This window comes from Klebsiella sp. JN_Kp126 (genome assembly GCF_033843325.1).
Classification (GTDB): Bacteria; Pseudomonadota; Gammaproteobacteria; order Enterobacterales; family Enterobacteriaceae; genus Klebsiella; species Klebsiella michiganensis.
Genome location: NZ_JAWXQV010000074.1, coordinates 1 through 57,671, shown reverse-complemented (window position 1 = coordinate 57,671; position 57,671 = coordinate 1). Strand labels below are relative to the sequence as shown.

The window sequence follows — 57,671 nt, the reverse complement described above, 5'->3', positions numbered from 1 at the left end:
GTTTTAGGTTTAACGGGCTAATCCTAATCGCGGGATCTCTATCGCCGGACAGCGATCCATCACCACGTTTAGACCGGCGTCTCGGGCGAGAACAGCCGCCTGTTCATTGATTACCCCCAGCTGTAGCCATAGCGTTTTCGCACCGATAGCCACTGCCTCCTGGGCGACGCCCCAGGCCGCTTCTGAGTTACGGAAAACATCGACCATATCCACTTTTTCCGGCACGTCAGCAAGCGTGGCATACCCTTTTTGCCCCAGCAGCGTGGTACCCGCAACCTTAGGGGAAACGGGAATGACGTGATATCCCTGCTCCAGAAGATACTTCATCACCCGATAGCTTGGGCGGTCAGGTTTGTCACTTGCCCCCACCAGGGCGATAGTCCGTGTCGAGGTCAAAATACCTGCGATATCGTTTTCTTTCATCATCATCCTCCAGCTATTTAGCCCAAGTGTATGCTAATCCGGATGAACCCGCATGAGTCATGACCTGCAGATGCGTCAAATTTTTTCATCCCGACGCTTGCAGCAACAGTCACTTCCAGTAATCTGTCTACAGGCCAAAATGTGGAATGAAATGATGGAACTAACAACACGTACCTTGCCAGCACGCAAGCATATTGCGCTGGTTGCTCACGATCACTGTAAAGATATGCTGATGAAGTGGGTCGAGCGCCACCAGCCATTGCTGGCGCAACACACGCTCTCGGCGACAGGAACGACCGGAAATCTGGTGTCACGCGCAACCGGGCTGGAGGTGCATGCGATGCTGAGTGGTCCCATGGGCGGCGACCAGCAGGTGGGTGCGCTGATTTCAGAAGGTAAAATCGATGTATTGATTTTTTTCTGGGATCCGCTAAATGCCGTGCCGCACGACCCGGATGTTAAAGCGTTATTACGTTTGGCGACGGTATGGAATATTCCCGTCGCCACCAATGTCTCAACCGCCGACTTTATTATCCAGTCCCCGCACTTCAGCGACCCCGTTGATATCCTGATCCCTGATTATCAGCGCTACCTTGCAGAGCGTCTGAAATAAGCCCCGCTGGCGGCCACGCCGCCAGCCATCATGGCTTTCTTGCTACCGGCACATCCAGCGCCTCTAGCATTTCAACAAACGGCGAAGGTTGCTCTTTATTAAACAACAGCCATACGCGCAGGCGGGCGCGGGTGATGGCGACATACAGCAAACGCCTCTCTTCGGCATCGGGAAAATCCTCCGGCTGCGGTAAGAGCGCCTGCTCCATAATCGACTCACGCGCCGGTGCAGGAAACGCATCATCCCCCTCCTGAAGGCCAAGAATTATGACGTAATCAGCTTGTTGTCCTTTGCTGGCATGAATAGTCATAAAATCGAGCTGCAGATGCGGCCAGCGCGTGGCGGCTTTCTCCAGCGCCGCCGGCTTCAAATGATGATAGCGCGCTAGCAATAAAATCCGCTGCTCTCGTTTGACATAGCCGCTCATTTTATCAAGCAGATCGTCGAGTTTGTCCTCCGCCAATAACGTCACCGCTTTTTTGTCCCCTGCGACCAGGCTGTTTAGTGGTTTCGTTAACTGGTGCGGATTTTGCTGGATAAACCCGTTGGCTATCTCGCCTATCCGGCTATTAAATCGGTACGTCGTATCCAGCGCACAGCAATCCCCTTCGCCAAAATAGTGATTAAAGGCCGTTGTTAAAGAGAGCTGAGCACCGCTGAAACGGTAGATGGCCTGCCAGTCATCGCCAACGGCAAACAGCGTCGTCTGCGTGTTTTGCCGACGTAACGCGGCGAGTAGGGATGCCCGCTGCGGGGAGATATCCTGAAACTCATCCACCAGAATATGCTTCCACGGGCTGACGAACCGCCCTTTATCCAGAATATTGATCGCCTGATGAATCAGGCCGGAGAAATCGACGGCGTTTTCATCTTTTAACGCCGTTTTCCACGCTTTTAGCAGAGGGGCCATCAGCTTAACGCGCTTGCCAAAAAGGTCGCGTACCTCTTCAGGGGCCCCGGCAATCATCTCAGCCTGCGAGCCGCCATGCATACGCATCAAGCTAACCCAGCGGTCAAGGCGGCTGGCAACACGACGCTGCAGCTTTTTGTCCTGCCAGAAATCCCCTTCAGGGATCTGCCACCCCATTTCCTCCTCCAGCCACAATCGCCAGCCTTTCGCCTGCGCTTTTTTCTCCTGGCACTGCTGCTGCCAGCTCTGTACTAAAAGTTTTTGCCGTGCAGCGCTGTCGCTCTCCAGCTTGCTGATCGTCGGGGCTTTTTTACTGCCCTGCTGGATAATGTGCAGGGCAAGGGAGTGAAAAGTACGCGCAGAGATCTCTTCAGTGCCCAGGCGCTCGCGGATGCGCTCATCCATCTCCTGCGCGGCTTGCCGACCAAACGCCAGTAGCAGAATTTGCTCAGCCGCCGCCTCGCCACGGGTCAATAACCAGCCTGCGCGCGCCACTAACACGGAAGTTTTACCGCTTCCGGCACCCGCCAGAACTAATAACGAACGCTCGCCGTTTACGACTGCGCGTGCCTGAGCCGGATTCAACGGCGATGATTCCACTGCGGCAAAAAATCCGCGGTATTGCTCCAGCATGGATTCCGTAAAAGTTTGGTTATGCTCGAGCCTGGCTTTTTCCGTATTACTCAACCAACTCTGGCATTGCCGCCATAGCTCGCGGCAGTTATCAAAAGCATCAAGACGGACTGTCGGCACTGGTAATCCGCTCAGCGCATGGCGTATTTTGCGCTGAATATCGCTTACCTGCTGACGCGTCAACCATTTACCTTCCGCGCTGCAACGCGCCACTTCCGCCAGCTGCTGGCGAAGTACATCAGCGGCAATATCGCTCATTTCCGCGCTCCACTGCTGCCAGAGCGTGTTCAGATGATGGTAAAAACGCTGGGTTTCACTCCATTCGGTACCGTGCAAACGCACAACTTTCTCGCCCGGTAGGGTAAACTCCAGCTCCCCCCAAACCAGCCCACGCTTGCAATGAATTGATAATAACTGATTGAAAGGTATAAGATATTCATGGCTATCACCGGAAACCTTTACTCCGGCATTAAGAAGTTGCACCCTGTCATAAGGATGCTGAGCCATACGCTTGCCCAATGTTGTCGCTCTAAGTTCCATATAATGTCGAATTTCAATCAGGTTGGATGTTTTTAAGTTTAACCGCCAGCGACCGGGTGCTCCAGCGTAAAAAACGCTACAATGGCCGTGCCTTATTATCCACCGTATTAAGCAGAGGGTTTATGCGTACCGTTCTGAATATTTTAAACTTTATCCTTGGCGGATTCGCCACCACGCTCGGCTGGCTTCTGGCGACGCTGGTCAGCATTGTGCTGATCTTTACCCTGCCTCTCACCCGCTCCTGCTGGGAGATAACAAAACTCTCTCTTTTTCCCTATGGGAATGAGGCCGTTCATGTCGACGAACTCGATCCTCAGGGAAAGAATAGCCTGCTAAACGCGGGTGGGACACTATTGAATATTTTATGGTTTATTTTCTTTGGCTGGTGGCTGTGCCTGATGCATATCTTTTGTGGTATCGCCCAATGCCTGACTATCATTGGCATCACGGTTGGCATCGCCAATTTTAAAATCGCCGCTATTGCTTTATGGCCAGTAGGCCGACGAGTCGTCTCCGTCGAGACCGCTCGCGCCGCGCGTGAAGCCAATGCGCGTCGCCGCTTTCAGTAATTGAATGGAATAGAGAAATGCTCACCCCCCTGCTACGCCGCTATACATGGAACAGTGCCTGGTTATATAACATCAGGATATTTATCGCACTCTGCGGCACGACCGCATTTCCCTGGTGGCTTGGCGAAGTAAAACTCACGATTCCTCTAACACTCGGGGTGGTGGCAGCGGCGCTGACCGACCTTGATGACCGCCTGACAGGACGTCTGCGTAATCTGGCCATTACCCTCGTGTGCTTTTTTATTGCTTCAGCCTCAGTGGAACTCCTTTTTCCCTGGCCGTGGTTATTTGCGGCGGGATTAACCGTTTCAACAATCGGTTTTATTTTGCTCGGCGGCCTGGGCCAACGCTATGCCACCATCGCCTTTGGTGCTTTGTTAATCGCCATCTATACCATGCTGGGCGTTACGCTTTACAGCCACTGGTATCTTCAGCCGCTGTTTTTGCTGGCTGGCGCGGTGTGGTACAACTTACTTACCCTCTCCGGACATCTGATTTTCCCTATCCGTCCTCTTCAGGACAATCTGGCACGCAGCTACGAGCAGTTAGCTCACTATCTGGAGCTTAAATCACGCCTGTTCGATCCGGATATTGAAGATGAAAGCCAGGCTCCGCTGTATGACCTGGCGATAGCCAATGGCCAGCTTGTGGCCACGCTGAATCAGACGAAAGTTTCCCTGCTGACTCGCCTGCGCGGCGATCGCGGGCAGCGCGGAACGCGTCGCACTTTGCAGTATTACTTCGTGGCGCAGGACATCCACGAACGCGCAAGCTCATCGCATATTCAATACCAAACGCTGCGCGATCATTTTCGCTACAGTGACGTGATGTTCCGCTTCCAGCGTATGCTGTCAATGCAGGCGCAGGCCTGCCAGAAACTGTCTCGTGCCATCCTGCTACGCGAACCCTACCTTCATGACACTCACTTTGAGCGCGCTTTTATGCATCTTGACGCCGCGCTCGATCGCGTAAAAGCCAGCGGCGCACCGGCAGAACAGATAAAGGCGTTGGGATTTTTGCTTAATAACTTACGCGCCATTGACGCCCAGCTGGCGACAATTGAATCCGTCCAGACGACTGTACAGTCCAGTCACAACACGGAAAACCTGTTAGCCGACGACCAACCTGGCAGTTTCAGCGATATCTGGCTGCGCCTGCGCAGTAATATGGCCCCAGAGTCAGCTCTGTTTCGCCATGCGGTTCGAATGTCATTAGTCCTGTGCGCAGGTTATGCATTTATCCAGTTAACCGGACTGAACCACGGTTACTGGATATTGCTGACCAGCCTGTTCGTATGCCAGCCAAACTATAACGCCACTCGTCACCGGCTGGCGTTAAGGATAATCGGTACGCTCATCGGCGTAGCGATAGGCCTGCCGGTGCTGCTTCTCGTCCCTTCTGTCGAAGGCCAGCTGCTTTTAATTGTCCTGACCGGCGTGCTGTTCTTCGCGTTCCGTAATGTACAGTACGCCCATGCGACCATGTTCATTACCCTTCTGGTTTTGCTGTGCTTTAACCTCCTGGGGGAAGGTTTTGAAGTCGCCCTACCGCGTATATTTGATACGCTGATCGGCTGCGCTATCGCCTGGGCCGCAGTCAGCTTTATTTGGCCAGACTGGAAATTCCGCAACCTGCCCCGAGTACTTGAACAAGCAATCAATGCCAACTGCCGATATTTAGATGCCATACTCGAGCAATATCATCAGGGGCGCGACAACCGTCTTGCCTATCGTATTGCGCGAAGAGCGGCGCACAGCAGGGACGGTGAGCTGGCATCCGTTGTATCAAACTTATCAACGGAACCCAGAGCGGGCTCGCAAATGCGGGAAACCGCTTTTCGGTTGTTATGCCTGAACCACACTTTTACCAGCTATATCTCCGCCCTGGGCGCACACAGGGAAAAGCTGACAACGCCAGATATCCTGGCGCTGCTGGACGATGCCGTTTGTTATGTTGATGACGCGCTGCACCACTCACCGGCCGATGAACAGCGGGTACAGCAAGCTCTAACAAGCCTGCAAACCCGGATACAGCATCTTGAACCTCGTGCCGATAGCAAAGAGCCGTTAGTGCTTCAACAAATCGGGCTGCTACTGGCGCTGCTGCCAGAGATTTGCCGGCTACAGCGACAGGTTGAGATTCAACCTGAATAGCTCTCACTCTCCCGCATCTGTTCCGTTGCCCACTTCTCAAGCTCCTGACGCTGCTGCGTCGGGAGCGTGGCCGCGTGGACGCCTTCAATAGCCCCCTGTAAGGAATAAAGAATATTCACCGTTAGCGCTTTATTTATTTTTCGTAACCTCAACCAGGCTTCTTTGGCCCCAATCTTACGCAGCATTAATTCATCCGTAATGCCTGAATTAATCAGCTGTAGTTCCATATGAAAACTGATATTTGGCAAATTTTTTAATCTTCCGGAATGTCGCTGCCGATGTTTTTCATGACGCGCGCTCTGTAATGACAGCGCCGATAAATGAAAAAGCATTTTGCTATCCCGCCAAAGTTCCTCATCAATATGATAATACTTCAGCGCGACCAGACGACCATTCTTCTGCATCTTCAACAGCGGGTTTTTATGCGCCACGCGGTACTCCGCGCTCTGCTCGCAAACCCGAAGATAGATTTCTCCCTCAGCCATCATGGCAAACACGGTATTATCTATCGCCAGGCTATAGCCACCAAATAAGGGCCGACAGCTTATTTTTCCTAATGGAGACAAACATGCCCGAAACTGATGGATCCTAAGACATATAAGTTTCTTCATGATTATTCCTTTGTTAATCATGTAAATAAGACATAAATGTGCTAACGGATCCGTTAAAAGAGAAAATAAGTGACTTCTCTTCATGCGGCAACATGAATTATCTGTTCATTTTAATCAGCGTGTTTTTTTGCGAGCCGCTTTCAGAAAATAGTCATTTGATGAAGTTAAACGCGGGAAAGATAAAATGCTTAATTAATATTCATCACAGTAGCGTACAGAGAGCAGGGCATCCCTGTTCGCTCATAGACCGTTAATGCCATCATTTATGAGAAGAATTTAGCCAGCAAGAAAGCGCGACAACCATGAATTCACATTGTGTACGCGCGGACATCCGATGCGACCGGTTCGGGTTCACTCCCGGCGACGTACAAATTTCATCCAGCAACAGAGAAAATAGGGTTGATCTTTCACCCTGCCGCATATACTGTATATGCATACAGTAACCCACAGGCGGGATAGACTATGTTTACATCAGCTCACGCAAATCGTTCACCACTGACTTCTACTTCAGTACGTCGTCGCTCTCATGACGCTGCCGAACAGCCAGCTAATGGGCTGATCAGTGAAATAGTCTATCGAGAAGACCAGCCCATGATGACGCAGCTACTATTGCTTCCTTTATTACAACAGCTTGGGCAGCAATCGCGCTGGCAGCTCTGGCTGACGCCACAACAGAAGCTGAGCCGCGAATGGGTGCAGTCGTCCGGTTTGCCGCTGTCGAAGGTGATGCAGATCAGCCAGCTCTCCCCCGCTAACACCCTGGAATCCATGGTTCGCTCACTGCGCACGGGAAATTATAGCGTCGTTATTGGCTGGCTATCAGAAGAACTGAACATTGAGGAACATGAACGCCTGGTTGCCGCTGCAGAAGAGGGTCACGCGATGGGCTTTATCATGCGTCCGGTAAGAAATACCAATCAGCCAGGCAGACAACTTTCTGGGCTAAAAATTCACTCAAACCTGTATCATTAACCGAGTTTAGGATTAATCCTGGAATTTTTTTTGCCCTGGCGCGAGATGGGCTTTCTTGAACGGCATTTTTGTTAAAATGCTTGTCTGATGCGGCTTCGCGACTTTTTTTGCCTCGATTAAGTTCAACCGTATTGGTTAAACATAGCGTACACAACCCTTTTTTTTCATATGCCTGACGGAGTTCACACTTGTAAGTTTCGAACTAAGTTGTAGACTTTACATCGCCAGGGGTGATCGGCTTACGCTGCATGTATCAGCATAGTTAACAACAAGTCACGCCCCGGGTGAAGGATTTAACCGTGAGGTCTTCTGAACCTTCATGGCGAATTTTGGATGATAATGAGGCGCAAAAAATGAAAAAGACAGCTATCGCGATTGCAGTGGCACTGGCTGGCTTCGCTACCGTAGCGCAGGCCGCTCCGAAAGATAACACCTGGTACGCAGGTGCTAAACTGGGCTGGTCCCAGTATCACGACACCGGTTTCTACGGTAACGGTTTCCAGGGCAACAACGGCCCGACCCGTAACGATCAGCTGGGTGCTGGTGCGTTTGGTGGTTACCAGGTTAACCCGTACCTCGGTTTTGAAATGGGTTACGACTGGCTGGGCCGTATGGCTTACAAAGGCAGCGTTGACAACGGCGCTTTCAAAGCTCAGGGCGTTCAGCTGACTGCTAAACTGGGTTACCCGATCACTGACGATCTGGATATCTATACCCGTCTGGGTGGTATGGTTTGGCGCGCTGACTCCAAAGGTAACTACGCTTCTACCGGCGTTTCCCGTAGCGAACACGACACTGGCGTCTCCCCGGTATTCGCGGGCGGCTTAGAGTGGGCTGTTACTCGTGACATCGCAACCCGTCTGGAATACCAGTGGGTTAACAACATCGGCGACGCTGGCACCGTTGGTACCCGTCCTGATAACGGCATGCTGAGCCTGGGCGTATCCTACCGCTTCGGTCAGGACGACGTTGCTCCGGTTGTAGCTCCGGCGCCGGCTCCGGCTCCAGAAGTGACTACCAAGCACTTCACCCTGAAGTCTGACGTTCTGTTCAACTTCAACAAATCTACTCTGAAACCAGAAGGCCAGCAGGCTCTGGATCAGCTGTACACCCAGCTGAGCAACATGGATCCGAAAGACGGTTCCGCAGTTGTTCTGGGCTACACCGACCGTATCGGTTCTGATGCCTACAACCAGCAGCTGTCTGAGAAACGTGCTCAGTCCGTTGTTGATTACCTGGTATCCAAAGGTATCCCGGCTAGCAAAATCTCTGCTCGCGGTATGGGCGAATCCAACCCGGTTACTGGCAACACCTGTGACAACGTGAAAGCTCGCGCAGCTCTGATCGACTGCCTGGCGCCGGACCGTCGCGTAGAAATCGAAGTTAAAGGCTACAAAGACGTTGTAACTCAGCCGCAGGCTTAAGTTATCTCGTTAATAAAAAACCCCGCGATGCGGGGTTTTTTTTATCTTAAATTCCGCTATCAAAAAGCAGCAGCGCACCGATATATCCCGATGCTTGCATCGCTACTCTTTACCTAACAGTACCTGCAAATCATGCTTCAGGCTGGACATCTTGCTGGCATACTTCTCTTTATGCTCAGCATCCTCAATCAACTGCACAATGGTTTCAGACAGCGTTTTACCCCGTCTTTGCGCCAGACCCGCCAGACGCTGCCAGACCATGAACTCCAGGTCGATAGACTTTTTACGCGTATGCTGATGCTCCGCGTTAAAATGACGCTTACGTCGGGCGCGGATAGTCTGCTTCATGCGGTTCACCAGCGCCGGATTGATATGCTGCTCAATCCAGGTATTCACCAGCACGGGTTCATTTTCGAGCGTCAGTAATAAATCGACGGCGGCTTGCGCAGCGCTGGCTTCAATGTAGCGGGTAATAAGCTCACCTTCCCGGTGCTTTTTTACCAGATAAGTCCATTTCCAGCCGCTTTCAAGATTTTCCAGTTGTTGATATTTCATTGCGATCTCAATGTGACCGTGTAACTCATTTCAGGATATCAGTTTTTTCCTGATGTGCTGAGAATAAATGATCTTTCGTGATGTTGGTAGATTCGTTATCACCGCGACAATCGCAATCCCTCGTGTGCTCGGACGCCGCATAATGTATAATCGCGCGTTTTACATCTGACTAAAAAACAGCGACTTTGACCATTACGAAACTTACCCGAAACGACCTCGCTCCTGATACGGAAAGTTATCAGGCGCTGTTTGCACAAGCCGACTTAGCTCACGCAGAGACATCGCTCTCAGGCGAACTGCAACCCCGACTCTTCTATGGCCTGGAGCAGCTCCTGGTCACTCCAGCCATTTCGCCGTTTATGCTGGTTAAAATTCCGGAAGAGCCGGAGTACCTGCAGTGGCTGGCTAACGAAACCCGTACTTTACACCAACCGGCACAAACGCTCTGTGGCGTTCGCTATCAGGTTGATGGCGGAAAAATCTCGCTCTCCCCGGCGCAAACGGCTGAAGATAATTTCGCCAGCGTTGCGCCGGTTGAAGCTGCGGACTGGATCGAAGCAGAGCAGCTTTTTGGCTGCGTGCGCCAGTTTAATGGTGAAATCACGTTACAACCCGGTCTGGTCCATCGCGCTAACGGCGGGGTATTAATTCTCTCCCTCCGTGCATTACTGGCACAGCCCCTGCTGTGGATGCGGCTGAAAAATATGGTAACCCGCCAGCGTTTTGACTGGTTATCATTCGATGAGTCTCGCCCTCTTCCGGTCAGCATTCCCTCTATGCCCCTGAGTTTGAAAGTTATCCTGGTCGGCGAGCGGGAATCTCTTGCTGATTTTCAGGAGATGGAACCCGAGCTTTCTGCGCAGGCTATCTACAGCGAATATGAAGATAATCTGCAAATCGCTGACGCCGATACGCTGAAGCAGTGGTGCCAGTGGGTCTGGCAAAATGCTCAGCTGCTCGAGCTCCCGGGGCTGTCAGCTAACGCCTGGCCGCTGCTGATCCAGGAAGGTGCGCGTTATACAGGCGATCAGGAAACCTTGCCGCTGTGCGTGCTCTGGATTGCTCGCCAGCTTCGCGAAGCCGCCGCGTTCTGTGAAGGTGAAGAGATTAGCGCTGAAGAGATGCAAACCATGCTGGAGCGTCGTTTGTGGCGCGAAGGCTACCTTGCTGAACGCATCCAGGATGAAATACTGCAGGAGCAAATCCTGATCGAGACCGAAGGCGAATGCGTCGGACAAATCAACGCACTCTCCGTCATTGAGTTTCCGGGCCATCCGCGTGCGTTTGGCGAGCCTTCACGTATTAGCTGCGTCGTACATATCGGCGACGGCGAATTTATTGACGTTGAGCGTAAGGCCGAGCTCGGTGGCAACATTCATGCAAAAGGCATGATGATCATGCAGGCGTTTCTGATGTCCGAGCTGGAGCTCGAACAACAGCTCCCCTTCACCGCCTCCCTGACCTTCGAGCAGTCCTACAGCGAAGTGGATGGCGATAGCGCCTCCATGGCCGAACTGTGCGCGCTGATCAGCTCGCTGGCCAATGTGCCGATTAATCAGAGCATCGCCATTACCGGTTCTGTCGATCAGTTTGGTCGCGTACAGCCGGTTGGCGGGCTTAACGAGAAAATTGAGGGCTTCTTTGCTATTTGCCAGCAGCGTGGGCTGACCGGTAAACAGGGAGTCATCATTCCCTCCGCCAACGTTCGTCACCTGAGCCTGGCGCAGGAACTGCAACAGGCCGTTGCGGATGAGCAGTTCTTTATCTGGGCAGTCGATGACGTGACGGAAGCGCTGCCCATTCTGACCCAGCTACTCTGGGACGGCGAAGGACAAACGTTACGGCAAACCATTCAGGAACGAATTGCGCAGGCGACACAGCAAGAGAGTCGTCATCGCTTTCCGTGGCCGCTACGCTGGTTAGGCGGTTCAGGTTCGAACTGATCGGACTTGTTCAGCGTACACGTGTTAGCTATCCTGCGTCCCGAACTCAAAATAAGGCTTACTGAAAACATGGTAGATAAACGCGAATCCTATACAAAAGAAGACCTTCTTGCCTCTGGTCGTGGTGAACTCTTTGGCGCCAAAGGCCCACAGCTGCCGGCGCCAAGTATGCTGATGATGGACCGCGTCATCAAAATGACCGAAACCGGTGGTAACTATGACAAAGGTTATGTTGAGGCAGAACTCGATATTAACCCGGACCTGTGGTTCTTCGGTTGCCATTTCATTGGTGACCCGGTGATGCCGGGCTGTCTGGGCCTGGATGCCATGTGGCAGCTGGTTGGCTTCTACCTGGGCTGGTTAGGCGGCGAAGGTAAAGGACGTGCATTAGGCGTGGGCGAAGTGAAGCTCACCGGTCAGATACTGCCAACGGCGAAGAAAGTGACCTACCGTATTCACTTCAAACGCGTGATAAACCGTCGTTTGATTATGGGGCTGGCGGATGGAGAAGTGCTGGTTGACGGTCGTTTGATTTACACCGCAACCGATCTGAAAGTGGGCCTGTTCCAGGACACTTCCGCGTTCTGATAAACATCACGCGTTAGAAAAGGCGAAGCCCCCGCGCAGCGGAGGCTTCTTTTTAAAGAGACAGTCAGGCAATTTGTACCCTGTCCTCCATGGCCTCTCGCCAGCCTCCTAGCCAATAAGACCTTTGGTTTAAGGTCTGGTAAGGACACATTTCCTTAGACCTTCCGGTAATACCGGCCTGGTACCCACGCTGATGTGCCCGCTCCAGGCGATCTCGTTTTTGTCTCTTCATGCCTCGTTTCCCTCATACTTTGATCTGGTGGAAAAGAAAACAATGGTCACTAAATACGCAACCACGGTTAACGAATACCGCGAATCGGGGATAGCGTCAATGCGCAAAATTCACGCCATTGTCATATTTGTGAGCTACATGAAACTTCGTTTGTACAAAAACTGTGAACCAGCACAAGTAACAAACTGATGAGACAAATAAAAAAGCCGCTGCGATTTTCACTGTCGCAGCGGCTTTTATTCTTATTAATTTTACTTATGGCAAGCGGTTAATCTCGCTGGCAATCGCCGTCGCTTCCTGGGTCCAGGCCTGCGCGAGCGTTTTCACCATCGCGTCGTAACCATCCTCTTGTTGCTTAAGCTCAATATGGAACGGCCGCTTAATCAGCTGCCCCTGATGCTTCAGCAGCCACTCGCCGCTAACGATGACCCGGCCATCGTAACGGCCGTGAAAACCGCTGACGGACACGTTCAGCGTATCCTGCTCGCTCCCCAGCGGTTGAGAGGCAACCACCCAACCCGGAAGCTGGTTGCTAAGGTTCGCCACCAGCGTCGTTTTCAGCTGCTGATCGAGCGGGCTCGCCCACAAATTGTTATTCGCAATCACATACTGAACATCGGTGGTCTGGTAGACCACCCCGTTACCGGCAAGATAATCCGGAATGCTCACCTGCTCGACCCAAAGCAAGTTTTTGCTTTGGTGGGCGGCGCTTTGCGCGCCACCCTGCGCCACGGGAAGCTGATAGTAAGTTTTACTCTCACCGCCGCTGCTGCATGCCGTCAGCGCGCATACCGCCGCCGCTATTAGCCATTTCTTCATTATTTCGCTCCCTTCGGCTGCGGATCTTTTTTATCCTTCGCCTCAAATACCAGCGCATTGCTCTTATCATTGAGCGTTTTCAGTACCGGCTGCAGTTCACGAAGAACCTGATCGAGACGCTGCATATCCGCAACCATCTTATTGTATGCCGCAGATCCCGGCTGGAAGCCCTGCATACTACGATTAAGCTCGCGCAACGTATTCTGCATATCGCCCGGTAGCTGCTGCATCGACTGACTTGACGTTATCTTGTTCAGACTGTCCAGCGTCGCCTGTACGTGCTGCATCGTTTTTTCACTTTGCGCCAGCGTACTGGTTGCCTGCTCCAGCAGCGGGTTAATTGGCAGATTGTTAATTTTATCCAGCGCGTCCATCAGGCGCTGCTGGATCTGCGCCAGGCCACCGCTCACGGTTGGAATAATCGGATAACCGCCAAACTCCTGCATCTTGCCGCGCGGAGGGGCTTTCGGGTAGAAGTCGAGATCGATATACAGCGCCCCGGTGACCAGGTTTCCGGTTTTAAGCGAACCGCGCAGCCCGCGATTCATTAGATCATCGATATGCTTACGAATGTCAGGATCGGCGCCTAACTGATTGATCAGACGTTCCGGTTCAATCCGTACTTCTACCGGGATACGGTAATCGTCGTTGATGTTCTGCTTCAGGCCTGGGATAAAGAACGGCACCTTGCCGACGGTCCCCAGACGGATACCGCGGAATTCAACCGGCGCGCCGGGCTGCAAACCGCGAATCGAATCTTTAAAGAACATCACGTAGTCAATATGCTGGGTAAACACCGAATCCTGGATGCTGCGTTGATCGTCAAACAGATGATATTCTGTTTTATTCGCCACCGGTTCACCTAACGGTAGCCCTTCGGGAATATCAAAGCTGACGCCGCCGCCAAACAGCGTCGACAGCGATCCCATCTCAACGCGCATACCCGCAGCAGTCAGATCCACCGCAATACCGCTATCTTTCCAGAAGCGCACGTTATTGGTGACCAGCCGATCGTTAGGCGCGCTAATAAACAGCTGATAGGTAATATTGCGTTTTTGCGCATCGAAGGTGCTGGTTTCAACTGAACCTACGCGGTAGCCGCGGAAAAGCACCGGATCGCCGGGTGAAAGCTGCCCCGCTTTGCTGCTTTCCAGCAGAATGCGAATACCTTTAGCATCAGGGGAGGCCAGCGGCGGTGAATCCAGCAGCGGATACTGCGCAGGAACAGAGCCTTTGCTTCCCGGCTGCAGTTCGATATAGGCGCCGGATAACAGCGTTCCCAGACCGCTAATCCCTTCACGGCCGACCTGCGGTTTAACCACCCAAAAAACCGAATCCTGATGCAGCAGTTTTTCCATACCTGAATTCAGCCGCGCTTTAATCTCCACGTGGGTCAGGTCGTCCGTCAGCGTCGCGCTTTCAATCACGCCGACGTCAACGCTGCGGCTTTTTATCCGGGTTTTGCCCCCTTCAATACCTTCTGCGTTAGTGGTTATCAGGGTCACTTCCGGCCCCTGGTGGCTATAGTGATAAAAGAGAATCCATGCGCCAATCAGCGCCGTGACTATCGGGAAGATCCACACCGGTGACCAGTTCTTCACCTTTTGCACTTTCGCTTCTCCGCTCTTATTTTCCATGCTGCAGTCTTTCCTCATGGCTTGAATCTGGCTCACGATCCCACAATAAACGCGGGTCAAAGGTCATGGCCGAAAACATTGTCATTACTACGACCAGCGCAAACATCACTGCTCCTATCGCCGGATAGATATTCATTAATCCACCGATGCGAACCAGAGCGGAGAGGACTGCGATAACAAACACATCAATCATTGACCAGCGGCCAACAAACTCGACGACTTCATAAATCAGATGCATGCGCTCCGAGTCGCGCGCTCCCTTGCCGCTGGCGTTCCAGCATAGCCAGCCAATGGCGATCATTTTTAACGTCGGCACCATAATACTGGCAATAAAGATCACCATCGCCACCGGATACGATCCTTCGCTCCACAGCAGGATCACCCCCGCCATAATCGTGGAAGGCATTTTATCGCCCAGCAGGTCGGTAATCATGATTGGCAGAATATTGGCGGGCATATAGAGGATCAGCGAAGTCACCAACAGCGCAAGCGTCCACTGCAGGCTGTTTTTACGCCGGGCGGTTCCCCTTGTCCGACAGCGCGGACAAACGGCCTCATCGACGGGCAAAACCGCCGTGCAGCATGAGCACGAGCGTAGCCCCTGACGCAGGCCGGAGACGCCGACTTTCAGCGGCTGTGTAATCGCCGGCATTGGTGCAATATCATCCCATAACCAGCGGCGATCCACGCACTGGAACGTCCTCAGCTGTAACAGGCAGAACATACACCAGGGAACGAAGCTCAGGCCGATGCCGATATCGCCGTAGGCCATCAGCTTAACGAAACTGACCAGCACCCCGGCGAGAAAGATTTCCGCCATCCCCCAGGTTTTAAGGTGAAACAGGATCCGCGCCAGAAACGCCTTTAGCCCGGAAGGCATGCTCACCCGATTGACCAGCAGCAGTATGGTGACCAGGCAGAAAGCCGGCACCAGCTGGACGAAAAGTAAAAAGAAGGTACCGAGGCTGGCGTAATCCTCGCTAAACAGCACGTTCGGAATTTCCAGCAGCTCGATTTCGCTGCTGATCCCTCCAACCTTCATATAGATGAAGGGGAACAGATTGGCCAGCAGCAGCATGAACAACGCGACCAGCGCGTAGGCTGTGGGACGCTGCCGGGGCGCGTCCCATGACGTTGTCAATGTCGTTCCGCAACGCGGACACGTAGCTTTCTGGCGATGCTCCAGCTGCGGCAAAGCCACCAGCAGATCACATTGTCGACACAGGATATGCCGCGCAGCATGATGATGATCGCACATGAAAACTCCTCAGCTTATGCGCCGTTTTTTAAACCTTCGAGATATTCCCAGCGTTCGAAGGCGGTTTCCAGCGCCTGCTCCGCTTCACTCAGCTGTGCGAGCACCTGCTGCGTATGGTCATGCGACTGACCAAAGAAAGAAGGGTCGGCAACCTGCTCCTGCAAATTCTGCAGCTGGGCTTCCAGTTCTTCCAGTTTTTGCGGCAGCTGTTCCAGCTCGCGCTGCAGGTTATAGCTTAGTTTGCTGGCAGCGCGTTTGACACTTTCTGCTTTCGGTTGAGCAACTTCAACTGTCTTTTTAGAAACCGGCTGTTTTTTCGCCAGATACTGCGCCTGCTGACCGCGTGCGTCATGATAGCCGCCCACGTATTGGCCAATTTGCCCCGCGCCTTCGAAGATCCAACACTCCGTTACCGTGTTATCCACAAACTGACGGTCGTGGCTAACCAGCATCACGGTTCCCTGATAACCGTCGACAAGCTCTTCCAGCAGCTCCAGGGTTTCGACATCCAGATCGTTTGTCGGTTCATCGAGTATCAACAGGTTGCTGGGCTTGAGGAACAGGCGCGCCAGCAGCAGGCGGTTACGCTCCCCGCCCGACAGTGCCCGCACCGGCGTCATCGCGCGTTTCGGATGGAACATAAAGTCCTGCAGATAGCCCAGGACGTGGCGCGGCTTGCCGTTCACCATCACTTCCTGTTTACCTTCCGCGAGGTTGTCCATCACCGTTTTATCCGGATCAAGTTCCGCGCGGTGCTGGTCGAAGTAAGCCACTTCCAGCTTGGTACCCACATGAATACGTCCGCTATCCGCCTGCAGCTGACCGAGCATCAGCTTCAGCAGCGTAGTTTTGCCGCAGCCGTTCGGGCCAATCAGCGCAATTTTGTCACCGCGCTGGATTTGGGCGGTGAAGTCTTTAACCAGCACCTTGCCATCAACCTGGTAGTTGACGTTCTCCATTTCGAACACAATCTTGCCCGAACGCGCGGCCTCTTCCACCTGCATCTTCGCGCTGCCCATCACTTCACGGCGCTCACCGCGCTCGCGGCGCATGGCTTTCAACGCCCGCACGCGCCCTTCGTTACGGGTGCGACGCGCTTTGATCCCCTGACGGATCCACACTTCTTCCTGCGCCAGCTTGCGATCGAACTCCGCGTTCTGTAACTCTTCCACGCGCAGCGCTTCTTCTTTATCCAGCAGATATTGATCGTAGTTCCCCGGATAGGTCACCAGCTTACCGCGATCGAGATCGACAATTCGCGTCGCCATGTTGCGAATAAAGGAACGGTCGTGCGAAATAAAAATAATGGTGCCTTTGAACATCTTCAGGAAACCTTCCAGCCAGTCGATAGTTTCAATATCGAGGTGGTTGGTCGGTTCATCGAGCAGCAGCACGCGCGGCCCGCTGACCAGCGCGCGGCCGAGGGCCGCTTTACGCAGCCAGCCGCCGGACAGCGAGGAAAGCTCGGCGTTAGGATCCAGATTCAGCTGTTCCAGCACTTCATTAATGCGGCTATCGAGCTGCCACAGCCCTAAATTATCCAGTTGTTCCTGAAGGCGCGCCAGTTCGTTCAGATTCTTGTCGCTCGGGTCGGTCATCACCAGCTGCGAAACATCGTGATAACCCTTGAGGTATGCCGCTTGTTCAGCAATACCTTCCGCCACAAAGTCATAGACGGTTCCGGTAACATTACGCGGCGGATCCTGCTGTAGACGCGCCACAACCAGATCCAGTTCATAGATAATGCGCCCGTCATCAAGACCCTGTTCACGATTGAGGATCTTCATCAGGGTCGATTTACCCGCACCGTTGCGCCCTACCAGGCAGACGCGTTCGTTATCTTCGATATGCAGTTCAGCATTATCCAGCAGCGGCGCATCGCTGAAAGAGAGCCAGGCGCCGTGCATACTAATTAAAGACATTCTTTATTCCTTTCAGGCTGCGGTAATCAGCCAGCAGTTGTGAATCTGACGGTTGCGGGCAAAATCCTGAGACAGCGTTTTTTGCGTAATCTCCTGCGCCTTCAGGCCCAGCTGCGCCAGCCCGTCATGATCCATACGGAAACCGCGTTTGTTGTTCGAGAACATAATCGTGCCGCCTTTACGCAGCAGACGTTTTAAATCGGTCATCAGGCGCAAATGGTCGCGCTGAACGTCAAACGCATCATCCATACGCTTGGAGTTGGAGAAGGTTGGCGGATCGATAAAGATCAGATCAAACTGTTCGGTGGTCTCCCGCAGCCAGCCCAACACATCAGCCTGCATCAGGCGATGCGCGCGGCCGGTTAAGCCATTGAGGCGCAGGTTACGTTCAGCCCATTCAAGATAGGTACGGGACATATCGACCGTCGTCGTGGAACGCGCGCCGCCAAGGCCGGCGTGGACGCTGGCGCTACCGGTGTAGGAGAAAAGGTTGAGGAAATCTTTGCCTTTGCTCATCTGGCCCAGCATGCGGCGAGCAATACGGTGGTCGAGGAACAGCCCGGTATCCAGGTAGTCGGTCAGGTTTACCCACAGACGTGCGTTATACTCCTGCACCTCAATGAACTCACCTTTTTCACCCATTTTCTGATACTGGTTTTTCCCTTTCTGCCGTTCGCGGGTTTTCAGCACCAGCTTGTTCGGCGCAATCCCCAGTACGGCAATGGTGGCGGCGATAATATCAAACAGGCGCTGGCGAGCCTTGTGCGCGTCAACGGTTTTCGGCGGCGCATACTCCTGCACCACCACCCAGTCGGCGTAGCGGTCGATAGCGACGTTGTACTCCGGGAGGTCGGCATCATACAGGCGATAGCATTCAATGCCTTCCTGACGCGCCCACTTCTCATATTTTTTCAGGTTCTTACGCAGACGGTTGGCGAAATCTTCCGCCAGCATCGCGGTTTTGCCGCCTTCGTTTTCTGCAAGATGATAGTTCTTCTGGACGCAGTCGAGCGGTCCATTTTTCGCTTTAAACTGCTTATCAGCGCGCAGCTGCAGGCAGCTCAGCAGATCCGGCGAGGCGCTAAACAGCGACAGGTTCCAGCCGCCAAACTGATTTTTCATGATCCGCCCCAGCAGGCTATGCAGGGCAATCAGCGCCGGTTCACTCTCCAGACGCTCGCCGTACGGCGGGTTGCTTATCACCGTGCCGTAAGGGCCCTTCGGCAGTGGGTTACTAAGCTGGGCAACGTCTTTCACTTCGAAGGTAATCAGTTCGCCAATACCGGCGCGGCGGGCGTTGCGCTGCGCGCGTTCGATGACGCGGGCGTCAACGTCGGAACCGTAAAAGCGCGACTCATACGCCGCCAGCCCCTGACGGGCGCGGGTTTGCGCTTCGGACTTCACCTCTTTCCAGATAGCATCGTCATGCTGCGCCCAGCCGCCGAAACCCCAATGGCCGCGGTGTAAACCCGGCGCACGATCGGTAGCAAGCATCGCCGCTTCAATCAGCAGCGTACCGGAACCGCACATGGGATCGAGCAGCGGCGTGCCGGCAGCCCAGCCGGAACGCATCACTATCGCCGCAGCCAGGTTTTCTTTGATTGGCGCCATACCGGTACCGTCGCGGTAGCCGCGCAGGTGCAGCCCCTCGCCGCTAAGATCCAGGGAGATATGCGCGGTCTCTTTATTCAGCCAGACGTTAATACGCAGTTCGGGATTTTCGCGATCGACGTTGGGACGCGGCAGATTCTTACGCGTAAAGCTGTCGACGATGGCGTCTTTCACCTTCAACGCCCCGTACTGGCTGTTGCGGATCTCTTCGTTCAGCCCGCTAAAGTGCACGGCAAAAGTGGCATCCTGAGTGAAAATCTCCGTCCATGGAATGGCCTGTACGCCAAGGTACAGATCCAGGTCGCTATATACGCTGCACTGCCCCAGCGGCAGCATAATCCGCGAAGCCAGCCGGCTCCACATCAGGCTTTGATACAGCAGCCGCGTATCTCCCTGAAAATGGACCCCGCCCTGGACCAACTGGCAGTCCACCGCGCCCAGCCCTTCCAGTTCAGTTTTTAACAGCTCTTCCAGCCCACGAGCCGTACTGGCAAACAGAGAATTCATATCGTCACTTTTACTAAAAGAAAATTGGTGCGCATTATAGCCAATATGCGCCTCATGTCATAAAGTTAAAGGCTTATTTTTAAAGCCAGGGGCAGCGTATGGTAACCCTTTCGCGACTTTTCATTCATCCCGTCAAATCGATGCGGGGAATGGGGCTCAGCCACGCTTATGCAGACAGCAGCGGGCTGGCCTTCGATCGTATATTTATGGTGACGGAAACCGATGGCACCTTCATTACCGCCCGTCAGTTTCCGCAAATGGTCAAATTTATTCCCGCGCCGCTCCATGATGGTCTGCATCTGACCGCGCCGGACGGCAGCAGCGCGATGGTGCGCTTCAGCGATTTCTCCGTACAGCAGGAGCCGACCGAAGTCTGGGGCAACTATTTTACCGCCCTGATTGCCCCGGACCGAGTGAACCAGTGGCTAAGCGGGTTCTTCAACCGCAGCGTTCAGCTCCGCTGGCTGGGGCCAGCGCTTAGCCGCAGGGTAAAACGTCACGATGCCGTCCCCCTCTCTTTTGCCGACGGTTTTCCCTATCTGCTGGCCAATGAGGCCTCGCTGCGCGATTTGCAAAATCGCTGTCCGGCCAGCGTAAGCATAGAACAATTTCGCCCAAATCTGCTGGTGACCGGCGCGGCCGCCTGGGAAGAAGATACGTGGAAAGTGGTGCGCATTGGCGAGGTCATTTTTGATGTCGTCAAACCGTGCAGCCGCTGCGTATTGACCACCGTCAGCCCGGAGCGCGGGCAAAAGCATCCTTCCGGGGAGCCCTTAAGCACGCTGCAGCGTTTCCGCACGGCTCTGGATAACGGCGATGTCGATTTTGGCCAGAACCTGATCGCGCGAAATAGCGGCGTAATCCGCGTGGGCGATGCGTTAGAAGTTCTGGCACGCGGGCCGGCGAAGGCCTACGGCGCAGGCGAGAGTGATACTACGCCGGCACCTGAAGCGCAGCAGAACGCGACGGTGGAAATAGCGTGGCAGGGAGTGAGTTTTACCGGTAATAATCAGCAAATCTTGCTGGAGCAGCTGGAACAACAGGGAATTCGTATTCCTTACTCCTGCCGGGCTGGGATTTGCGGCAGCTGCCGCATCCGGCTGGAAGAAGGAGAAGTCAGCGCGCTGAAGAAAAACGCGGTCGCCGCAGATGGCACCATTTTATGCTGTAGCTGCGTGCCGAAAACCGCGGTGAGGCTGGCGCCTTAAACCGCCTGACCCAGGCTGTAGCTGGCGACGCCTGGCGCTGGCTGCAGCCTGTCGTTCATAATTTTAATCACGTCGCCGAGCTGCATCACCCGCCCGGCAAGCGTCAGACCGGGCTGGGCTAACAGGCACAGCGCGGCGTTTTCTCCGGGCTCAACCACCAGCAGATTCACCTGCTGGCCGGTATCGCTGAGCCATGCGCTGGCGGCATCGCCAACGCCGGGCTGCCAGCTCTCTTCATGCGTGTTGAAATGCCAGCTTTTCGGCATTTGCGGCTTGAGAAAACGAATAGCGACCAGCGCATTGAGTACTAATTCAGCGCGCTGTTCTTTTGATAATTCAAGATCGCGGCACTTTTCTTCAAATGAAAAATAGAGCGCTGCGTCATCAACGCAAAATCCGGAAGGCGCGAAGGCGTCGGGCGTCAACATACGGCGAGCAAAACGCGATCTGAATAACATACCATTAGCCAGATCGAGCATCATGCGGTCATGCTCTTCATCGTAATACCAGCGCCAGTTATCGTCAGGTTTGATCCGCATTTCTACCCCCGTCCTCTTCCACTTCCGTCTGTAATAAACAGGTAAACTGCTACAGAATATTTCAAAAATTAAGAAAAGACTAAAATGTCTAAATAAGCAACAATGAAGGAATATAAAACAACCAGGGCTATAAATAAAGCCCTGGTGGAGTATCAGAGGGGGAAAAGATTAGATATGGGTAACAATTTCTTTAATCAGCGGCGGGCCTTTAAAAATAAATCCGGAATAAATCTGCACCAGCGTCGCTCCGGCGGCTATCTTTTCCCGGGCGGCAATCACCGAGTCAATACCGCCGACTCCGATAATTGGCAGGCGGCCATTTAATTCCGCAGACAGCATGCGGATAATTTCCGTACTCTTCAGCTGCAATGGACGTCCGCTAAGGCCACCGGTTTCATCACAATGTTTCATCCCCTGCACCAGCGATCGATCCAGAGTGGTATTGGTGGCAATGACGCCATCTATATTATGCCGGACTAAACTGTCCGCTACCTGGATCAATTCTTCGACGGAAAGATCCGGAGCGATCTTTACGGCCACAGGAACATATTTTTGATGTTTCTCTTGTAGCTCGCGTTGCTTATTTTTAATACCAGAAAGCAAATCGTCCAGCGCATCTCCGTATTGTAAAGTACGCAAGCCTGGGGTATTCGGCGAGGAGATATTAATGGCGATATAGCCGGCATAAGCATAGATTTTTTCCATACAAATCAGATAATCATCTTTGCCTTGTTCTACCGGCGTATCTTTATTCTTGCCAATATTAATACCCAGAATACCGTCAAAATGCGCCTTTTTTACGTTCTCCACGAGGTTATCAACACCGTGGTTATTAAAGCCCATGCGGTTGATCAAACCTTCGGCATCGACCAGGCGGAAGATCCTTGGCTTATCGTTGCCCGGCTGTGGACGCGGCGTCACGGTACCAATTTCAATGGAACCAAAACCCATCGCCCCGAGGGCATCAATGCACTCGCCGTTCTTATCCAGCCCGGCAGCCAGGCCCAGCGGGTTCTTAAATGTGAGCCCCATACAGGTTACCGGCTTTGTCGGTACCTTCTGGCGAACCAACATTTCCAGCGGGGTACCCGAAACACGGCGTAATTGTTGAAAAGTGACTTCATGAGCGCGCTCAGGATCGAGCTGAAAAAGGGCTTTACGAACGAAGGGGTAGTACATGAACTCTCCTGGATTCCCGGTGTGCAAACCGGGGGCGTATTATGTGCGATCCACCCCGGAAAGGGAATTGACCTACGACAAAAAATCTTACCTCCGACGCAAACGTTTACTTTTCTCCCGCTCGTTATGCACTTTCTGACAATCCAACGCCGGATAAATCATTTAGGGAAATAAAAGCGCTCTGTCACACTGCGGCTAAATGTTATCAATTATAGATAAATGCAAATATTTAGTTATAAGGAGAGAGTATGCGAGTCATCACACTTGCGGGCAGCCCGCGCTACCCTTCCCGCTCCAGCGCGCTTCTGGAATACGCCAGAGAGACGCTTTCGGCGGCGGATATCGAGGTCTGCCACTGGCATCTGCAGAATTTCGCTCCGGAAGACCTGCTCTACGCTCGCTTTGATAACCCAGCCCTCCATGCGTTAAATGAACAGCTTGCCGGCGCCGATGGGCTGATCATCGCGACGCCGGTCTATAAGGCCTCTTTTTCCGGCGCGTTAAAGACGCTTCTGGACCTGCTGCCGGAGCGCGCGCTGGAGGGCAAAATCGTTCTGCCGCTGGCTACCGGCGGAACCATCGCCCATATGCTGGCGGTGGATTACGCCTTAAAACCAGTACTCAACGCGCTGAAAGCCCAGGAGATCCTCCACGGCGTTTTCGCTGACGATAGCCAGGTCACGGATTATCAGCATAAACCGCAGTTTACCCCGAATCTGCAGGGCCGCCTCGACCAGGCGCTGGAAACCTTCTGGCAGGCGCTGCATCGCCCCAGCAGCCGCGCGCCGGCGCTGAAAACCTTACAGCGGGTTGAGCACGTTTAAAGTTCAGCGTTGATGCCCATCACCAGGCAAAACGCTAAAGAATAAAGGAACACTGTATGGCGACGCTTTCGCAAAAACTCCTGATCCGCATAGCCCCCTGGCTTTTGCCGGTTGGCAGCGTGATTGTATGGCAATTCGCCTCTTCCGTTGGTTGGCTCTCTACCCGTATTTTGCCGTCACCGGAAGGGGTGCTCAAAGCCTTCTGGACGCTCTCCGCCAGCGGCGAGCTTTGGCAACATCTGGCCATCAGTTCATGGCGGGCGCTTATTGGTTTCAGCATCGGCGGTTCCATTGGCCTGGTTCTCGGGCTTATCAGCGGCCTGTCGCGCTGGGGCGAACGCCTGCTGGACACCTCCATTCAGATGCTGCGCAACGTACCGCACCTCGCGCTGATTCCGCTGGTGATTTTATGGTTCGGCATCGATGAAAGCGCCAAAATTTTCCTCGTGGCGCTGGGGACGATGTTCCCGATTTATATCAACACCTGGCACGGTATTCGAAACATTGACCGGGGTCTGGTGGAGATGGCCCGCAGCTATGGCTTATCGGGTTTTGCTCTGTTCCGTCACGTGATCCTGCCGGGCGCCCTGCCCTCCATTATGGTCGGCATCCGGTTTGCGCTCGGCCTGATGTGGTTAACGCTGATCGTGGCTGAAACCATCTCGGCTAACGCCGGTATCGGCTATCTGGCGATGAATGCCCGCGAATTTCTGCAGACCGATGTCGTGGTCGTCGCCATTATTCTTTACGCTATTCTCGGCAAACTGGCCGACTTCAGCGCACAGCTTCTTGAACGCGTCTGGCTGCGCTGGAATCCGGCTTACCACCTTCAGGAGGCCAACGCATGACAACCGCGCGTCTTAATCCGGGGATCCCGCTACTGCTAAACGGCGTAAGCAAGCGTTACGGCAGCAAAACGATTCTGAATGAACTCGATCTGCATATTCCCACCGGGCAATTTGTCGCGGTGGTCGGACGCAGCGGCGGCGGTAAAAGCACCCTGCTGCGGCTGCTCGCCGGGCTGGAAAAACCCAACGCCGGGCAGCTGCTGGCGGGTTCGACGCCGCTGGCGCAAATCCAGGAGGATACCCGGATGATGTTCCAGGATTCCCGCCTGCTGCCGTGGAAAACGGTGATCGACAATGTCGGCCTCGGGCTGAAGGGGCAGTGGCGCGAGGCGGCGCTCAAGGCGCTGGCGAGCGTCGGCCTTGAAGACCGCGCCGGTGAATGGCCCGCGGCGCTTTCCGGCGGGCAAAAGCAGCGCGTGGCGCTGGCTCGCGCGTTAATTCATCGCCCCGGATTATTACTGCTTGATGAACCGCTGGGCGCGCTGGACGCCCTCACTCGCCTGGAGATGCAGGATCTGATTGTCTCGCTGTGGCAGGAGCACGGATTTACCGTTCTGCTGGTCACCCACGACGTCAGCGAGGCGGTGGCGATGGCCGATCGCGTTTTGCTGATTGAAGAGGGGAAGATAGGGCTGGATCTGCTGGTGGACATTCCCCGTCCGCGACGCACGGGTTCAGCGAAGCTGGCCGAACTGGAAGCGGAAGTACTGAATCGGGTGATGCAGCGCGGCAAGAACGAATCCTCGCCACGCTTAGTGAGCCACGGTTAACGACTGCGACGTTCCCCCGCTCGCGCTGCGCTTAGCGGGGCTACAGGTTTGGACTCGCGCTGGCGTTACGCCAGCGCTTTACTGATTTTCTCGAACAGATCCCCGGAAAGATTCTCCAGACCCTTCAGCTGCTCCAGCGCCCCGCGCATCAGCGCCTGACGTTTCTCGTCATAGCGTTTCAGACGAATCAGCGGCTCAATCAGACGCGAAGCCACCTGCGGGTTGCGGCTGTTCAGCTCAGTCAGCATCTCGACCAGGAACTGATAGCCGCTGCCGTCTTCTGCATGGAACGCCGCCGGGTTGCTGCCGGCAAAGGCGCCGATCAGAGAACGGACGCGGTTCGGGTTACCCATGCTGAACGAGCGATGATGCAACAGGCCGCGAACCGTCTCCAGGACGTTATCCGCCGGGCTGGTGGACTGCAGGATAAACCATTTATCCATGACCAGTCCGTCCTGGTGCCACTTGTCGTCATACTCCTGCATCAGCGCATCGCGGCACGGCAGCTGGGCCGCTACGGCTGCGGCCAGCGCCGCCAGCGCGTCGGTCATATTGTCCGCATGGTGATACTGCGCGCTAATCAGTTTATCCGCCAGCTCGGTATCGCCAAACGCCAGGTAGCGCAGGCAGGTATTACGCAGAGAACGCTTACCGATATCGGCATGCTCAACGCGGTAGCCGTCGAGCTTGTTGGCGTTATAAACCGCCAGGAACTCGTCAGCCAGCTCTTTCGCCAGCGTGCGGGTCAGCGCTTCGCGCACCGCCGCGATGGCAAGCGGATCGATAATCGCAAACAGCTCCGCCATTTCATTCGCTGAAGGCAGCGTCAGGATCTCCGCCGCCAGCGCTGGATCGATCTTCTCATCCAGCAGAATCGCGCGGAACGCATCGGCGACGTGAATCGGCAGAGACAGCGGCTGCCCCTGCTGGTGACGGTTGACGTTGAGTTTGATATAGGTCGCCAGCAGGCTCTGCGCCGCGTCCCAGCGGGAGAAATCATTCCGCGCGTGGCGCATCAGGAAGGTCAGCTGCTGATCGCTCCATTTGTACTCCAGCTTCACCGGCGCGGAAAACTCGCAAAGCAGCGCCGGGACCGGCTGGAAGTAAACGTTGTCGAAAACAAAAGTCTGCTCCGCCTGGGTGACGTTCAGCACGTGATGCACCGGGTGACCGCCCTTCTGCATCGGGATTACCTTGCCTTCGTTATCGTACAGCTCGATGTCGAACGGAATATGCAGCGGCAGCTTCTCCGCCTGCTCAGCGGTCGGCGGCGTGCGCTGGCTGATGGTCAGCGTGTACTGCTCCGTTTCCGGGTTGTAGTCATCATGGACGGTGACAATCGGCGTACCGGACTGGCTATACCAGCGGCGGAAGTGGGACAGATCGACGTTGGAAGCGTCTTCCATCGCCTGGACAAAGTCGTCGCAGGTCGCGGCGCTGCCGTCGTGGCGCTCAAAATAGAGCTGCATGCCTTTCTGGAAATTTTCTTCGCCCAGCAGGGTATGCAGCATGCGGATCACTTCCGCTCCCTTCTCATACACCGTCAGGGTATAGAAGTTGTTCATCTCGATCACGCTATCCGGGCGAATCGGATGCGCCATCGGGCTGGCGTCTTCGGCAAACTGCAGGCCGCGCATGGTGCGTACGTTATTAATGCGGTTCACCGCGCGCGAGCCGAGGTCGGAGCTGAATTCCTGATCGCGGAAAACGGTCAGCCCCTCTTTCAGGCTGAGCTGGAACCAGTCGCGGCAGGTCACGCGATTGCCGGTCCAGTTATGGAAATATTCATGACCAATCACGCGCTCGATATCCAGGTAATCTTTATCGGTCGCGGTATCGGTACGCGCCAGTACGTATTTGGAGTTAAAGACGTTAAGGCCTTTGTTCTCCATGGCGCCCATGTTGAAGAAGTCGACGGCGACAATCATATAGATGTCGAGGTCGTACTCGAGACCAAAGCGGGTTTCGTCCCACTTCATGGAATTTTGCAGCGAGGTCATCGCCCACGGCGCGCGGTCAAGGTTACCGCGGTCAACGTAGAGCTCCAGCGCCACTTCACGCCCCGAACGGGTTTTGAAGGTATCGCGCAGGACGTCAAAATCACCGGCCACCAGCGCAAACAGGTAGCACGGTTTTGGGAACGGGTCCTGCCACTGGATCCAGTGACGGCCATTTTCCAGCTCGCCCTGGGCCACGCGGTTACCGTTGGAGAGCAGAAACGGGTATTTTGCTTTATCGGCGATGATTTTGGTGGTGAAGCGCGCCAGAACGTCCGGGCGGTCCGGATACCAGGTAATGTGGCGGAAGCCTTCCGCCTCGCACTGGGTACACAGCGCTTCGCCGGACTGATATAGCCCTTCCAGCGCGGTATTCGCCGCCGGGCTGATTTCATTGACGATGGTCAGAGTGAAATGTTCCGGCAACCCGCTAATCACCAGCTGGTTATTTTCTTCCTTGTAGTCGCTCCACGGCTGACCATCAATCCGCAGAGAGACCAACGTCAGGTCTTCGCCATCCAGACGCAATGGCACATCAGACGTAGCCGCATGGCGGGAGACCTTGCTCTCAGCCGTCACAACGGTTTTCGCGGCATCCAGGTCAAAGGTCAAATCGATATCGCTAATCAGATACTCCGGCTCACGGTAGTCGTGGCGGTATTTGGCTTGGGGCTGTTGTGTCATAAAAAACCTTTAGCGTGTCCTGTAAAGTGTCGACTCAGTCTATTCCTGTTGCGCAAATCTCGCTATGCAGAATCTTCATCTTTTCAATGCTAAACATGAAAATTGCTACATTTTGATAACACAAGAGGCACGAAATGCGCTCGACCAGGCGCAAAGCTTGTGGTGTGATGCGTGTTCAATATATTAAACTAGGCCTCGCAAATGACCGTCAGCGTCGCCATCAGCCGTCACCGCGGGACAGCGTCGGGTATTACAGGTATACTCCGCCTCCTTTTACCGCTTTGGTTTTGATGGAAACGCTCCAGTGAGAGGATGCTACTGCGCACCATGACCCAATTCACTTCTCCTGTACTGCACTCGTTGCTTGATACGGATGCCTACAAGCTGCACATGCAGCAGGCTGTCTTCCACCGCTACAATGATGTACAGGTTGCGGCGGAGTTCCGCTGCCGCGGGGACGATCTGCTCGGCATCTACGCCGATGCGATTCGCGAGCAGGTTGAGACGATGCGCGACCTGAGACTGCAGGACGATGAATATCACTGGTTGTCGAGCCTGCCCTTCTTTGCGCCAGACTATCTCGAGTGGCTACGCGGCTTCCGCTACGACCCGCGCCAGGTCACGGTCATCAATGACAACGGCAAGTTGAATATTCGCCTTTCCGGCCCCTGGCTTGAAGTTATTATGTGGGAAGTTCCGCTGCTGGCGGTGATAAGCGAGCTGGTACATCGCTATCGCTCGCCGGAAATCAGCGTCGATCTCGCGCTGGACACCCTTGAGCATAAGCTGACTGACTTTAACCGCCTCACTGCTGATATCGATATGTCGGGCTTCCGCCTGATGGATTTCGGTACCCGCCGCCGCTTCTCCCGCGAGGTGCAGCAGGCGATTGTTCAGCGTCTTCAGCAAGAATCCTGGTTCACCGGTACCAGCAATTACGATCTGGCGCGGCGTTTGAATTTGACCCCAATGGGGACCCAGGCTCACGAATGGTTCCAGGCGCATCAGCAGATCAGCCCGAACCTGGCGAGCAGCCAGCGCGCGGCTCTCGCTGCCTGGCTGGAAGAGTATCCCGATCGGCTGGGGATTGCGCTGACCGACTGCATTACGATGGACGCTTTTCTGCGCGATTTCGGGCCGGAGTTCGCGACCCGCTATCAGGGGCTGCGCCACGACTCCGGCGACCCGGTGGAATGGGGCGAGAAGGCTATCGCCCACTACAAAAAGCTGGGCATCGACCCGCTGAGCAAAGTGCTGGTATTTTCCGACAATCTCGACCTGACGAAAGCGGTTGATCTCTATCGCCACTTCTCATCGTGGGTGAATCTGAGCTTCGGTATCGGCACGCGTTTAACCTGCGATATTCCCCAGGTGAAGCCGCTCAATATTGTTATCAAGCTGGTGGAGTGCAACGGTAAACCGGTGGCGAAACTTTCGGATAGCCCGGGTAAAACGATTTGTCACGATAAAGCTTTCGTCCGCGCGCTGCGCAAAGCCTTCGATCTACCGCCGGTTAAAAAAGCCAGCTAGGTCATATAAAGACAAAATGCGTCCGCCAAAACGGGCGCGTTTTTATTCGCCTCCGCTTATCACCCCGGGACGTTATCAGGCATTAAGAACCCCGTTCGCCCTGCATGGGATCATCGCGCTGAACGAATCTCTCTGAATATCAGGCTCTCACGCAGCAAAGTAGGCTATCTCCTTATTTATTTCCTAAAACCCCCCTTTCTTGTGCGAAATCTACTTGTCTGATGGAAGATGACAGGTAACATAGATATCCCCCTGTTGCAGGGGAATACAGATTTTTCTATTGGACTAACAAGAGAGACTATTATGAGCGTTGTGCCTGTAGCCGACGTACTCCAGGGCCGCGTTGCCGTTGACAGCGAAGTCACCGTGCGCGGATGGGTGCGTACCCGCCGAGATTCTAAAGCTGGCTTTTCTTTCCTCGCCGTCTATGACGGTTCCTGCTTTGATCCTGTACAGGCCGTTATTAGTAATTCTCTTCCCAATTACAATCAGGAAGTGCTGCGCCTGACCACCGGCTGCTCGGTCGTGGTGACAGGTAAAGTCGTGGCATCTCAGGGCCAGGGCCAGAGCTTTGAAATCCAGGCCAGCCACGTGGAAGTCAGCGGCTGGGTGGAAGATCCGGATACTTATCCGATGGCGGCTAAACGCCATAGCATCGAGTACCTGCGTGAAGTTGCCCACCTGCGCCCGCGCACCAACCTGATTGGCGCGGTGGCGCGCGTTCGCCATACCCTGGCGCAGGCGCTGCACCGTTTCTTCGACGAGCAGGGCTTCTTCTGGGTTTCGACTCCGCTGATTACCGCTTCCGACACTGAAGGCGCCGGCGAGATGTTCCGTGTGTCAACGCTGGATCTGGAAAACCTGCCGCGCAACCAACAGGGCAAAGTCGATTTCGATAAAGACTTCTTCGGCAAAGAGTCGTTCCTGACCGTTTCCGGCCAGCTGAACGGCGAGACCTACGCCTGCGCGCTGTCCAAAATCTACACCTTTGGCCCGACCTTCCGTGCGGAAAACTCCAACACCAGCCGTCACCTGGCGGAGTTCTGGATGCTGGAGCCGGAAGTCGCCTTTGCTAACCTGAACGATGTGGCAGGTCTGGCGGAAGCGATGCTGAAGTACGTCTTCAAAGCCGTTCTCGAAGAGCGCGCAGACGACATGCAGTTCTTTGCCGAACGCGTTGATAAAGACGCTATCGACCGCCTGCAGCGTTTCGTTTCCGCTGATTTTGCCCAGGTTGATTACACTGACGCGGTCACCATTCTGGAAAACTGCGGTAAGTCGTTCGAAAACCCGGTCTACTGGGGCGTGGATCTCTCCTCCGAGCACGAACGCTATCTGGCGGAAGAGCACTTTAAAGCTCCGGTGGTGGTGAAAAACTACCCGAAAGACATCAAGGCGTTCTATATGCGCCTTAACGAAGATGGTAAAACCGTCGCCGCAATGGACGTTCTGGCGCCGGGCATCGGTGAAATTATCGGTGGCTCCCAGCGTGAAGAGCGCCTGGACGTGCTTGACGCGCGTATGGCGGAAATGGGTCTTAATAAAGAAGACTACTGGTGGTATCGCGACCTGCGCCGTTACGGCACCGTACCGCACTCCGGTTTCGGTCTGGGCTTTGAGCGCCTTATCGCCTACGTGACCGGCGTGCAGAACGTTCGCGACGTCATTCCGTTCCCGCGGACCCCGCGTAACGCGACTTTCTGATTTTTTCTGCAATTTTCATCCAGGGCCAGCGCAAGCTGGCCTTTTTTTATGTCAATTTACGTTAACGAATATCAGGAAACTTAAACATCAACCATCCTGATTCACAATTATGTTACGCACTATTTCATTAGCGACCGCTAATTAAAACCGCACCTTATGTTCATAAATTGGCAAACATGCTGATTATATTGCTCGTTTTTTAACCAGCCACAGCACAACTTGCAACGACAGGATTTGAATAAAAATAAAGCAAAATGCTGACGTAAAATGCACAAACCCTCTCTTATCTAAATTAATCATAATTAATTCATATAGATATATAAAGACAGGTGATTTAATCGGCGAACAGGGGCGGAATGTTGATTGAGTTCACAAAGTTCCCAAAAATACACATTTAGTTACATAGAATTTCCTTTTGTTACTCATATGCGATATTGGTAGCATTTTCAGGCTAGCGAAACGTTGTTCTGAATGGAAAGATGCCTCCAGACACCAAACTATCATCAATAGTTCTGTAAATTTTTATTGACGAAACTTATTGACGGCAGTGGCAAGTGTTCATAAAAAAATATAAATGAGGGTAATAAATAATGATGAAGCGCAAAATTCTGGCAGCGGTAATTCCTGCCCTGCTGGTAGCCGGTGCAGCTAACGCTGCAGAAATCTATAACAAAAACGGCAACAAACTGGACTTCTACGGAAAAATGGTTGGCGAGCACGTCTGGACCACCAACGGCGACACCAGCAGCGATGATACCACCTACGCCCGTATCGGCCTGAAAGGCGAAACCCAGATCAACGATCAGCTGGTCGGCTACGGTCAGTGGGAATACAACATGGATGCGTCCAATGTTGAAGGTAAACAGACCACCAAAACTCGTCTGGCTTTCGCAGGCTTAAAAGCCGGTGAATACGGTTCATTCGACTACGGTCGTAACTACGGCGCCATCTACGACGTTGAAGCGGCAACCGATATGCTGGTTGAATGGGGCGGCGACGGCTGGAGCTACACCGACAACTTCATGACCGCGCGTACCAACGGCGTAGCCACCTACCGTAACTCTGACTTCTTCGGTCTGGTTGACGGTCTGAGCTTCGCGCTGCAGTATCAGGGTAAAAACAAAGACCGCGACGTGAAGAAACAAAACGGCGACGGCTTCAGTACCGCGGCTACCTACGCGTTTGACAACGGCATTGCGCTGTCTGCAGGCTATGCGAACTCCAGCCGTACTGGCGATCAGAAAGCTGATAAAAACGGCGATAAAGCTGAAGCATGGGCAACCTCCGCTAAGTATGATGCGAACAACGTCTACGCTGCGGTCATGTACTCTCAGACTTACAACATGACGCCGGAAAACGAAGGCAACTACTTCGCTAACAAAACTCAGAACTTCGAAGCCGTTGTTCAGTATCAGTTCGACTTCGGCCTGCGTCCGTCCATCGGCTACGTACAGACTAAAGGTAAAGACCTGCGCTCTCGCGCTGGCTTCTCCGGCGGCGATGCTGACCTGGTTAAATACGTCGAAGTGGGTACCTGGTACTACTTCAACAAAAACATGAACGTCTACGCTGCGTATAAATTCAACCAGCTGAACGACAACGATTACACCAAAGCCGCTGGCGTTGCGACCGACGACCAGGCCGCAGTGGGTATCGTTTACCAGTTCTAATCTGCAGTACACCCCTTCGTGATATGCCTAAAAAGCAGGACTTCGGTCCTGCTTTTCTGCTTTCCTGAGAGGAAGATCGTAACTTTCAAAAACCTTCTCGCTTTTTGTCGCAAACGGTTGGCAATTAACATAACTCCCGTTAACCTGATAGCGGATTTCCCTTCAGTAATCACAATGGAACCTCGTCATGTTTGAGAACATTACCGCCGCCCCTGCCGACCCAATTCTGGGCCTGGCCGATCTGTTTCGTGCCGATGACCGCCCAACAAAAATTAATCTTGGAATTGGTGTTTATAAAGATGAAACGGGTAAAACACCGGTCCTGACTAGCGTGAAAAAAGCAGAGCAATATCTGCTGGAAAATGAAACCACTAAAAATTATCTGGGTATCGATGGTATTCCGGAATTTGGCCGCTGCACCCAGGAGCTTCTGTTCGGGAAAGGAAGCGCAATTATCAATGATAAACGCGCCCGCACCGCGCAAACGCCCGGCGGTACGGGTGGCCTGCGCGTCGCCGCCGATTTTCTGGCGAAGAACACCGACGTTAAACGTATTTGGGTGAGCAACCCCAGTTGGCCGAACCATAAAAGCGTGTTCAATTCAGCCGGGCTGGAAGTGCGCGAATACACCTACTACGATGCCGCTAATCACAAACTCGACTTCGAGGGGCTGCTGGCCAGCCTGAACGAAGCGCAGGCCGGCGACGTGGTTCTGTTCCACGGCTGCTGCCATAACCCAACCGGTATCGATCCGACGCTGGAGCAGTGGCAACAGCTGGCGCAGCTCTCCGTAGAGAAAGGCTGGCTGCCGCTGTTTGACTTTGCCTACCAGGGCTTTGCCCGCGGCCTGGAAGAAGATGCTGAAGGCCTGCGCGCTTTCGCCGCTCTGCATAAAGAGCTGCTGGTTGCCAGCTCCTACTCGAAAAACTTCGGCCTGTACAACGAGCGCGTGGGCGCCTGTACGCTGGTCGCTGCTGACCAGGAAGCGGTAGACCGCGCTTTCAGCCAGATGAAGTCGGTTATCCGCGCGAACTACTCAAACCCGCCCGCTCACGGCGCCTCGGTAGTGGCGACCATTCTCAGCAATGACGCGCTGCGCGCCATCTGGGAGCAAGAGTTGACCGACATGCGTCAACGCATCCAGCGTATGCGTCTGCTGTTCGTTAATACCCTGCAGGAAAAAGGCGCCAGCCGCGATTTCTCTTTCATCATTCAGCAAAACGGGATGTTCTCGTTCAGCGGCCTGACCAAAGAGCAGGTACTGCGTCTGCGTGAAGAGTTCGGAATTTACGCGGTGGCGTCCGGACGTATAAACGTCGCCGGTATGACGCCCGACAACATGGCGCCGCTGTGCGAAGCGATTGTTGCCGTACTGTAACCTCAGCGCAGGGCAAACAAAAGGCCGCATTTGCGGCCTTTTTTATATGCTGGCTTCGGTCACCAGACCGGCATTTCATCCTGCAGGAATGGGTTGTGCAGACGCTCATAGCCAAGGGTCGACATCGGTCCATGACCCGGAATAAACGACACGTCATCGCCCAGCGGCAACAGCTTGCGCTTAATCGCATCGATCAGTTGGCTATGGTCGCCGCGAGGGAAGTCGCTACGCCCTACTCCGCCTTTAAAAATCACATCGCCAGAAATCAACAGTCGGGAAGCAGGATCGAAGAAGACCACGTGCCCCGGCGTATGGCCTGGGCAGTGCAGCACCTGCAGGGAAATATTCCCCACGCTGACCGTATCGCCTTCGTTCAGCCAGCGATCTGGCTGCAGCGGCTGGCAATCTTCCAGACCGAACATCCGGCTCTGCGCCGGTAATCCTTCCAGCCAGAACTCATCTTCTTTTTCCGGCCCAATAATCGGCACGCCATAATGTTGTGCCAGCTCCGCCGCCGCACCAACGTGATCGAGATGACCGTGCGTGAGCAGAATCTGCATCAGGCTAACGCCTGCCGCCGCGACTTCCTGTTTGATTCGCTCAGCATCACCGCCGGGATCGACCAGCGCCGCCAGTTTGGTTTGTTCACACCAGATTAAAGAACAGTTCTGCGCGAACGCGGTAACCGGAATAATACGATAGTTCATGAGGCTCCTTTCGTTACCAGTGCCGTACTGGCCCGGTATCAATATGCACAAAGTTGCTACGTGGGTAGTATCCTACACCACCTGTGCGCATAGATAACGCGGCTTTGCGAACATTGCTTAACGAAATGCCTTCAATATGAAAATCCATGGCCTGGCCTTTAGTGTGGTAGCTGTGTTTTGCCACACCCCGGCTACGCGCGCGAAGCTCATTATTGGTATCAACAGAACGATAACCGGAAATAAGCTGGACAGGCTTGTTGGTACCAAGTAATCCCTGCAAACGATAGAGTTGATCGAACAAACCGGGATCGATGGACTTAATCTTATTCGCGCGATAATCACGGAAAAAATGATTAAGTCTTGCTAATTCATCCTGAATATAGCCTCTGCCATCGAAAAACTCCGCCTTGAGTGATTCACCGGTATGCAGGTTGTTCAGCGTCAAAATACGCGGTCGGGGGGTCGAGAGGGTGGCAAATGCCGGCGCAGGCAGAATGGCAGCAGCACCGAGCGCGGCTCCACCTAACGCCAGCAGTTTGCGGCGATTAGCGTCAAATTTGTCCATGATAATCAGGTCTACAGGTAAATGAATCGTAATATACTTTTCCCGCAATGCGCCCGTTAGCCGCCAGCACGCGCTCGCTCCCCTACGGCTAATAAATATCAGCTATGGAGAACGGGCTGCTTACTGCCACAGCGCCTTTGCAGGATTATATGTATATGCACTTCTGGCGCACGAAAGGCACCTTACCGGGCATTATTGCCAACGTCAAGGTAGCCTAACCCCAGTAAACTCGGGCCTTGCAGCGTGCAAGGCCCGTTTTCACACAGAGGTAGGACAACCAAATCCGTTGAACTACTTCATTTATCTGATTAATTGTTCAGCTTTAGGTAGAATTTGTGCGCTGGATCGCGCGGTGAGATCGTAATTGTAAATATCTGTTCGATATTGTGTACGTCCATCAGCGCCGACGAACGCGGTCAAATAATAGAGATTAACCGGGATATTCTGGCGAATATTAACGTAGCGGGTATTCCCCTGTTTAAGCGCATCTGAAATACGCGCATCATTCCAGCCAGCATCCTGAAGCAGCATATTGGCCAGTTCTGAGGCTTTATTCACGCGCACGCACCCGGAACTCAGCGCGCGTCCATCACGCTGGAACAGATTGTGATTGGGCGTATCGTGCAAATATATCGCATCTGAACTTGGCATATTGAATTTATAGCGCCCCAGCGAATTGCGCGCGCCGGGAGCCTGCTGGAAGCGGAACGGCAGATTCGATGCGGTTATCGTTTCCCAGTCCACCTGATACGGGTCAATAGTCTCTTTGCTATTCCAGCCGCGCATCATCGTATAGCCGTGCTGCTCAAGATAGCCTGGGTTATTGCGCACCTTCGGCAGAATATCGTTGCGCGCCAGCGTCGGCGGAACGTTCCACGGCGGGTTGACCACAACGTTGTTCAGCGCACTGCTCATCATAGGGGTTTTGCGGTCCGGACGGCCAACGATAACCCGCGATGCCAGCACCTGGCTACCGTCCTGGTAATAGACCAGCGAAAAGGCGGGAATATTCACCATAATTCCGGTCGCCAGATTACCCGGCAGCAGGCGCAAACGCTGGATATTCAATGCCAGCACGCCGGCGCGCTGCGCAGGAGAAACGTTGAGCCAGTCGCGGGTCGCCTGACCAATCACGCCGTCTGCGCCCAGTCCCTGCCACGCCTGGAAGCGCTTAACGCCCTCCACTAACTGGCGATCGTAAACGCCACGGCCGCTGCTTTTGGCCTTTTTCCCGGCGGACGGACTCACCACCTCATCGCCGGGCAACGAAATTTTTGCCGCGTCATCCAGCATACCGGTGCGCTGTAAAATTTCGCGCAGCGCGCCGGCATCGTTGCTCCATTCCCCCGGGCGCAGCGACGTCTTACCGGTGAGCTGCGGCCAGGGGCGGGAATCGGCAACCTGAGCTAATAGCGCCTGATGCATTGCGGCATACTGCGGATGCTGCGGAGCCAGACCCGCAATAAACTGCGGCAGCGAACCGTTATCCAGCGCCACCTGCCACTGGTTAATTACCGACAGAGGCGGCGTCGACATGGCATACGGTTTCGTGCCATACAGCCAGCGGTTGCCCTGAGTCGGAATACCGCTAATAAAATGCAGATAGCCCATCATGGCGTCAGACAGAACGACATCCCGCGCCAGACCGTTCACTGCCGGGTCGGTCAACAGCTCAACCCAGGTGGTGAACTGCGGCTGAAAACCGGCGATAGCAACCTCAGCCAGCTGCTGTTGAAACGCCTGCACCGCCTCGCGGTTATCCCACATCGGTTTCATATCCCTGGCCGCATACAGCGATACCAGCGGATTCATAAATACGGGTTGATAACCGGACGGCAGTACCGCCTGAATCCCGGCGCGGCTCTTCGCTGCCGCATCGGCAGAAAGCGCCTGCTCGCCGGCCATTTGGGCGACCGCCGCGGATTGGTTTGCGCTTTGGCTTAGCGCGGAAGAGAGCTCGCTGATGGTGGCAGAGCTATCCGATGGTACCACTTCAGGCTCTTCAGCCTGGACATTGAACAGTGGAGCAAATGCAAACGCCAGGCTCAGGCTGAGCGCAGACAATTGACGACCATACCGTTTCTTTAGCAACATCCCTTGCCCCCTGTTAACACATTGCTGCCCGCTAAAATGGGGCTTACTTTCAGTATATGAAGACGAAAACGCTTTTGCCTTCCCAAATGTAAAGAAGTTAAAAGATTATACAATCCTAAAGTACAGGAACGGATAACAAAAAGGGCGACATCGCGTCGCCCTTTGGCTGGTTATTGTACCATCCTATGAAGCATTTGCCGTTCCCGGCAGCGTTTCGGGCAGCTGCGGTGCGAAGCCACGCAGCCCGACGACGTGCACGTGCTCGTGATTATTCACGACCTTACGCACCAGCTTATAGGTGGTACCTTTTTCCGGGCTGATATTTTCCGGCGCCGCGATAATCAGCTGCATCTCCAGACGATCGCAGAGCTCGAACAGCGTCGCGATAGAGCGAGCATCCAGACGCGCCGCTTCATCAAGGAACAGCAGACGACACGGCGAAATGTCCTTACCGCGCAGGCGCATGGATTCATCTTCCCAGCTCTGTACTACCATCACCAGAATCGACATCCCGGTACCGATAGCCTCACCGGTCGATAGCGCACCGGATTCCGCGCGCAGCCAGCCGTCGGAACCACGGTTAACTTCCACTTCCATCTCCAGATAGTTGCGGTAGTCCAGCAGCTCTTCACCGATGGTCTGCGGCGTACGCTGCCCCATATCAATCTGCGGATTGAGGCGCTGATACAGCTTCGCCAGCGCTTCCGAGAAGGTCAGACGATTGCTGTTAAACAGGTCCTGATGCTGTTCATGCTGTTCTGACAGCACGTCCAGCAGCATCGAGTGGGTTTCCCGCACGTTGACGTTCAGACGCACGCTGTTGACCTGGCCGAAGGAGACGCTCTGCAGCCCCTGGTTGAGCATACGAATACGGTTTTGCTCGCGCTGGATAGTCTTGCGGATAATATTGGCCACGCTGCGGGAACTGATGGCCAGCTTCTGCTCGCGGTTGGTCAGCTCTTCCGTCAGACGGCTGAGTTCGATCTCCATCTGCTCAATCGCTTCCACCGGATCGTCGGTGCGGATGATATCCTGGCGAATACGCTCGCGCAGATGCTGATAAACGGCGACAAAGAACTGGATTTTACGCTCCGGGCGTTTCGGATCTTCAGAAATACGCAGTACATCGCGCAGGTGTTCGTTATCCGAGACCGCCAGACGCAGCGCGCCGAGCGCCTTATCCGACATCGAGCGCAGTTCATCTGCCGAAAGGTAGGCCAGCTCGCGACGATGCAGGCGACGCTCCACGCCGTTGTCTTTCACCAGGCGCATGACCGCACACCAGCCGGCTTTAGCGCTGACCACCTGTTCGCGCATTTCGCAGTAATCGCGCTCCAGCTTGCGCAGCCTGCGGGTCAGGTTATCCATTTCCGCTTCGCAGAAGGTCAATGCTTTTTCGAGCTGGTTCCGCCGCGCGCGGTTGTTGCTGAGCTGAGCATGAAGCTCATCGCGGCGCAGACGAGCGCGCTCTTCGGCGCCGGCGTCGGCGCGCACGCCAATGTCCTGAAGCTCTTTATGCAGGTCGTTGAGCAGCTCTTTCTTGGTGTCGTAGGAGCTTTTCAGCGATGCCAGCACCTGGTTGTACTGATTGAGCTGCGCGGCGTGGGTACGCAGCGCTTCGCGGGTACGGGCGCGCTCCGCCTCAGCCTGCTCCAGACGCTGGCGCAGCTTCTCGTTCAGATCGCTATTACCGCTCAGCATCTCTGCGGAATCGGAGTAGCTAAAGTGGGCGCGACGCTGCACCACTTCGGTCAGCGCAAATGCCTGCTGACGCGCGTCGCGCTGAGTCTGCTGCGAATATGCGTAATCTTCTTTCAGCTGTTCAAACTGCTCCGGGTCGCTTTGAAGCACGGAAACGATCGGCTCCAGTTTTGCCAGCTGATTCCCATGCTGCTGGACGAAGCGCGCGGCTTCCTGCGCTTCGTCCAGGCGTTCCTGGATCTCATCCACGCGATCGGCCAGCGAGTCATCGGCCAGCAAATTCAGACGCGGCAGCAGGCGGTTGAGTGCGGATACGCCCTCTTTTGCCTGCTCATACTGCACCCGGTTCTGCTGGTTATCGCTCTCATGGGCGGTCAGCGCCCGCTCCAGTTCGCCGCGACGCGTATTCAGTTTACGGATTTCTTCTTCCGGGTCGTCCTCAAAGGCTACCGCAAGATGGTTACCGATAAAGCGGCTGAACGCCTGATGGAGGCGCTGGGTTTTCTGCACATCAAACGACAGGGTCGCAAAGCGCTCGGACAGGCTTTCGCGCTCGGCGTGCAGCGTTTCAACGCGGCTTTCACGCGCGGCGCGGCCAAACAGCGGCAGCGTCGGGAAGCGTGAATAGCGCCACTGACGATCGGCAATCTTAACGACCACCGCTTTTTCCAGCTCATCGACGCTGAATACGCTGTCATCAAACGACTGCGGATCGCCCTCGATCAGGTAGAGATCTTCGGGACAATCTTCGAGACCTTCCAGCTGATCGGCAATCAGCGACAGATCCGGTACCACAATGGCGTGGCGGGAAGGACCGTAGAGCGCGGAGTAATACGGCGCATCATCGAGGCTCACGTCATCGTAGATTTCCGACAGCAGTACGCCGCCAAAACGTTCCGCCAGCGCGTTCAGGCGCTGATCTTCCGAACCGCCCGGCTGGCTAAGACGCTCAATTTCATCGTCGATAGCGCGCTTGCGGACCCCGACTTCATCGCGCTCCACGATAGCTTCGCGTTCACGCTCCAGCAGCTGCTGGAGATATTCGGTGACGTCCTGGCTTGACTCAAACTGCTCGCCGCTCTGCTCGCACAGCTGATTGAGGCTGTTCTGCGCCGCCAGCCAGATGGGCGCGCGGCGCATCAGCGTTTGCGTCCGCGACTGCAGCTGTTCCAGCTCCTGACGCAGGGTCATCCGCCGTTCGCTGGCGGTGGAAACGCTGTCGGAAAGGGATGCGATGCGGGCTTCCAGCTCCTGGTGCAGGGCTTCCAGCTCGTCGATATCGTAGCGTTTGCCCTGGCGCTTACAAAACTCATTGAGCTGGCGTTCGGCATCCTGCTGTTCACGCAGACGCTGTTCAAGCTCCGTCAGACGACTGCGCAGCCCGTGCGCCTGTTCGGCCTGATGACGTTGATTAACGCCTTCGCGCAGCAGGTCGCGCGCCACGCTCCAGGCTTCATTACGCGCCAGCGGGCCGTTGATCTCCACCACCAGCTGGTAAGCCTGTTCAAACTGGCTGTGCGCGGTTTGCGCCACGCTCATCTTCTGTTCCAGCGACAGCATTTTCTCCGTCGCTTCCTGCTCTTTCGCCTGGAAAGTTTCCAGCCACTCGTCGGCGCTCTCCGGCGTTAAATCCGGCAGATGGCAGAGGGCTTTTGCCCGCTCCAGCGCCTGCAGCGCCTGGGTGTACTGAATCGCGCGAGTCTGCTGCACGTCCAGCGCCTGCTGGTAGTCGGCAAGCTGGTTTTTCAGCTCATCCACTTCCAGCTCGGCGGCTTCGGCGCGGGCTTCGTTCTCTTCCTGCTGGTCAACCGCTTCCGCGACAACTTCATTTTGCTCTTCGAGGCGAATCTGCAGTTCATCAAGATCCGCTTCATAGCGCTCGATTTTTTCCTGCTGGCGCAGAGCGGTCTGCACCAGGTTCAGATGGTCGCTGGCGGCCTGATAATCGGCTTCCAGATCGCCTTCCGCGCCGTTATGTTCCTGCAGCTCGCGGGCCATATCGACGTGCTTATACTGTTCCGCCGCGAGCTGAGCGCGGGAGGTGAACAGATCGCGACGATACTCCAGCGCCTTGTCGAGATGAATGCGTCGCTCGTTAGCGTGACGCATATAGTCGGCGGCAACGTAGTTGGTGGCTTCGCTGATCAGATGCTTGAACAGATCGCGGTCCGACTGCGTCACGCGGATAGCTTCCAGCGTCATGCGGTTTTCACGCAGCGCCGCTTCCATATCCTGGAACGCCTTACGCACGCCGCCGTTTTCCGGCAACAGGTAGTCGCGCAGCGAGCGGGTAATGGTGCTCGAAATACCGCCGTACAGCGAGGCTTCGATCAGGCGATAGTATTTGCTACGGTCCGAAGCCGAACGCAGGCGGCGAGCCACCACGCCCAGGTCGAACATCAGCGAGTGATACTCGGTAATAGAGTTAAACTGCTTGAACTGCACCCCTTCCATCGCTTCGAGCTTATCTTTCAGCTCGTTGAGCGTCACCACGCGCGCCTGGCGTTCGTTAAGGGTTTCGGTCAGCAGCTGAGTTGGCTGGATGGAGGTTGGCAGGCCCTGGATCGCAAAAGGCTTGATATCGACTTTACGATCGCGACCGGCGACCTGCTGTAGACGAACGCCGACCACCACGCGCTGGTGGCGGGAGTTGATCACGTCCAGCACGGAGTAGCAGACGCCAGCGCGCAGCTTACCGTGCAGGCCTTTATCGCGCGAGCCGCTGGTCGCCCCCGCTTCCGTAGTGTTACGAAAGTGCAGCAGCGTCAGGTCCGGGATCAGTGCGGTGACGAAGGCGGCCATGGTCGTGGATTTACCGGCACCGTTACCACCGGAAAGCGTGGTCACTAATTCATCAAGATCAAAGGTGCGGGCAAAAAAACCGTTCCAGTTAACCAGCGTCAGCGAGCGAAACTTACCGCGTTCAATCATTACTCTTCCTCCCCGCTATCCGGCTGATTCTCTTCATTCTCATCATTAAGCTGCAGGCGATTTTCCAGCGCCATCGCTTCACCGTCGCGGATCATACGCAGCTGGGCTTCGCGCGGATCGTCACCGGCGCGCACGTCGGCGCCGAAGCGAAACACCGATTCGGTGATGCGGAATTTGCTGCTGTCATGGCCCATAAACCACACCATGCCGAGGCGGCGCAGGCGGTTGAGCGAAGCGCGCATTTTTTCCTGCAGCTTCTGGCGGTCAAGGTCGGACCCGGTAGAACGGTTATTGACCAGCTTGAGCAGCTTGGCTTCGTCTGCGAGGGTCAGCAGCTCGTCGTAAAGCTCCTGCTGAGTGAAGATGCCCTCGTTGGCCAGACGCTCCGGGCTGAGGTAGAGATAGCAGAGAATTTTACCCACCATCATATCCAGCTCGGAGAGCACCGAGCGCGGGATCAGCGTGGTCGACCGCGGGCGCAGATAGAAAAAACCCTCCGGCGCGCGAATCAGCTCGACGTTGTAGCGAGCATAAAACTCTTCCAGGTAATCCTGAAAATCCATTAAAAATGCGTGATTATCCAGCTCGTCAAGGCCGATATGACGGCCCGCGCGCAGGGCGCTATCCAGCGCCGGAAATAACGGATTAGCCAACGCTTGCGCCAGTTTAACCGGCATCACTTGTTCAATATTTGTCGATGACATGCGCCTGTACCTTGGCTCCGTAATCATTAATCGGCTGCCATTTTGCCGGCAGTCCGGTGAAATCTGCTTGCGCTACGCCCAAACGTACCGCCTGGTCGACCACAATACGCGCGACGTCAAAGTGGCGCGCGCGCGGATACTGCGACAGATATTCGCGTACCACCAGGCCAAGATCCAGCGGCAGTCCCTTCTCTTTATAGACCACCAGCTGTCCTTCAATCAGCGCCGCCAGCTGTTCGCGAATTTCGTTAAACTCTTCGTACTCCAGATCCGTTGGAAGTTCCCCGGTAACCTCTTCATCATGCAGCGCCATCTCTTCATCGCGCATATCAAGCAGACGATCGGCATTCGCATGGGTGAGCGCCCAGGGGGCGTCGAAGTAGGTTTGCACCGACTGACGCAAACGCTGTGCGAAGACGCGGTTTTTATCCATATCAATGGCGGTACGGATAAATTTATGCACGTGGCGATCGTAGCCGATCCACAGGTCAATCGCCTGCTGCCCCCAACTGACGATACGGTCCAGCTTGCTTTGCAGATCGAACACCAGACGATCGATAAAATTCAGATCGTCGCGCGCCATGGTCGAATCCTGGATACGCAGCAGGTTTGCCTGCAGCTTATCGCCCGCCGCGTCCAGGGTATCCTGCAGTTCCCGCAGGGTGCCGGACGTTTCCGATAGCAGCAGCTCGCAGCTGGAGATCGCCGCCCGCCAGTCTTTGTTCAGCAGCTGGGCAATATCATCTTTCACCAGCTGCTGCTGCTCATCCATAATTCGCTGAGTCAGGTCGATGCTGTCAAAGATTTCCGCTACCGAGTACTTCAGCGGAGCGAAAACGTTACGATGCCAGTGGAACTCATCGCCGCCCTCTTCTGCCGAGTCGGCGGCGCGCTTGAGTTCGCTGGCAACGATGGATAGCTGCATCGACAGTCGCAGGGTGGAGAACTCGCGCTGGCGAATATAGTAGTCGGTGATCCCAATGCCCAGCGGCGTCAGGCGATAAATAGCGTTACCCTCGGTGATTTCGCTGGTAAAGCGGTTCAGCAGACGCTGGCGCACCATATCGTTAATGGCATTATTGGCGCGCTGGCTGATGGTTTCGCTGGTCTGCTCAAACGCATCACTCACGTGGCGGAACGCATCCACCAGTTCTCCCTCGGTCATTTCCCCTTCCATCCGCTCGCCGTTCAGCGTGGCAATCGCCAGCAGAAAAGAGAGTCTGTCGACCGGCAGCGAAATAGAAAAATCATTTTTCCTGGCCCAGGCAACCAGTTCGGGGACTGTCTGGGAAAATTCACTCATAGTTTATCCTTGCATCTGCGGCTTAAGCGCGGTGACGTGAATATAACGGCCTAAGCTAATATACGGCTCCTGGCGACAGTAGCGCGTTTCCAGCTCCAGCAGCGCCGCAAATTTATCGTGCTGTTGGTGTTTTTCACGCAGATAATCATGAAACACCCGCACGCCGGTCTTGCCGGTAATCTGCCAGCCAATCTCTTCCAGCCAGCCGTAAACCTGCTGCGGATCGCGCGGATAGTCCGGCGACAGCGTGCGTTTTTTCTTTTTCGGCATGCCGATTTGCACATAGTCGAGATTTCCGGCGACCATATTGTGCATCAACAGACCGTTAGCATTGTAGAACATCAGCGACAACGCGCCGCCGGGGCGCAGCATCGACCACAGGGTACGCAACATCGCCTGTGGTTCGGCTATCCACTCCAGCACCGCATGAAACAGTATCAGATCGACCGGACTTTCCAAATGCTGCTCAATATCCTGAGCCGCGCATTGTACAAAATGCATGTTGTCGATCACACCTTTATCGGCAGCCGCCTGCCGGGCACGAGCCACCATTTCACCAGAGAGATCGCATAACGTGACGTGATGCCCCATTTCCGCCACTTTGATCGCCGTCTGCCCTTCGCCGCCGCCCGCGTCAAGAACTCGCAATGGCCCAGGCCCCAGCCGGTCCAGCAGCGGTTGCAGATCCTGCCAGAGGATCGCCTGCCGCAGCTGGCCTTTGGTGGTGCCGTATATATTGCGCGAAAACTTTTCAGCAATATCATCGAAATTACGATCCTGCACGGGTGACTCCACACGCCAACACAAAGCCGCTATTTTGTCATACCCGCGCGGAGAATGAAGCGATCTGTTGTAAGATCCGGGCATATCTTTGGTTATATGGTTAAAAAAGGAACCGTACGGCATGCTTTTTACGCTGAAAAAGGTTTTAGGCGGTATGATGCTGCCGCTTCCCCTGCTGCTGCTGCTCATTGCGTTCGGCATAGCCCTGCTGTGGTTTAGCCGTTTCCAGCGTACCGGCAAGCTCTGCGTCAGCCTCGGCTGGCTGCTGTTGCTGCTGTTGAGCCTGCAACCGGTCGCCGATAGCCTGCTCAAGCCAATTGAAGATAAGTACCCGACGTGGCGAGGTGAAAAACGCGTGCAGTACGTGGTCGTGCTTGGCGGAGGCTACACCTGGAACCCGGACTGGGCGCCCAGTTCCAATCTCATCAATAATAGCCTGCCGCGGCTGACGGAGGGGATCCGCCTGTGGTATGAAAATCCGGGCTCGAAACTCATCTTTACCGGCGCAGCGGCAAAAACAAATCCGGTCAGTACGGCAGAAGCCGGGGCCAGAGTGGCCGAGAGCCTGGGCATACCGCGCAGCGAAATCCTTGTTCTGGATAAACCCAAAGATACCGAAGAGGAAGCCGCTGCGGTGAAGATGGCGATAGGCGATGCGCCGTTCCTGCTGGTCACCTCCGCCTCTCATCTGCCGCGGGCGATGATTTTCTTTCGCCGCGCCGGGCTAACTCCCCTGCCCGCGCCGGCCAACCAGCTGGCGATTGAGTCACCGCTTAACCCGTGGGAGCGGGCTATTCCTTCGCCCGTCTGGCTCATGCATAGCGATCGGGTGGGTTACGAAACGTTAGGCCGCATCTGGCAGTGGCTAAAAGGTTCTTCAGGCGAGCCAGGGCAGGATTGACTTTGCCGCCAGGTCAAACCGGACGCGGTCAAAGCGTCCGGTATTCACCAGATTATCCACTTCGTCCCACAGCAGATACAGCCAGCGCCGCCAGAGAAACGCTTCCGCCACCGGCGCCCGGCGCAGATAGTGCCACAGCAGCTCCTCTTCCTGACCGCTCTCGGCCAGACGGAAAAGCTCGTATTCCCGCGGCGCCCAGAGCATCATGCCCGGCCCCACCATCGCCAGCAGCTGATCGCTGCGCGGATCTTTAAGCATGCTGCGCAGCGTGAAGCTACCGTGTACCAGCACGCAGTTATCATTGAAACCTTTAAACAAATCCATAAGGCATTCGCGCGTGCGGAACAGGATGCGTTTGTCCTGCATCGTCAGGCCGGTATCCTGATAAAGATTCAGCGTACTCCATAGCACCTCCACGCGCTGGCGGTACCAGTAGGGCCAGAGATTTTCCTGAGTGCTATCGACCATCCCGACGCAGCCTCCGCTATCCTGACGATGCCAGGCCAGCAGCGCTTCCACGATCTGCTCCTGCAGCTGCTCCCAGCGCTCCGGCGTGCGGGCGGGGGCTTCAACCGAGACGCCGCGCAGTCGTTCAATCAGCAGTACATCGGGACCCGGATGCTCGTCGTGCGTCATCACGCCGTAGACAACCGGCATACGGACGGTGCCGCTTCGCGCCAGAGTTGATATCTTCCACGCCAGCTGACGCGCCACGCCCGGCGTCGTAAAGCTGCGCGCCAGCAGCGGCATTGGGTTTCCCTGCGCATCATATAGCGACCACAGCGCCGACGACGGTTTCTCGCTGACGCACTCCACGCGGCTTAGTTTTTCACCCAGCAGGTGGCTCAGCTCGGTACGCAACTGTTCCATTTCTGATTACCCCTATGAATACTACCGGTTTCATAATGAGCGCCTGGGCCGGGGTTGTCATCGGGTGAGATCAAAATTGACGTAAAAAAGTATGGAATAACGGCCTGGGGATATCCCCTCCTGGCGGAGGGGATGGGGGGATTAACGCAGCTCCGCGCGAACGCGCTCCAGATCTTCCGGCGTATCGACACCTGTACCGGGAACCACTTCCGCCACCGCGACATGGATTTTCTCGCCATACCACAGCACGCGCAGCTGCTCGAGCATCTCTATTTGCTCCAGCGGGCTCGGCGCCCAGCTCACATAGCGACGAATAAAACCGGCGCGATAGCCATAAATACCGATATGACGCAGCAGCGAATCACCGATAGCCTCGCGGGATTTAGCGAAACGATCGCGATCCCACGGAATGGTGGCGCGGGAAAAATAGAGCGCGTAGCCCTCAGCATCCATGACGACCTTCACCGCATTTGTATTAAACGCCTCTTCCGCATCGTGGATTGGCACCGCTAAGGTTGCCATACCACTGGTGCTGGCAGCCAGATTCTCGGCTACCTGGCGCACGATCGCGGGCGGGATCATCGGCTCATCGCCCTGAATATTCACAATGATGGTGTCATCGCTGAAGGCGCATTTTTCAACCACCTCGGCCAGGCGTTCGGTGCCTGACTGATGATCTTCACGGGTCATGCAGACTTCACCGCCGGCGGCTTCCACCGCGCGGGCCACGTCTGGATGGTCGGTAGCAACGATAATCCGCTCGGCCCCGGATTCGCGAGCGCGTTCCAGAACATGGACAATCATCGGCTTGCCGTTGATATCCTGGAGCGGTTTCCCTGGCAGGCGGGTAGAAGCAAAGCGCGCGGGGATAATAACCACGAAACTCATGACTGGCTCTCTTCTACAGGAAGCGGGCGGGCTTCGGTTTCCAGCAGTACGGGAATGCCTTCACGCAGCGGAAAAGCCAGGCGATCAAGTTTGCAGATCAGTTCTTGCTTATCCTGGCTGTAATACAGCTTACCGTTACAAACCGGACAGGCGATAATTTCAAGTAAACGGTGATCCATGATTCCTCCAGATGGACCGAATAGATTCTTCAGCAGCATATCACACGTGGGCTCAGGCAGCGTCAATTTCCCAACCCTGTTGCCGCCCGGCAAAAAGTTCCGCCGGCAGCTTCCCGCAGCTCACCCGCGTGGCGTCCTGCCAGAGGGCAAAATCATCAATGGCACGTTTTAGCCCGCTCTCCAGGCCCGACGTCACCTTGACGCCCTCCTCCAGCCACAGGGCGATAATTTCCAGAACGCCGGTTTTGCGGTGCATTTTGCTATCCATTCTGCCAACCAGTCTCCCCTGGTGCAGCAGCGGTAATACGAAATAGCCATACTGCCGTTTCGGCGCGGGCGTGTAGCACTCCAGGCGATAGGTAAAGTTAAACAGCTGTTCCGCTCGTTTGCGATCCCAGACTACCGGATCGAAAGGCGAAAGCACCGCGCTGCGGCTGGCGGCGAGCCTACCGCCGGGAGAAGACTCCAGCAGCGCCAGAGCATCACGGTGGAGCCACATTTCGCCCAGCGCTTCAACGTTAACCGGCACCACCAGCCCCTCCTCCTGCCAGCTCGCCAACAGTAGCGGCAGCGGGGGCTGACGCAGACGATAATAATCCGCCAGCCACTGCGCGCGAAAAACCCCCAGGCTGCGAGCACTATTACGTAACATCATGGCTTCAGCCTGCTCCTGAGAGAGCCCGTCGCGCTCATCGTCCCAGTCCGGCATGACCCGCTGCGTCAGATCGTAAACGCGCTGAAAATTACGCCGCTCGATAACCATCACTTCACCGGCGGTGAATAAGCCTTCAAGATGGCGCTTATGCGGTTTCCACTCCCACCATCCGCTGGCGCCTTTGCGCGGATGCTCGAAGTCGGCCGAGCGAACCGGGCCATTTTCGGCTATATGCGCCAACAGCGCCTGAATGCCCTCGGCGTGTTCGGTCATCCACGCTTTGTGATATTTCCAGCCCATTTTATCCGGCGTCAGCATGCGGTGACGCACCAGTGAAAAGTCGCTGCGCGGTAAAAAGCAGGCTTCGTGCGCCCAGTACTCCATCAGCTCGCCGGCGCGGAGCGCCTCGTCCAGCCAGCGCTGCGGATAGTGGCCGAGGCGGCTGAACAGCACCAGATAAGGACTGCGCGCAACAACGTTGATGGTATCGATTTGCAGCAGGGACATCTGCTTAATGGTCTGCAGAATATCCCCGGGCTTTGCGCGGCGACGGGGCTTTTTTAGCAGCCCCTGAGCGGCAAGGTGAAGATGGCGGGCTTCTTTAAGCGAGAGGGACAATACCGGCATGCAGCTTCTCCGTTAAGGGTTCCGGCGCAAGCGGTGATACGACGATTAGCGTTGCGCCAGGGTAACTAAGTCCGTGAGCAACCGCTGCGCGCGTTGGTCAGTCATTATCGCGTCGACCGGAAGATACCACCAGTTTGCCTGAGCAAATTCGCGGCACTTCACCGCATCTTTTTCGGTCATCAGCAGGGTTTGCTGCGGCGTCGCCAGCGCGGCGACTGCGCTCTGCGCCAATGCCTGATGATCGGCTAAGGCGATGGTTTTTATCGGACTGACGCCGCAGCTTTCAAGGGTGGCGAAGAAGCGCGGCGGGTGGCCGATTCCGGCCATCGCCACCACGTTGTCCAACGCCGCCGCATCCCGGCGTTCGCCGGTCAGCAGATTTACCGCCTGCCCGGGGCGAAGCTGCATCGGGATCTCTCCCGGACGGGCGAGACCGCCGTTAACGATAACCGCATCCACGCTGCGTAAACGCGAAGCGCGCTCGCGCATGGGGCCGGCAGGCAGCCACCAGCCGTTGCCAAAACGGCGCACGCCGTCAATCACCACAATTTCTTTGTCGCGCGCCAGCTTATAGTGCTGCAGGCCATCGTCTGTGACGATAAGCTGAAGATCGTGGGCGGCGAGCAGGGCCTGTACCGCATCGCTGCGTACCGGCGAGACGGCAACCGGTGCGCCGGTACGCTGGTAAATCAGCACCGGCTCATCGCCCGCTTCCGCTGTGGGGGTAGCCGTATTCAGCAGCAGCGGATAGCTCGCTGCTTTACCGCCGTAGCCGCGTGAAACGACGCCAACGCGAATACCGCGCTGCTGGAGCTGTTCCACCAGCCAGACGACAACCGGCGTTTTACCATTACCACCCGCGGTCAGATTACCCACCACCACCACCGGCACCGGCGCTCGCCAGGCTTTTTGCCAACCGAGTTTATAGCTCAGCCGTATCAACCCGCTCACCAGGCCATAGAGCCAGGAGAGCGGAAGCAGCAGCCGCCATAAGGGCGACTCACCGGACCAGATGCGTGCAATCATGCGCCGAACTGCATCTTATGCAGCTGGGCGTAAACGCCCCTGTGCTCAAGCAGGTCGCTATGGCTGCCGCGTTCAACGATCTGGCCATCTTCCACCACCACGATCTCGTCGGCCTGCTCAATCGTCGACAGACGGTGGGCAATCACCAGCGAGGTGCGGTTTTTCTGCAGTTCGTCCAGCGCCGCCTGAATAGCGCGTTCCGATTCGGTATCCAGCGCCGACGTGGCTTCGTCGAGGATCAGTATCGGGCTGTTACGCAGCAGGGCGCGAGCGATAGCGATACGCTGGCGCTGACCGCCGGAAAGCATAACGCCGTTTTCCCCGATAATCGTATCCAGGCCATTGTCCATTTTGTTGATAAAGTCCATGGCATAAGCCATACGAGCGGCTTCTTCTATCTGCTCGCGGCTGTACTCTTCAGTACGCGCGTAGGCGATGTTATTCGCTACGGTATCGTTAAAGAGATGAACGTTTTGCGACACCAGCGCAACCTGATCGCGCAGGGAGCTCAGGGTGTATTCACGCAGGTCGTGGCCGTCCAGTAAGATCTGCCCATCATCGACATCGTAGAAACGCGTAATCAGGCTGGCGATGGTCGACTTACCCGAACCCGAGCGCCCTACCAGCGCCACGGTTTTCCCTTCCGGAATATTCAGGTCTATATTGCGCAGCGCGGCGACTTCACGTCCCGGGTATCTGAAGGTGACGTTTTTAAATTCGAGGTTGCCCTTCGCGCGTTCGATAACCCGCGTGCCTTCATCTTTCTCCTGCTCGGAGTCAAGGATAGCGAAAAGCGTCTGGCAAGCGGCCATCCCGCGCTGGAACTGCGCGTTGACGTTAGTCAGTGATTTCAGCGGACGCATCAGGGCGATCATTGAAGAGAAGACAACGGTGATGGTACCCGCCGTCAGCGTCTCCATTACGCTCGGGAAGCTGGCAGCATAAAGCACGAAAGCCAGGGCCAGAGAGGCGATCAGCTGAATAATCGGGTCAGAAATTGACGACGCAGAGACCATTTTCATCCCCTGCAGGCGCATTTTATTGCTGACTTTATCAAAACGTTTGGTTTCGACGGCCTGACCGCCAAACATCAGCACTTCTTTATGCCCTTTCAGCATCTGCTCTGCGCTGGTCGTCACCTGGCCCATGGTGTTCTGCATATTCTTGCTGATATTACGAAAACGCTTCGAGACCACGCGAATCGCAATAGACACGATCGGCGCCAGCACGATCAGAATCAATGACAGCTGCCAGCTGTAATAAAACATCATCGCGAAGAGGCCAATAATCGACGCGCCTTCGCGCACAACGGTAATCAGCGCGCTGGAGGAAGAAGACGCGACCTGCTCGGAATCATAGGTAATACGCGATAGCAGCGTCCCTGTGGACTGTTTGTCAAAGAAGGCAACCGGCATCCCCATCATGTGGCTGAATAAACGACGGCGCATCGTCATCACGACCTTGCCGGAAACCCAGGAGATACAGTAGCTCGAAACGTAGCTGGTAATGCCGCGCAGAACCATCAACCCGATCACCACCAGCGGCATCCATATCAGCACCGAGCGATCCGTTTTACCAAAACCATCATCCAATAACGGTTTAAGAAGCGATAGCATGAAGGTATCACTAGCCGCGTTAAGCACTAACGCTACCGCTGCCACGATTAGCCCGGGTTTAAACGGCGCTATAATCGGCCAGAGTCGGCGGAAGGTCTGCCACGTGGAGAGATCTTTATCGTTCTGCATTCAATAAACCAGCTTGTGTTGAAATAGCCGCATATTCTACCCGTTCTACGCCTTCCCGCCAAACCACTGATGATACCATCGCGGTAAAACTTGATCCCGTAAGCCATGGATTTGCCAGCTATCCGGAGAAAAAACCACCGTAATTTGCCCCTGATGCGGCGTGTCGAACCACTGATAGCTCTGTTTTCGGTAGCGCTGAATCACTTTGGTTGATGGCATGCGCCATGCGTTATAGCGCGAAGCGGAAGCCAGCGCAGCTTCTCCGCCAACGCTCCGCAGCAGGGCGATTCCCGACGAGGTATTACTGCCGTGGTGGGGGACCTGGATAAGTGTAGACGTAAGATGTTGCCAGTAGCGGCTAATCATCGCCCGTTCCGCGGGCGTTTCGATATCCCCGGTCAGCAGAATACTATGTTTACCGTCATCAATACGCACCACGCACGAGCGATTATTCCCCTGCGCTGTCGCTCCGGGCAGCGGCCAGAGCGCGCGAAAGGTTAAACCCCGCCACTGCCAGGTTTCTCCGCGCTGGCAGGCTAAATGACCCGCCCAGCCTAAAGGGCTTCGCACCCATATCAGGGGCCACGCCTTTAACACCGAATTTAGCCCGCCGCGGTGATCGAGATGCTCGTGGCTGAGAACGACGCCTTCAAGCTGCAAATGATGCCAGCGTAGCCAGGGAATAATGATCTGCTGACCGCTGTCTCCCTCGGGCCAGGCCAGGCCGGTATCATAGAGAAGCGCCGCGCCCTCGCGTTCAATCACCATTGCCAGCCCCTGCCCGACATCCAGCATGGTGACTCGCCATTCGTTAGCAGCCGTGCTCCGCCAGAAGGGCCAGCTCAATAGCCCAAGAAATGCTAAACAAAACGCGGGCAACGTGCGCCACGCATGAAAACGCCAGACGATTAACGCCAGCCACGGCAGCAAGCTTATCCCAAGCCAGCGCGCATCCAGCGCCAGCCAGCCGGGCGGCAGCTGTCGTAAGAACCAGAATAGCGCGGCCAGTACACGGTCCGCCGATTGCCAGACCGCCATCTCAATGATAAACGGCGCGCAGAGGTGTAAAAACATCGCGGTCAGAATTAGCGGGACAACGACAAAGGTCACCAGCGGCACGGCAATCAAGTTGGTCAGCACGGACGTCAGGCTGATGCCGTGAAAAAGTGCGATCTGTAGAGGAGCAAGTAAAAACATTAAACCGATCTGCAGATGACATAACGCGAGGCTTTGACGCAGTAGCCCGCTCCTTTTGCCGCCCGGCATCGGCGCCAGCTGATACCAGAAGATAAGCGCCGCAACGGCAAACGCGGAAAGCCAGAGGCTTTCGGACAACACCGCCAGCGGATCGGCAAACAGTATTGCGCCAATGCAGCAGACCCATAGCTGCCATGGCGACCAGCGTTTTCCGGATAGCCGCAGCGCGCAGCCGGCGGCCAGCGCGACGCAGGTGCGCAACGCGGGTGGCTGCATACCGGTCAGCCCGGCGTAAAAAATCGCGCTCGCCAGGCCAACGAGCAGCGGCGCCCGCCAGCCAAGCCAGCGGCACGGGAGAAAAAACTGCACACCTCTGAGCAGCAACCAGCCCAATGAAGCCCCTAGCGCGATATGTAAGCCAGAAATCGCCATCAGGTGCGATGTCCCGGTTTCCTGCATCAGGGTCTTTATCTCGCGCGGTATCGCCAGACGCTCCCCCATGCCTAACCCTAGCATCACCGATTGCCACGGCAACGCGTTCAGCGTTTGATTCAGCGAAGCAAGATAACGCGCCCGCAAACTACAGGTCCGCACCCGAACGTCAGCGGTGATAAAGCGTCCGGTTAACGGACGATGCTGCGACAATGCATGACGCTGGCTATCAAACCCGCCATCGTTGAGCTGTCCGTGTACCGGACGCGCGCGCAGCGTCATCGCCCAAACCTGACCTGCGCAGGGCGTTTCTGGCAGGTAGCTGCCGTAGAGGCTAATCCCTGGCGCAGGAAACAGCCGTCGCCCATCCAGACGGATAATCTTCCCCTGATGCGTTGTCTGCCCGTCCGTTGCGGTTAGCTCAACGTCAACCTGGCGATTCCTGTCCGTTAACCTCTCCGTCGGCCACAGCACCTCGCCTGCGCTGAGGGCTCCCCAGACAAAAAACAGCGTTATCAATGCCGCGTATTGCGCAGGTCTGCGTCGACATTGCGCAATGAGTAGCGCCAGGGCCATGAGCCCCCAGATAACCCACCGCCCGGGCAGTACTGGCAGCCAGAGCAGCGGCAGAATACCGATAATCACACAGCCGGCAAGTTGTGGTAAACGCATTAGCACCTCCCTGTCAGAGGGAGTGTTACGCTAAACGGAGAGGGTGTCGCCAGGCAAGGAAAGGAACTGCGCCGCGTCATCCGCAAAATCTACCGCGTTAACGCAACAGAACCCGCGTTTTGCGAGGTCACTTCAAAGAGAGATTTAAAGGCATAAAAAAAGCACCCGAAGGTGCTTTTTTAACGTTTAAGTATGTTGTCACCGATCGGCGAAACTTACTCTTCGTAAATATTGGCGCGGTCGCGTAATTCTTTGCCCGGCTTAAAGTGGGGAACGTATTTACCTTCCAGTTCAACTTTATCGCCAGTCTTTGGGTTACGCCCGGTGCGGGGTGCTCGATAATGCAGAGAGAAGCTGCCGAAACCGCGGATTTCAATGCGCTCGCCTTGAGCAAGCGTTGAGGCCATATGCTCCAGCATTTCTTTAACAGCATCTTCCACTGCTTTCGCAGGAATGTGAGATTGCTGGCTGGCAAGTCTTTCTATCAATTCTGACTTGGTCATTATTCCTCCGGTTTCCTTCAAGGCAAAATTAGCTAACAGCTTAAACAAGGGCGGCCGTAGCCGCCCTTTGTGCTTGATTACAGGACGAATCCTGCAATCTGTCAAGTAAACTCGTCGTAATTCAGGTTGTTGTAACCCGAAAGACTAAGATTACTCGCCTTTAGCTGCTTTGAAAGCTTCAGCCATTGCGTTGTTGGAGAAGTTTGCATCTTCCTGTTTGTTAACAGTTGCGATTGCATCTTTCTCGTCAGCTTCGTCTTTCGCACGAACAGACAGGCTGATTGCGCGGTTTTTACGATCAACGCCGGTGAATTTAGCTTCAACGTCGTCGCCAACGCTCAGAACCAGAGTTGCATCTTCAACGCGGTCACGGGAAGCTTCAGAAGCGCGCAGGTAACCTTCAACGCCGTCAGCCAGCTCTACGGTTGCGCCTTTAGCGTCAACTGCAGTGACTTTACCGTTTACGATTGCGCCTTTCTTGTTCAGTGCAACCCAGTTGTTGAACGGATCTTCTGCGAGCTGTTTAACGCCCAGAGAGATACGCTCGCGCTCTGCGTCAACCTGCAGAACAACTGCTGCGATTTCGTCGCCTTTTTTGTATTCACGAACTGCTTCTTCGCCTGCAACGTTCCAGGAGATGTCAGACAGGTGAACCAGGCCATCGATGCCGCCGTCCAGGCCGATGAAGATACCGAAGTCAGTGATAGACTTGATTTTACCTTCAACACGGTCGCCCTTGTTGTGGGTTTCCGCGAACTGCTGCCATGGGTTGTTTTTGCACTGCTTCAGGCCCAGGGAGATACGGCGACGTTCTTCGTCGATATCCAGAACCATAACTTCCACTACATCGCCAACGTTAACAACTTTGGACGGGTGGATGTTTTTGTTGGTCCAGTCCATTTCGGAAACGTGAACCAGGCCTTCAACGCCTTCTTCGATTTCAACGAAGCAGCCGTAGTCGGTCAGGTTGGTCACGCGACCGGTCAGTTTGGTACCTTCCGGATAACGCTTAGCGATAGCTACCCACGGATCTTCGCCCAGCTGTTTCAGGCCAAGAGATACACGAGTACGTTCGCGGTCGAACTTCAGCACTTTAACAGTGATTTCGTCGCCAACGTTTACGATTTCGCTCGGATGCTTAACGCGTTTCCATGCCATATCGGTAATGTGCAGCAGGCCGTCAACGCCGCCCAGATCAACGAATGCACCGTAGTCAGTGAGGTTCTTAACGATACCTTTAACTTCCATGCCTTCCTGCAGGTTTTCCAGCAGCTGATCGCGCTCTGCGCTGTTTTCGGATTCGATAACGGCACGACGAGAAACAACAACGTTGTTACGTTTCTGGTCCAGCTTGATGACTTTGAATTCAAGCTCTTTGCCTTCCAGGTGCAGCGTATCGCGCACCGGACGAACGTCTACCAGGGAGCCCGGCAGGAACGCACGAATACCATTCAGCTCAACAGTGAAGCCACCTTTAACTTTGCCGTTGATAATACCGACTACAGTTTCAGCGTCTTCGTAAGCTTTTTCCAGCGTGATCCAAGCTTCGTGACGTTTAGCTTTCTCACGGGACAGCAGGGTTTCACCGAAGCCGTCTTCTACTGCATCCAGAGCAACGTCAACTTCGTCACCAACCTGGATTTCCAGCTCGCCCTGGGCGTTTTTGAACTGCTCTGCCGGAATGGCAGACTCAGATTTCAGACCGGCGTCAACCAGTACTACGTCTTTGTCGATAGCAACAACAACACCACGAACGATGGAACCCGGACGGGTTTCGATTGTTTTTAAGGATTCTTCAAATAGTTGAGCAAAAGATTCAGTCATGTTTAATCTTCAGGTTTCATATTTAACGTCCACCTGGCTCCATGCCGGATGGGGTTGTTTAACATACCCGCTAACACTCCATTGCTGCGGGGGTACTGCTATAATTCGGAGGCTGTTGTGCTTTATCGATAAGACGATTAAGCGGAAGCCAGTTTTTCGCGCGCATAGTGTAGCGCTTTTTCAATCACTTGCTCAATGTTTAGTTCTGTTGAATCAAGAACTAAAGCATCGGCAGCCGGGATCAGCGGCGCGACTGTACGATTGCGGTCGCGATCGTCGCGCTCTTTTATCTCGGCTAAAAGGCGATCAAAGTTAACACTAAAGCCCTTCTCCTGCAACTGAAGCATGCGGCGATGAGCACGTTCCTCCGCGGAGGCGTCAAGGAAAATTTTCACCTGCGCATCAGGGAATACGACGGTGCCCATATCGCGTCCGTCGGCAATCAGGCCTGGCAATTCGCGAAAGGCCCGCTGGCGGCGCAGCAACGCTTCACGCACGCGGGGAAAAGCCGCCACTTTAGAGGCCGTGTTGGCAACATCCTGAGTGCGAATCTCAGCGCTAACGTCCTCCCCCTCCAGTACCACTTCCAGGCTACCGTTAGTGGAGACAAAACGAACATCCAGGTGCGCAGCCAGCGGCACCAGCGCCTCTTCGGATTCAACATCCACATGATGATGTAGCGCAGCGAGAGCAAGCACGCGATAAATCGCCCCAGAGTCGAGCAGATGCCAGCCCAGCGTTTCTGCCATTGCCTTGCATAAGGTGCCTTTGCCCGCACCGCCAGGCCCATCAATGGTGATTACCGGAACTGTTGCCGTCATCTTTTTCTCCTTCAGCAAGGCGCATCAATATATAAACGCCGCGCATTATACGCATCTCTTCGACGGAAAGTGAGCATTGCTTGTAAATTACGGATAACAGGAAATCTCCTGTGGAAGAATTGTGCAATTATAGCGGGCTGACAGAGCAACAGCCCGGAAGATGATGCCGTTTTACCGTTAATCTGCGGCGATGCCAGCGCGAATGTACTGCGCCAGGGCTTGCCGGTTTAACACGCGGGCGTAAAAAACCACCTGCATAGCAGGTGGCATTGATTTCGCCCCATAGGGGCGC

Annotated in this window: 46 protein-coding genes; 16 read left to right on the top strand and 30 right to left on the bottom strand. The window is 55.1% G+C overall.

Annotated elements, in window-relative coordinates:
- Positions 1 to 9 precede the first annotated feature (9 nt).
- Positions 10 to 423, bottom strand: coding sequence for a CoA-binding protein (locus tag SIK97_RS17495; RefSeq protein ID WP_014228669.1), 414 nt, complete (start codon positions 421 to 423; stop codon positions 10 to 12).
- A gap of 154 nt (positions 424 to 577) precedes the next feature.
- Between SIK97_RS17495 and mgsA the strand changes: the two genes are divergently transcribed.
- Entirely contained in the window at positions 578 to 1,036 is a 459-nt protein-coding gene (gene mgsA, locus SIK97_RS17490; RefSeq protein ID WP_014228668.1) for a methylglyoxal synthase, read from the top strand.
- A gap of 28 nt (positions 1,037 to 1,064) precedes the next feature.
- On the opposite strand, the gene helD is transcribed toward mgsA, so the two are convergent.
- On the bottom strand, positions 1,065 to 3,119 hold the full coding sequence (helD, locus tag SIK97_RS17485) for a DNA helicase IV (protein ID WP_049079886.1): 2,055 nt from the start codon (positions 3,117 to 3,119) through the stop codon (positions 1,065 to 1,067).
- A 122-nt stretch (positions 3,120 to 3,241) separates the two neighbouring features.
- Here helD and SIK97_RS17480 point away from each other — a divergent pair, with 122 nt between their 5' ends.
- Both SIK97_RS17480 and yccS read left to right on the top strand, forming a co-directional pair.
- The gene (locus SIK97_RS17480; protein ID WP_057174223.1) at positions 3,242 to 3,688 is read left to right on the top strand and encodes a YccF domain-containing protein; all 447 of its coding nucleotides are present in this window, start codon (positions 3,242 to 3,244) and stop codon (positions 3,686 to 3,688) included.
- Between the two features lie 17 nt (positions 3,689 to 3,705).
- On the top strand, positions 3,706 to 5,841 hold the full coding sequence (gene yccS, locus SIK97_RS17475; protein WP_032749744.1) for a YccS family putative transporter: 2,136 nt from the start codon (positions 3,706 to 3,708) through the stop codon (positions 5,839 to 5,841).
- On the opposite strand, the gene SIK97_RS17470 is transcribed toward yccS, so the two are convergent.
- Entirely contained in the window at positions 5,829 to 6,452 is a 624-nt protein-coding gene (locus SIK97_RS17470) for a TfoX/Sxy family DNA transformation protein (RefSeq protein ID WP_046878167.1), read from the bottom strand. The genes yccS and SIK97_RS17470 overlap by 13 nt on opposite strands.
- 462 nt (positions 6,453 to 6,914) lie before the next feature.
- Here SIK97_RS17470 and sulA point away from each other — a divergent pair, with 462 nt between their 5' ends.
- On the top strand, positions 6,915 to 7,424 hold the full coding sequence (gene sulA / locus SIK97_RS17465) for an SOS-induced cell division inhibitor SulA (RefSeq protein WP_032749745.1): 510 nt from the start codon (positions 6,915 to 6,917) through the stop codon (positions 7,422 to 7,424).
- Between the two features lie 353 nt (positions 7,425 to 7,777).
- On the top strand, positions 7,778 to 8,848 hold the full coding sequence (gene ompA, locus SIK97_RS17460; RefSeq protein WP_004849520.1) for a porin OmpA: 1,071 nt from the start codon (positions 7,778 to 7,780) through the stop codon (positions 8,846 to 8,848).
- A 102-nt stretch (positions 8,849 to 8,950) separates the two neighbouring features.
- On the opposite strand, the gene matP is transcribed toward ompA, so the two are convergent.
- On the bottom strand, positions 8,951 to 9,403 hold the full coding sequence (gene matP, locus SIK97_RS17455) for a macrodomain Ter protein MatP (RefSeq protein WP_014228663.1): 453 nt from the start codon (positions 9,401 to 9,403) through the stop codon (positions 8,951 to 8,953).
- Between the two features lie 185 nt (positions 9,404 to 9,588).
- Here matP and SIK97_RS17450 point away from each other — a divergent pair, with 185 nt between their 5' ends.
- Positions 9,589 to 11,346, top strand: coding sequence for an AAA family ATPase (locus tag SIK97_RS17450; protein WP_032749746.1), 1,758 nt, complete (start codon positions 9,589 to 9,591; stop codon positions 11,344 to 11,346).
- 69 nt (positions 11,347 to 11,415) lie between these two features.
- The gene (fabA, locus tag SIK97_RS17445; protein ID WP_004849514.1) at positions 11,416 to 11,934 is read left to right on the top strand and encodes a bifunctional 3-hydroxydecanoyl-ACP dehydratase/trans-2-decenoyl-ACP isomerase; all 519 of its coding nucleotides are present in this window, start codon (positions 11,416 to 11,418) and stop codon (positions 11,932 to 11,934) included.
- 64 nt (positions 11,935 to 11,998) lie between these two features.
- Here the strand turns inward: fabA and rmf are convergent, their stop codons facing one another.
- The 6 genes from rmf to rlmKL form a co-directional block, all read right to left on the bottom strand.
- The gene (gene rmf / locus SIK97_RS17440) at positions 11,999 to 12,166 is read right to left on the bottom strand and encodes a ribosome modulation factor (RefSeq protein WP_004100764.1); all 168 of its coding nucleotides are present in this window, start codon (positions 12,164 to 12,166) and stop codon (positions 11,999 to 12,001) included.
- Positions 12,167 to 12,421: 255 nt separating this feature from the next.
- Positions 12,422 to 12,985 carry a membrane integrity-associated transporter subunit PqiC gene (gene pqiC / locus SIK97_RS17435; protein WP_004849513.1) on the bottom strand — a complete coding sequence of 188 codons (564 nt, stop codon included), beginning with the start codon at positions 12,983 to 12,985 and terminating at the stop codon, positions 12,422 to 12,424.
- Positions 12,985 to 14,622: an intermembrane transport protein PqiB gene (pqiB, locus tag SIK97_RS17430; protein WP_014228660.1), complete on the bottom strand. Its 1,638-nt coding sequence runs from the start codon at positions 14,620 to 14,622 to the stop codon at positions 12,985 to 12,987. Before pqiB ends, pqiC begins: the two co-directional genes overlap by 1 nt.
- A complete protein-coding gene (gene pqiA / locus SIK97_RS17425) occupies positions 14,612 to 15,880 on the bottom strand; it encodes a membrane integrity-associated transporter subunit PqiA (protein ID WP_014228659.1) in 1,269 nt (422 codons plus the stop codon). Before pqiA ends, pqiB begins: the two co-directional genes overlap by 11 nt.
- A gap of 14 nt (positions 15,881 to 15,894) precedes the next feature.
- A complete protein-coding gene (locus SIK97_RS17420) occupies positions 15,895 to 17,802 on the bottom strand; it encodes an ABC transporter ATP-binding protein (protein ID WP_004849507.1) in 1,908 nt (635 codons plus the stop codon).
- 12 nt (positions 17,803 to 17,814) lie between these two features.
- On the bottom strand, positions 17,815 to 19,920 hold the full coding sequence (rlmKL, locus tag SIK97_RS17415) for a bifunctional 23S rRNA (guanine(2069)-N(7))-methyltransferase RlmK/23S rRNA (guanine(2445)-N(2))-methyltransferase RlmL (protein ID WP_057173837.1): 2,106 nt from the start codon (positions 19,918 to 19,920) through the stop codon (positions 17,815 to 17,817).
- A 98-nt stretch (positions 19,921 to 20,018) separates the two neighbouring features.
- On the opposite strand from rlmKL, the gene SIK97_RS17410 reads away from it, so the two are divergent.
- Entirely contained in the window at positions 20,019 to 21,128 is a 1,110-nt protein-coding gene (locus SIK97_RS17410; protein ID WP_057173836.1) for a YcbX family protein, read from the top strand.
- Here SIK97_RS17410 and zapC read toward each other — a convergent pair.
- Positions 21,125 to 21,667, bottom strand: coding sequence for a cell division protein ZapC (zapC, locus tag SIK97_RS17405; protein ID WP_004849504.1), 543 nt, complete (start codon positions 21,665 to 21,667; stop codon positions 21,125 to 21,127). The two genes, SIK97_RS17410 and zapC, sit on opposite strands and share 4 nt — an antisense overlap.
- A gap of 168 nt (positions 21,668 to 21,835) precedes the next feature.
- Complete coding sequence (gene pyrD / locus SIK97_RS17400; protein ID WP_004130996.1) at positions 21,836 to 22,846, bottom strand: quinone-dependent dihydroorotate dehydrogenase; 1,011 nt, start codon at positions 22,844 to 22,846, stop codon at positions 21,836 to 21,838.
- A gap of 248 nt (positions 22,847 to 23,094) precedes the next feature.
- Here pyrD and ssuE point away from each other — a divergent pair, with 248 nt between their 5' ends.
- The 3 genes from ssuE to ssuB are packed head-to-tail and all read left to right on the top strand — an operon-like array spanning position 23,095 to position 25,288.
- On the top strand, positions 23,095 to 23,670 hold the full coding sequence (gene ssuE, locus SIK97_RS17395; protein ID WP_009653287.1) for an NADPH-dependent FMN reductase: 576 nt from the start codon (positions 23,095 to 23,097) through the stop codon (positions 23,668 to 23,670).
- 56 nt (positions 23,671 to 23,726) lie between these two features.
- Complete coding sequence (gene ssuC / locus SIK97_RS17390) at positions 23,727 to 24,518, top strand: aliphatic sulfonate ABC transporter permease SsuC (RefSeq protein WP_004849501.1); 792 nt, start codon at positions 23,727 to 23,729, stop codon at positions 24,516 to 24,518.
- Positions 24,515 to 25,288, top strand: coding sequence for an aliphatic sulfonates ABC transporter ATP-binding protein (ssuB, locus tag SIK97_RS17385; RefSeq protein ID WP_014837971.1), 774 nt, complete (start codon positions 24,515 to 24,517; stop codon positions 25,286 to 25,288). The genes ssuC and ssuB overlap by 4 nt, the downstream gene beginning before the upstream one ends.
- Positions 25,289 to 25,353: 65 nt before the next feature.
- Here the strand turns inward: ssuB and pepN are convergent, their stop codons facing one another.
- The gene (pepN, locus tag SIK97_RS17380; RefSeq protein ID WP_057173835.1) at positions 25,354 to 27,969 is read right to left on the bottom strand and encodes an aminopeptidase N; all 2,616 of its coding nucleotides are present in this window, start codon (positions 27,967 to 27,969) and stop codon (positions 25,354 to 25,356) included.
- 327 nt (positions 27,970 to 28,296) lie between these two features.
- Here pepN and pncB point away from each other — a divergent pair, with 327 nt between their 5' ends.
- The 4 genes from pncB (at position 28,297) to SIK97_RS17360 (ending at position 34,251) form a co-directional block, all read left to right on the top strand.
- Positions 28,297 to 29,499: a nicotinate phosphoribosyltransferase gene (gene pncB, locus SIK97_RS17375; protein ID WP_057173840.1), complete on the top strand. Its 1,203-nt coding sequence runs from the start codon at positions 28,297 to 28,299 to the stop codon at positions 29,497 to 29,499.
- Positions 29,500 to 29,802: 303 nt separating this feature from the next.
- A complete protein-coding gene (gene asnS / locus SIK97_RS17370; RefSeq protein WP_057173834.1) occupies positions 29,803 to 31,203 on the top strand; it encodes an asparagine--tRNA ligase in 1,401 nt (466 codons plus the stop codon).
- Between the two features lie 590 nt (positions 31,204 to 31,793).
- Complete coding sequence (locus SIK97_RS17365) at positions 31,794 to 32,873, top strand: porin (protein WP_032748919.1); 1,080 nt, start codon at positions 31,794 to 31,796, stop codon at positions 32,871 to 32,873.
- Positions 32,874 to 33,060: 187 nt separating this feature from the next.
- Positions 33,061 to 34,251, top strand: coding sequence for an amino acid aminotransferase (locus tag SIK97_RS17360; RefSeq protein ID WP_048261058.1), 1,191 nt, complete (start codon positions 33,061 to 33,063; stop codon positions 34,249 to 34,251).
- 59 nt (positions 34,252 to 34,310) lie between these two features.
- Here the strand turns inward: SIK97_RS17360 and SIK97_RS17355 are convergent, their stop codons facing one another.
- The 7 genes from SIK97_RS17355 to cmoM all read right to left on the bottom strand — a co-directional run bounded on the left by SIK97_RS17355 (position 34,311) and on the right by cmoM (position 45,039).
- On the bottom strand, positions 34,311 to 34,958 hold the full coding sequence (locus SIK97_RS17355; RefSeq protein ID WP_014837967.1) for an MBL fold metallo-hydrolase: 648 nt from the start codon (positions 34,956 to 34,958) through the stop codon (positions 34,311 to 34,313).
- Between the two features lie 13 nt (positions 34,959 to 34,971).
- Positions 34,972 to 35,523, bottom strand: coding sequence for a YcbK family protein (locus SIK97_RS17350; RefSeq protein WP_004130967.1), 552 nt, complete (start codon positions 35,521 to 35,523; stop codon positions 34,972 to 34,974).
- Between the two features lie 300 nt (positions 35,524 to 35,823).
- Complete coding sequence (gene ldtD, locus SIK97_RS17345; protein WP_004849493.1) at positions 35,824 to 37,617, bottom strand: L,D-transpeptidase; 1,794 nt, start codon at positions 37,615 to 37,617, stop codon at positions 35,824 to 35,826.
- Positions 37,618 to 37,800: 183 nt separating this feature from the next.
- Positions 37,801 to 42,249 carry a chromosome partition protein MukB gene (gene mukB, locus SIK97_RS17340; protein ID WP_057173833.1) on the bottom strand — a complete coding sequence of 1,483 codons (4,449 nt, stop codon included), beginning with the start codon at positions 42,247 to 42,249 and terminating at the stop codon, positions 37,801 to 37,803.
- Positions 42,249 to 42,953 carry a chromosome partition protein MukE gene (mukE, locus tag SIK97_RS17335; RefSeq protein ID WP_004100725.1) on the bottom strand — a complete coding sequence of 235 codons (705 nt, stop codon included), beginning with the start codon at positions 42,951 to 42,953 and terminating at the stop codon, positions 42,249 to 42,251. The genes mukB and mukE overlap by 1 nt, the downstream gene beginning before the upstream one ends.
- The gene (gene mukF / locus SIK97_RS17330) at positions 42,934 to 44,256 is read right to left on the bottom strand and encodes a chromosome partition protein MukF (RefSeq protein WP_014228648.1); all 1,323 of its coding nucleotides are present in this window, start codon (positions 44,254 to 44,256) and stop codon (positions 42,934 to 42,936) included. Before mukF ends, mukE begins: the two co-directional genes overlap by 20 nt.
- A gap of 3 nt (positions 44,257 to 44,259) precedes the next feature.
- On the bottom strand, positions 44,260 to 45,039 hold the full coding sequence (gene cmoM / locus SIK97_RS17325; RefSeq protein ID WP_004849490.1) for a tRNA uridine 5-oxyacetic acid(34) methyltransferase CmoM: 780 nt from the start codon (positions 45,037 to 45,039) through the stop codon (positions 44,260 to 44,262).
- A gap of 121 nt (positions 45,040 to 45,160) precedes the next feature.
- Here cmoM and elyC point away from each other — a divergent pair, with 121 nt between their 5' ends.
- Positions 45,161 to 45,940 (top strand): envelope biogenesis factor ElyC, encoded by a 780-nt coding sequence (gene elyC / locus SIK97_RS17320; RefSeq protein ID WP_032748912.1) that lies wholly within the window; start codon positions 45,161 to 45,163, stop codon positions 45,938 to 45,940.
- Here elyC and SIK97_RS17315 read toward each other — a convergent pair.
- The 10 genes from SIK97_RS17315 to cmk all read right to left on the bottom strand — a co-directional run bounded on the left by SIK97_RS17315 (position 45,917) and on the right by cmk (position 57,379).
- A complete protein-coding gene (locus SIK97_RS17315; RefSeq protein ID WP_014228646.1) occupies positions 45,917 to 46,810 on the bottom strand; it encodes a YcbJ family phosphotransferase in 894 nt (297 codons plus the stop codon). The genes elyC and SIK97_RS17315 overlap by 24 nt on opposite strands.
- Positions 46,811 to 46,951: 141 nt before the next feature.
- Positions 46,952 to 47,698 carry a 3-deoxy-manno-octulosonate cytidylyltransferase gene (gene kdsB, locus SIK97_RS17310; protein WP_025107504.1) on the bottom strand — a complete coding sequence of 249 codons (747 nt, stop codon included), beginning with the start codon at positions 47,696 to 47,698 and terminating at the stop codon, positions 46,952 to 46,954.
- On the bottom strand, positions 47,695 to 47,877 hold the full coding sequence (gene ycaR, locus SIK97_RS17305) for a protein YcaR (protein ID WP_004130952.1): 183 nt from the start codon (positions 47,875 to 47,877) through the stop codon (positions 47,695 to 47,697). Before ycaR ends, kdsB begins: the two co-directional genes overlap by 4 nt.
- Positions 47,878 to 47,929: 52 nt before the next feature.
- Complete coding sequence (locus SIK97_RS17300) at positions 47,930 to 49,159, bottom strand: winged helix-turn-helix domain-containing protein (RefSeq protein WP_014837962.1); 1,230 nt, start codon at positions 49,157 to 49,159, stop codon at positions 47,930 to 47,932.
- A gap of 45 nt (positions 49,160 to 49,204) precedes the next feature.
- Complete coding sequence (gene lpxK / locus SIK97_RS17295; protein ID WP_032694243.1) at positions 49,205 to 50,185, bottom strand: tetraacyldisaccharide 4'-kinase; 981 nt, start codon at positions 50,183 to 50,185, stop codon at positions 49,205 to 49,207.
- On the bottom strand, positions 50,182 to 51,930 hold the full coding sequence (gene msbA / locus SIK97_RS17290) for a lipid A ABC transporter ATP-binding protein/permease MsbA (RefSeq protein ID WP_032748909.1): 1,749 nt from the start codon (positions 51,928 to 51,930) through the stop codon (positions 50,182 to 50,184). The genes lpxK and msbA overlap by 4 nt, the downstream gene beginning before the upstream one ends.
- Positions 51,931 to 51,975: 45 nt before the next feature.
- Positions 51,976 to 54,231: a ComEC family protein gene (locus SIK97_RS17285; protein WP_057173832.1), complete on the bottom strand. Its 2,256-nt coding sequence runs from the start codon at positions 54,229 to 54,231 to the stop codon at positions 51,976 to 51,978.
- Between the two features lie 215 nt (positions 54,232 to 54,446).
- Positions 54,447 to 54,734: an integration host factor subunit beta gene (gene ihfB, locus SIK97_RS17280; protein ID WP_004100704.1), complete on the bottom strand. Its 288-nt coding sequence runs from the start codon at positions 54,732 to 54,734 to the stop codon at positions 54,447 to 54,449.
- A gap of 150 nt (positions 54,735 to 54,884) precedes the next feature.
- Positions 54,885 to 56,558: a 30S ribosomal protein S1 gene (gene rpsA, locus SIK97_RS17275; RefSeq protein WP_004100702.1), complete on the bottom strand. Its 1,674-nt coding sequence runs from the start codon at positions 56,556 to 56,558 to the stop codon at positions 54,885 to 54,887.
- Positions 56,559 to 56,695: 137 nt separating this feature from the next.
- Positions 56,696 to 57,379 carry a (d)CMP kinase gene (cmk, locus tag SIK97_RS17270; RefSeq protein ID WP_049102318.1) on the bottom strand — a complete coding sequence of 228 codons (684 nt, stop codon included), beginning with the start codon at positions 57,377 to 57,379 and terminating at the stop codon, positions 56,696 to 56,698.
- Positions 57,380 to 57,671 lie beyond the last annotated feature (292 nt).

Bases quoted from the DNA above. Each gene is read 5' to 3' on its own strand.
- SIK97_RS17495 (WP_014228669.1), bottom strand. From the start codon at position 423: ATGAAAGAAAACGATATCGCAGGTATTTTGACCTCGACACGGACTATC.
- mgsA (WP_014228668.1), top strand. From the start codon at position 578: ATGGAACTAACAACACGTACCTTGCCAGCACGCAAGCATATTGCGCTG.
- helD (WP_049079886.1), bottom strand. From the start codon at position 3,119: ATGGAACTTAGAGCGACAACATTGGGCAAGCGTATGGCTCAGCATCCT.
- SIK97_RS17480 (WP_057174223.1), top strand. From the start codon at position 3,242: ATGCGTACCGTTCTGAATATTTTAAACTTTATCCTTGGCGGATTCGCC.
- yccS (WP_032749744.1), top strand. From the start codon at position 3,706: ATGCTCACCCCCCTGCTACGCCGCTATACATGGAACAGTGCCTGGTTA.
- SIK97_RS17470 (WP_046878167.1), bottom strand. From the start codon at position 6,452: ATGAAGAAACTTATATGTCTTAGGATCCATCAGTTTCGGGCATGTTTG.
- sulA (WP_032749745.1), top strand. From the start codon at position 6,915: ATGTTTACATCAGCTCACGCAAATCGTTCACCACTGACTTCTACTTCA.
- ompA (WP_004849520.1), top strand. From the start codon at position 7,778: ATGAAAAAGACAGCTATCGCGATTGCAGTGGCACTGGCTGGCTTCGCT.
- matP (WP_014228663.1), bottom strand. From the start codon at position 9,403: ATGAAATATCAACAACTGGAAAATCTTGAAAGCGGCTGGAAATGGACT.
- fabA (WP_004849514.1), top strand. From the start codon at position 11,416: ATGGTAGATAAACGCGAATCCTATACAAAAGAAGACCTTCTTGCCTCT.
- rmf (WP_004100764.1), bottom strand. From the start codon at position 12,166: ATGAAGAGACAAAAACGAGATCGCCTGGAGCGGGCACATCAGCGTGGG.
- pqiC (WP_004849513.1), bottom strand. From the start codon at position 12,985: ATGAAGAAATGGCTAATAGCGGCGGCGGTATGCGCGCTGACGGCATGC.
- pqiB (WP_014228660.1), bottom strand. From the start codon at position 14,622: ATGGAAAATAAGAGCGGAGAAGCGAAAGTGCAAAAGGTGAAGAACTGG.
- pqiA (WP_014228659.1), bottom strand. From the start codon at position 15,880: ATGTGCGATCATCATCATGCTGCGCGGCATATCCTGTGTCGACAATGT.
- SIK97_RS17420 (WP_004849507.1), bottom strand. From the start codon at position 17,802: ATGTCTTTAATTAGTATGCACGGCGCCTGGCTCTCTTTCAGCGATGCG.
- rlmKL (WP_057173837.1), bottom strand. From the start codon at position 19,920: ATGAATTCTCTGTTTGCCAGTACGGCTCGTGGGCTGGAAGAGCTGTTA.
- SIK97_RS17410 (WP_057173836.1), top strand. From the start codon at position 20,019: ATGGTAACCCTTTCGCGACTTTTCATTCATCCCGTCAAATCGATGCGG.
- zapC (WP_004849504.1), bottom strand. From the start codon at position 21,667: ATGCGGATCAAACCTGACGATAACTGGCGCTGGTATTACGATGAAGAG.
- pyrD (WP_004130996.1), bottom strand. From the start codon at position 22,846: ATGTACTACCCCTTCGTTCGTAAAGCCCTTTTTCAGCTCGATCCTGAG.
- ssuE (WP_009653287.1), top strand. From the start codon at position 23,095: ATGCGAGTCATCACACTTGCGGGCAGCCCGCGCTACCCTTCCCGCTCC.
- ssuC (WP_004849501.1), top strand. From the start codon at position 23,727: ATGGCGACGCTTTCGCAAAAACTCCTGATCCGCATAGCCCCCTGGCTT.
- ssuB (WP_014837971.1), top strand. From the start codon at position 24,515: ATGACAACCGCGCGTCTTAATCCGGGGATCCCGCTACTGCTAAACGGC.
- pepN (WP_057173835.1), bottom strand. From the start codon at position 27,969: ATGACACAACAGCCCCAAGCCAAATACCGCCACGACTACCGTGAGCCG.
- pncB (WP_057173840.1), top strand. From the start codon at position 28,297: ATGACCCAATTCACTTCTCCTGTACTGCACTCGTTGCTTGATACGGAT.
- asnS (WP_057173834.1), top strand. From the start codon at position 29,803: ATGAGCGTTGTGCCTGTAGCCGACGTACTCCAGGGCCGCGTTGCCGTT.
- SIK97_RS17365 (WP_032748919.1), top strand. From the start codon at position 31,794: ATGATGAAGCGCAAAATTCTGGCAGCGGTAATTCCTGCCCTGCTGGTA.
- SIK97_RS17360 (WP_048261058.1), top strand. From the start codon at position 33,061: ATGTTTGAGAACATTACCGCCGCCCCTGCCGACCCAATTCTGGGCCTG.
- SIK97_RS17355 (WP_014837967.1), bottom strand. From the start codon at position 34,958: ATGAACTATCGTATTATTCCGGTTACCGCGTTCGCGCAGAACTGTTCT.
- SIK97_RS17350 (WP_004130967.1), bottom strand. From the start codon at position 35,523: ATGGACAAATTTGACGCTAATCGCCGCAAACTGCTGGCGTTAGGTGGA.
- ldtD (WP_004849493.1), bottom strand. From the start codon at position 37,617: ATGTTGCTAAAGAAACGGTATGGTCGTCAATTGTCTGCGCTCAGCCTG.
- mukB (WP_057173833.1), bottom strand. From the start codon at position 42,249: ATGATTGAACGCGGTAAGTTTCGCTCGCTGACGCTGGTTAACTGGAAC.
- mukE (WP_004100725.1), bottom strand. From the start codon at position 42,953: ATGTCATCGACAAATATTGAACAAGTGATGCCGGTTAAACTGGCGCAA.
- mukF (WP_014228648.1), bottom strand. From the start codon at position 44,256: ATGAGTGAATTTTCCCAGACAGTCCCCGAACTGGTTGCCTGGGCCAGG.
- elyC (WP_032748912.1), top strand. From the start codon at position 45,161: ATGCTTTTTACGCTGAAAAAGGTTTTAGGCGGTATGATGCTGCCGCTT.
- SIK97_RS17315 (WP_014228646.1), bottom strand. From the start codon at position 46,810: ATGGAACAGTTGCGTACCGAGCTGAGCCACCTGCTGGGTGAAAAACTA.
- kdsB (WP_025107504.1), bottom strand. From the start codon at position 47,698: ATGAGTTTCGTGGTTATTATCCCCGCGCGCTTTGCTTCTACCCGCCTG.
- ycaR (WP_004130952.1), bottom strand. From the start codon at position 47,877: ATGGATCACCGTTTACTTGAAATTATCGCCTGTCCGGTTTGTAACGGT.
- SIK97_RS17300 (WP_014837962.1), bottom strand. From the start codon at position 49,159: ATGCCGGTATTGTCCCTCTCGCTTAAAGAAGCCCGCCATCTTCACCTT.
- lpxK (WP_032694243.1), bottom strand. From the start codon at position 50,185: ATGATTGCACGCATCTGGTCCGGTGAGTCGCCCTTATGGCGGCTGCTG.
- msbA (WP_032748909.1), bottom strand. From the start codon at position 51,930: ATGCAGAACGATAAAGATCTCTCCACGTGGCAGACCTTCCGCCGACTC.
- SIK97_RS17285 (WP_057173832.1), bottom strand. From the start codon at position 54,231: ATGCGTTTACCACAACTTGCCGGCTGTGTGATTATCGGTATTCTGCCG.
- ihfB (WP_004100704.1), bottom strand. From the start codon at position 54,734: ATGACCAAGTCAGAATTGATAGAAAGACTTGCCAGCCAGCAATCTCAC.
- rpsA (WP_004100702.1), bottom strand. From the start codon at position 56,558: ATGACTGAATCTTTTGCTCAACTATTTGAAGAATCCTTAAAAACAATC.
- cmk (WP_049102318.1), bottom strand. From the start codon at position 57,379: ATGACGGCAACAGTTCCGGTAATCACCATTGATGGGCCTGGCGGTGCG.